The sequence below is a fragment of the Staphylococcus shinii genome (genome assembly GCF_017583065.1).
GTDB lineage: Bacteria > Bacillota > Bacilli > Staphylococcales > Staphylococcaceae > Staphylococcus > Staphylococcus shinii.
In genome coordinates, this window is sequence record NZ_JAGEVL010000007.1 from 115,343 (window position 1) to 173,013 (window position 57,671).

General features: G+C 31.4%; 56 protein-coding genes and 1 pseudogene (1 of these 57 cut by a window edge). 44 read left to right on the forward strand and 13 right to left on the reverse strand.

Going from position 1 to position 57,671, the window contains the following annotated elements:
* Positions 1 to 3: 3 nt before the first annotated feature.
* Entirely contained in the window at positions 4 to 753 is a 750-nt protein-coding gene (locus J5E45_RS10205) for a MurR/RpiR family transcriptional regulator (RefSeq protein ID WP_039068871.1), read from the reverse strand.
* A 223-nt stretch (positions 754 to 976) separates the two neighbouring features.
* Between J5E45_RS10205 and J5E45_RS10210 the strand changes: the two genes are divergently transcribed.
* The 20 genes and pseudogenes from J5E45_RS10210 (at position 977) to J5E45_RS10305 (ending at position 20,741) form a co-directional block, all read left to right on the forward strand.
* Positions 977 to 2,059, forward strand: coding sequence for a Gfo/Idh/MocA family protein (locus tag J5E45_RS10210; protein WP_069792770.1), 1,083 nt, complete (start codon positions 977 to 979; stop codon positions 2,057 to 2,059).
* A gap of 18 nt (positions 2,060 to 2,077) precedes the next feature.
* Positions 2,078 to 2,794 (forward strand): ThuA domain-containing protein, encoded by a 717-nt coding sequence (locus tag J5E45_RS10215; protein ID WP_107550182.1) that lies wholly within the window; start codon positions 2,078 to 2,080, stop codon positions 2,792 to 2,794.
* 19 nt (positions 2,795 to 2,813) lie between these two features.
* Positions 2,814 to 3,860, forward strand: a complete 1,047-nt coding sequence (locus J5E45_RS10220) for a Gfo/Idh/MocA family protein (protein WP_069792768.1) — start codon at positions 2,814 to 2,816, stop codon at positions 3,858 to 3,860.
* 19 nt (positions 3,861 to 3,879) lie between these two features.
* Complete coding sequence (locus J5E45_RS10225) at positions 3,880 to 4,848, forward strand: sugar phosphate isomerase/epimerase family protein (protein ID WP_039068867.1); 969 nt, start codon at positions 3,880 to 3,882, stop codon at positions 4,846 to 4,848.
* A gap of 380 nt (positions 4,849 to 5,228) precedes the next feature.
* Positions 5,229 to 5,570 carry a YuzB family protein gene (locus tag J5E45_RS10230; protein WP_069792767.1) on the forward strand — a complete coding sequence of 114 codons (342 nt, stop codon included), beginning with the start codon at positions 5,229 to 5,231 and terminating at the stop codon, positions 5,568 to 5,570.
* A gap of 409 nt (positions 5,571 to 5,979) precedes the next feature.
* Positions 5,980 to 6,915: an aldo/keto reductase gene (locus tag J5E45_RS10235; RefSeq protein ID WP_039068866.1), complete on the forward strand. Its 936-nt coding sequence runs from the start codon at positions 5,980 to 5,982 to the stop codon at positions 6,913 to 6,915.
* A 264-nt stretch (positions 6,916 to 7,179) separates the two neighbouring features.
* A complete protein-coding gene (locus J5E45_RS10240; protein WP_069792766.1) occupies positions 7,180 to 7,722 on the forward strand; it encodes a flavodoxin family protein in 543 nt (180 codons plus the stop codon).
* Positions 7,723 to 7,913: 191 nt separating this feature from the next.
* Positions 7,914 to 8,393, forward strand: a complete 480-nt coding sequence (locus J5E45_RS10245) for a GNAT family N-acetyltransferase (RefSeq protein WP_039068864.1) — start codon at positions 7,914 to 7,916, stop codon at positions 8,391 to 8,393.
* Positions 8,394 to 8,421: 28 nt separating this feature from the next.
* Positions 8,422 to 9,726, forward strand: a complete 1,305-nt coding sequence (locus J5E45_RS10250; protein WP_172643896.1) for an HD domain-containing protein — start codon at positions 8,422 to 8,424, stop codon at positions 9,724 to 9,726.
* 262 nt (positions 9,727 to 9,988) lie between these two features.
* Positions 9,989 to 10,501 (forward strand): YwhD family protein, encoded by a 513-nt coding sequence (locus tag J5E45_RS10255; protein WP_069792765.1) that lies wholly within the window; start codon positions 9,989 to 9,991, stop codon positions 10,499 to 10,501.
* Positions 10,502 to 11,124: 623 nt separating this feature from the next.
* A complete protein-coding gene (locus J5E45_RS10260; protein WP_069792764.1) occupies positions 11,125 to 11,538 on the forward strand; it encodes a YwiB family protein in 414 nt (137 codons plus the stop codon).
* Positions 11,539 to 13,206: an arginine--tRNA ligase gene (argS, locus tag J5E45_RS10265; RefSeq protein ID WP_069792763.1), complete on the forward strand. Its 1,668-nt coding sequence runs from the start codon at positions 11,539 to 11,541 to the stop codon at positions 13,204 to 13,206.
* 162 nt (positions 13,207 to 13,368) lie between these two features.
* A complete protein-coding gene (locus tag J5E45_RS10270; RefSeq protein ID WP_101050516.1) occupies positions 13,369 to 13,989 on the forward strand; it encodes an endonuclease III domain-containing protein in 621 nt (206 codons plus the stop codon).
* A gap of 233 nt (positions 13,990 to 14,222) precedes the next feature.
* Entirely contained in the window at positions 14,223 to 15,107 is an 885-nt protein-coding gene (locus tag J5E45_RS10275) for an ABC transporter substrate-binding protein (protein ID WP_039068856.1), read from the forward strand.
* Positions 15,108 to 15,391: 284 nt separating this feature from the next.
* Complete coding sequence (locus tag J5E45_RS10280) at positions 15,392 to 16,342, forward strand: FecCD family ABC transporter permease (RefSeq protein WP_039068949.1); 951 nt, start codon at positions 15,392 to 15,394, stop codon at positions 16,340 to 16,342.
* 70 nt (positions 16,343 to 16,412) lie between these two features.
* Positions 16,413 to 17,157 (forward strand): annotated as a pseudogene (locus tag J5E45_RS10285) (HAD family hydrolase).
* Positions 17,114 to 17,914, forward strand: coding sequence for an alpha/beta fold hydrolase (locus J5E45_RS10290; RefSeq protein WP_039068853.1), 801 nt, complete (start codon positions 17,114 to 17,116; stop codon positions 17,912 to 17,914). The pseudogene J5E45_RS10285 and the gene J5E45_RS10290 overlap by 44 nt, the downstream one beginning before the upstream one ends.
* A gap of 330 nt (positions 17,915 to 18,244) precedes the next feature.
* Positions 18,245 to 18,751: an SA0570 family protein gene (locus J5E45_RS10295; protein ID WP_039068851.1), complete on the forward strand. Its 507-nt coding sequence runs from the start codon at positions 18,245 to 18,247 to the stop codon at positions 18,749 to 18,751.
* A gap of 275 nt (positions 18,752 to 19,026) precedes the next feature.
* Positions 19,027 to 19,737, forward strand: a complete 711-nt coding sequence (locus J5E45_RS10300; protein ID WP_039068849.1) for a hypothetical protein — start codon at positions 19,027 to 19,029, stop codon at positions 19,735 to 19,737.
* A 203-nt stretch (positions 19,738 to 19,940) separates the two neighbouring features.
* Positions 19,941 to 20,741, forward strand: coding sequence for an alpha/beta fold hydrolase (locus tag J5E45_RS10305; RefSeq protein ID WP_069792759.1), 801 nt, complete (start codon positions 19,941 to 19,943; stop codon positions 20,739 to 20,741).
* 247 nt (positions 20,742 to 20,988) lie between these two features.
* Here J5E45_RS10305 and sarA read toward each other — a convergent pair whose 3' ends face one another.
* The 3 genes from sarA to J5E45_RS10320 all read right to left on the reverse strand — a co-directional run bounded on the left by sarA (position 20,989) and on the right by J5E45_RS10320 (position 23,710).
* Positions 20,989 to 21,363, reverse strand: a complete 375-nt coding sequence (gene sarA / locus J5E45_RS10310) for a global transcriptional regulator SarA (RefSeq protein ID WP_017722642.1) — start codon at positions 21,361 to 21,363, stop codon at positions 20,989 to 20,991.
* A 364-nt stretch (positions 21,364 to 21,727) separates the two neighbouring features.
* Positions 21,728 to 22,663: an efflux RND transporter periplasmic adaptor subunit gene (locus J5E45_RS10315; protein WP_208182166.1), complete on the reverse strand. Its 936-nt coding sequence runs from the start codon at positions 22,661 to 22,663 to the stop codon at positions 21,728 to 21,730.
* Between the two features lie 117 nt (positions 22,664 to 22,780).
* Entirely contained in the window at positions 22,781 to 23,710 is a 930-nt protein-coding gene (locus J5E45_RS10320) for a DMT family transporter (RefSeq protein ID WP_208182167.1), read from the reverse strand.
* A gap of 223 nt (positions 23,711 to 23,933) precedes the next feature.
* On the opposite strand from J5E45_RS10320, the gene J5E45_RS10325 reads away from it, so the two are divergent.
* A complete protein-coding gene (locus J5E45_RS10325; RefSeq protein WP_039069365.1) occupies positions 23,934 to 24,182 on the forward strand; it encodes a hypothetical protein in 249 nt (82 codons plus the stop codon).
* Between the two features lie 126 nt (positions 24,183 to 24,308).
* Here J5E45_RS10325 and J5E45_RS10330 read toward each other — a convergent pair whose 3' ends face one another.
* Positions 24,309 to 24,527 carry a DUF2922 domain-containing protein gene (locus tag J5E45_RS10330; protein ID WP_039069364.1) on the reverse strand — a complete coding sequence of 73 codons (219 nt, stop codon included), beginning with the start codon at positions 24,525 to 24,527 and terminating at the stop codon, positions 24,309 to 24,311.
* A gap of 14 nt (positions 24,528 to 24,541) precedes the next feature.
* Complete coding sequence (gene sroA, locus J5E45_RS10335; RefSeq protein ID WP_039069363.1) at positions 24,542 to 24,748, reverse strand: sigS mRNA-stabilizing protein SroA; 207 nt, start codon at positions 24,746 to 24,748, stop codon at positions 24,542 to 24,544.
* Positions 24,749 to 24,894: 146 nt separating this feature from the next.
* On the opposite strand from sroA, the gene J5E45_RS10340 reads away from it, so the two are divergent.
* From J5E45_RS10340 to J5E45_RS10380, 9 genes are all read left to right on the forward strand, one after another.
* The gene (locus J5E45_RS10340) at positions 24,895 to 25,446 is read left to right on the forward strand and encodes a tyrosine-type recombinase/integrase (protein WP_039069362.1); all 552 of its coding nucleotides are present in this window, start codon (positions 24,895 to 24,897) and stop codon (positions 25,444 to 25,446) included.
* A gap of 23 nt (positions 25,447 to 25,469) precedes the next feature.
* The gene (locus tag J5E45_RS10345; protein ID WP_069792757.1) at positions 25,470 to 27,866 is read left to right on the forward strand and encodes a DUF4040 family protein; all 2,397 of its coding nucleotides are present in this window, start codon (positions 25,470 to 25,472) and stop codon (positions 27,864 to 27,866) included.
* Positions 27,853 to 28,278 carry a Na+/H+ antiporter Mnh2 subunit B gene (mnhB2, locus tag J5E45_RS10350; protein WP_017722634.1) on the forward strand — a complete coding sequence of 142 codons (426 nt, stop codon included), beginning with the start codon at positions 27,853 to 27,855 and terminating at the stop codon, positions 28,276 to 28,278. Before J5E45_RS10345 ends, mnhB2 begins: the two co-directional genes overlap by 14 nt.
* Positions 28,275 to 28,622, forward strand: a complete 348-nt coding sequence (gene mnhC2 / locus J5E45_RS10355; protein ID WP_039069360.1) for a Na+/H+ antiporter Mnh2 subunit C — start codon at positions 28,275 to 28,277, stop codon at positions 28,620 to 28,622. Before mnhB2 ends, mnhC2 begins: the two co-directional genes overlap by 4 nt.
* Positions 28,612 to 30,114, forward strand: a complete 1,503-nt coding sequence (mnhD2, locus tag J5E45_RS10360) for a Na+/H+ antiporter Mnh2 subunit D (protein ID WP_069792756.1) — start codon at positions 28,612 to 28,614, stop codon at positions 30,112 to 30,114. The genes mnhC2 and mnhD2 overlap by 11 nt, the downstream gene beginning before the upstream one ends.
* Positions 30,114 to 30,596, forward strand: a complete 483-nt coding sequence (gene mnhE2 / locus J5E45_RS10365) for a Na+/H+ antiporter Mnh2 subunit E (RefSeq protein ID WP_029377794.1) — start codon at positions 30,114 to 30,116, stop codon at positions 30,594 to 30,596. The genes mnhD2 and mnhE2 overlap by 1 nt, the downstream gene beginning before the upstream one ends.
* The gene (gene mnhF2 / locus J5E45_RS10370) at positions 30,593 to 30,895 is read left to right on the forward strand and encodes a Na+/H+ antiporter Mnh2 subunit F (RefSeq protein ID WP_039069358.1); all 303 of its coding nucleotides are present in this window, start codon (positions 30,593 to 30,595) and stop codon (positions 30,893 to 30,895) included. The genes mnhE2 and mnhF2 overlap by 4 nt, the downstream gene beginning before the upstream one ends.
* Positions 30,870 to 31,316: a Na+/H+ antiporter subunit G gene (locus J5E45_RS10375; protein WP_017722629.1), complete on the forward strand. Its 447-nt coding sequence runs from the start codon at positions 30,870 to 30,872 to the stop codon at positions 31,314 to 31,316. Before mnhF2 ends, J5E45_RS10375 begins: the two co-directional genes overlap by 26 nt.
* A 325-nt stretch (positions 31,317 to 31,641) precedes the next feature.
* On the forward strand, positions 31,642 to 33,693 hold the full coding sequence (locus tag J5E45_RS10380; protein WP_069792755.1) for a cation:proton antiporter: 2,052 nt from the start codon (positions 31,642 to 31,644) through the stop codon (positions 33,691 to 33,693).
* Positions 33,694 to 34,301: 608 nt separating this feature from the next.
* On the opposite strand, the gene mntC is transcribed toward J5E45_RS10380, so the two are convergent.
* The 3 genes from mntC to J5E45_RS10395 are packed head-to-tail and all read right to left on the reverse strand — an operon-like array spanning position 34,302 to position 36,809.
* Entirely contained in the window at positions 34,302 to 35,231 is a 930-nt protein-coding gene (gene mntC, locus J5E45_RS10385; protein ID WP_039069356.1) for a manganese ABC transporter substrate-binding lipoprotein MntC, read from the reverse strand.
* On the reverse strand, positions 35,228 to 36,061 hold the full coding sequence (locus J5E45_RS10390) for a metal ABC transporter permease (protein ID WP_080750311.1): 834 nt from the start codon (positions 36,059 to 36,061) through the stop codon (positions 35,228 to 35,230). Before J5E45_RS10390 ends, mntC begins: the two co-directional genes overlap by 4 nt.
* Positions 36,062 to 36,086: 25 nt before the next feature.
* Positions 36,087 to 36,809: a metal ABC transporter ATP-binding protein gene (locus J5E45_RS10395; RefSeq protein ID WP_039069354.1), complete on the reverse strand. Its 723-nt coding sequence runs from the start codon at positions 36,807 to 36,809 to the stop codon at positions 36,087 to 36,089.
* A 120-nt stretch (positions 36,810 to 36,929) separates the two neighbouring features.
* Between J5E45_RS10395 and J5E45_RS10400 the strand changes: the two genes are divergently transcribed.
* Positions 36,930 to 37,574, forward strand: a complete 645-nt coding sequence (locus tag J5E45_RS10400) for a metal-dependent transcriptional regulator (RefSeq protein WP_017722623.1) — start codon at positions 36,930 to 36,932, stop codon at positions 37,572 to 37,574.
* Between the two features lie 919 nt (positions 37,575 to 38,493).
* Here the strand turns inward: J5E45_RS10400 and J5E45_RS10405 are convergent.
* Positions 38,494 to 38,895: an Lrp/AsnC family transcriptional regulator gene (locus tag J5E45_RS10405; protein WP_039069353.1), complete on the reverse strand. Its 402-nt coding sequence runs from the start codon at positions 38,893 to 38,895 to the stop codon at positions 38,494 to 38,496.
* Between the two features lie 117 nt (positions 38,896 to 39,012).
* Here J5E45_RS10405 and J5E45_RS10410 point away from each other — a divergent pair, with 117 nt between their 5' ends.
* The 3 genes from J5E45_RS10410 (at position 39,013) to J5E45_RS10420 (ending at position 41,713) form a co-directional block, all read left to right on the forward strand.
* Entirely contained in the window at positions 39,013 to 39,774 is a 762-nt protein-coding gene (locus J5E45_RS10410; protein ID WP_039069352.1) for an MBL fold metallo-hydrolase, read from the forward strand.
* Positions 39,775 to 39,786: 12 nt separating this feature from the next.
* On the forward strand, positions 39,787 to 40,932 hold the full coding sequence (locus J5E45_RS10415; RefSeq protein ID WP_039069351.1) for an MFS transporter: 1,146 nt from the start codon (positions 39,787 to 39,789) through the stop codon (positions 40,930 to 40,932).
* 217 nt (positions 40,933 to 41,149) lie between these two features.
* A complete protein-coding gene (locus tag J5E45_RS10420) occupies positions 41,150 to 41,713 on the forward strand; it encodes a GNAT family N-acetyltransferase (protein WP_052253465.1) in 564 nt (187 codons plus the stop codon).
* Between the two features lie 718 nt (positions 41,714 to 42,431).
* On the opposite strand, the gene J5E45_RS10425 is transcribed toward J5E45_RS10420, so the two are convergent.
* Positions 42,432 to 43,181: a M50 family metallopeptidase gene (locus tag J5E45_RS10425; RefSeq protein ID WP_069792753.1), complete on the reverse strand. Its 750-nt coding sequence runs from the start codon at positions 43,179 to 43,181 to the stop codon at positions 42,432 to 42,434.
* Positions 43,182 to 43,418: 237 nt separating this feature from the next.
* Here J5E45_RS10425 and tarA point away from each other — a divergent pair, with 237 nt between their 5' ends.
* Positions 43,419 to 44,165: an N-acetylglucosaminyldiphosphoundecaprenol N-acetyl-beta-D-mannosaminyltransferase TarA gene (tarA, locus tag J5E45_RS10430; RefSeq protein ID WP_069792752.1), complete on the forward strand. Its 747-nt coding sequence runs from the start codon at positions 43,419 to 43,421 to the stop codon at positions 44,163 to 44,165.
* 163 nt (positions 44,166 to 44,328) lie between these two features.
* Here tarA and tagH read toward each other — a convergent pair whose 3' ends face one another.
* A complete protein-coding gene (gene tagH / locus J5E45_RS10435) occupies positions 44,329 to 45,123 on the reverse strand; it encodes a teichoic acids export ABC transporter ATP-binding subunit TagH (protein ID WP_039069348.1) in 795 nt (264 codons plus the stop codon).
* 376 nt (positions 45,124 to 45,499) lie between these two features.
* On the opposite strand from tagH, the gene J5E45_RS10440 reads away from it, so the two are divergent.
* From J5E45_RS10440 to tagD, 4 genes are all read left to right on the forward strand, one after another.
* Positions 45,500 to 46,300: an ABC transporter permease gene (locus tag J5E45_RS10440; RefSeq protein WP_039069346.1), complete on the forward strand. Its 801-nt coding sequence runs from the start codon at positions 45,500 to 45,502 to the stop codon at positions 46,298 to 46,300.
* Between the two features lie 371 nt (positions 46,301 to 46,671).
* Positions 46,672 to 47,763: a teichoic acid glycerol-phosphate primase TarB gene (gene tarB / locus J5E45_RS10445; protein WP_208182168.1), complete on the forward strand. Its 1,092-nt coding sequence runs from the start codon at positions 46,672 to 46,674 to the stop codon at positions 47,761 to 47,763.
* Positions 47,760 to 48,818, forward strand: coding sequence for a glycosyltransferase family 2 protein (locus tag J5E45_RS10450; RefSeq protein WP_069792750.1), 1,059 nt, complete (start codon positions 47,760 to 47,762; stop codon positions 48,816 to 48,818). The genes tarB and J5E45_RS10450 overlap by 4 nt, the downstream gene beginning before the upstream one ends.
* Before the next feature lie 92 nt (positions 48,819 to 48,910).
* Complete coding sequence (gene tagD, locus J5E45_RS10455) at positions 48,911 to 49,309, forward strand: glycerol-3-phosphate cytidylyltransferase (RefSeq protein WP_017722614.1); 399 nt, start codon at positions 48,911 to 48,913, stop codon at positions 49,307 to 49,309.
* Between the two features lie 416 nt (positions 49,310 to 49,725).
* Here tagD and pbp4 read toward each other — a convergent pair whose 3' ends face one another.
* Positions 49,726 to 51,021, reverse strand: coding sequence for a penicillin-binding protein PBP4 (gene pbp4, locus J5E45_RS10460; RefSeq protein ID WP_069792749.1), 1,296 nt, complete (start codon positions 51,019 to 51,021; stop codon positions 49,726 to 49,728).
* Between the two features lie 245 nt (positions 51,022 to 51,266).
* Between pbp4 and J5E45_RS10465 the strand changes: the two genes are divergently transcribed.
* From J5E45_RS10465 to J5E45_RS10485, 5 genes are all read left to right on the forward strand, one after another.
* Positions 51,267 to 52,985 carry an ABC transporter ATP-binding protein gene (locus J5E45_RS10465; protein ID WP_039069340.1) on the forward strand — a complete coding sequence of 573 codons (1,719 nt, stop codon included), beginning with the start codon at positions 51,267 to 51,269 and terminating at the stop codon, positions 52,983 to 52,985.
* A 388-nt stretch (positions 52,986 to 53,373) separates the two neighbouring features.
* Positions 53,374 to 54,603 carry a NupC/NupG family nucleoside CNT transporter gene (locus J5E45_RS10470; RefSeq protein WP_069792748.1) on the forward strand — a complete coding sequence of 410 codons (1,230 nt, stop codon included), beginning with the start codon at positions 53,374 to 53,376 and terminating at the stop codon, positions 54,601 to 54,603.
* 565 nt (positions 54,604 to 55,168) lie between these two features.
* Entirely contained in the window at positions 55,169 to 56,005 is an 837-nt protein-coding gene (locus J5E45_RS10475; RefSeq protein WP_039069337.1) for a YitT family protein, read from the forward strand.
* Between the two features lie 336 nt (positions 56,006 to 56,341).
* On the forward strand, positions 56,342 to 57,145 hold the full coding sequence (locus J5E45_RS10480; RefSeq protein ID WP_039069336.1) for an ABC transporter ATP-binding protein: 804 nt from the start codon (positions 56,342 to 56,344) through the stop codon (positions 57,143 to 57,145).
* Positions 57,146 to 57,154: 9 nt separating this feature from the next.
* Positions 57,155 to 57,671, forward strand: partial view of a FecCD family ABC transporter permease gene (locus J5E45_RS10485; RefSeq protein WP_039069335.1) — the 5' portion only. It continues 485 nt past the right edge of the window; only the first 517 of its 1,002 coding nucleotides appear in the window; its start codon is at positions 57,155 to 57,157; its stop codon lies off the right edge, out of view.

The window sequence follows — 57,671 nt, forward strand, 5'->3', positions numbered from 1 at the left end:
AAACTAATTATTAATTTTATAATTATGATAAGTTCTTGCTATAAAATCAAATACGACATAATAAGGTGTGAAGCTGTAGTATTCCGTATTATTAAAAAATTGAATAGGTGGGCTATTAACGTAAATATTAAAGACAGCATGTTTAGCAATATAGTTATCATGCAAAGTTGTAATTGATACGTAAAGTAGTTCACGAGCTTTAATAAGTTGAATAGGCTCTATTAAATTTTTAGTTTCTCCTGATAATGATATAACAAAAAGTAAATCATTAGAGGACATTTGGTTTATAGCTAAACGCAATTCCGTTTCATCATTAATAACAATAGCTCTTTTAGAAATAGAGAGCATATGTCTTTGAGCTTCACGTGCTACATTTTGTTGCGCCATACCTGTACCAAAAATATAGATGAATGGAGCAGTTTCAATTAATTCATTAAGTGGTTGATAATCAAACATTTCAAGATGTTCAACAGTCCTTTGAACATCTTCAACTATTGTATCTGCGTTCGCGAATTGTGTAGATGATGTATTTGTATCCATTTTTAAGTAAAATTTAAAATTACTATAACCTTCAAATCCCATTTTTTTAACTAACCTATGAATCGTAGAGATAGATGTATGTGTAAGTTTACTTAAATCATGAATTTTCATGTTCGAAATTTGATCAATATTTTGTCTGATAATATTGATAATATGTAAATCATTTTCTGTTAGTTGTTCAAAATGTTTATTAATAAGATGATCTAATACCATATAAAAAGATTCCACCTATTCATTGGAAAAATTTCCGAATTTTGAAAATATATTCTAATGTTAATATATAAATTCTAAATACGTCAAACTTATTGGTGTTTTTAATTTTTTATTCTACTATAATTTTAAAGGAGTTAAAGTAAGAAAGAAGACTTAAATATTTTTTTGTATTTTATTGTAAGCGTTTTCTTTTGGAGCGTTCAAAAATTAAGGAGATGAGATAATGACAGTTAAAGTTGGTGTTATTGGTTGTGGAGGTATAGCAAATGGTAAACATTTACCAAGTTTAGCGAAAATTTCAGAGGTATCAATGGTTGCCTTTTGTGATATAGATAAAACAAAAGCTGAATCAGCAGCAAGGCGTTATGGTGATAAAAATGCAACAGTGTATGAAGATTACATTGAATTATTAAAAGATAATTCGATTGAAGTTATTCATGTTTGTACACCGAATAATACGCATCAAGAGATTACTGTAGCAGCATTGAATGCAAGTAAGCATGTGATGTGTGAAAAACCAATGGCTAAAACTTCTGAAGAAGCACAATTAATGATTGATGCTGCAGTGCATAATAATAAAAAGTTAACTATTGGTTATCAAAATAGATTTCGTGCTGATAGTCAATATCTACGAAAAGTAACACAACGTGGAGATTTAGGAGAGATATATTTTAGTAAGGCTCATGCTATTCGAAGACGTGCAGTACCAACATGGGGGGTTTTTCTAGACGAAGAGAAACAAGGAGGTGGCCCGTTAATTGATATAGGAACTCATGCATTAGATCTTACATTATGGATGATGGATAATTATGAGCCTGAATCCGTGATGGGCTCTACATTTCAAAAATTGGGGAAACAAGCGGATGCAGCTAATGCTTGGGGTTCTTGGGATCCAAATAAATTCACGGTAGAAGACTCTGCATTTGGATTTATCAAGATGAAGAATGGGGCCACCATTATACTAGAATCAAGCTGGGCGCTTAATTCTTTAGACGTTGATGAAGCCAAATGTTCCTTGTCAGGTACTGATGGTGGCGCTGACATGAAAAATGGCTTACGTATACACGGTGAAGACTTAAAAACACTGTATACTTCTGAAATTGAATTAGAAAATGCTGGCGTTGATTTTTATGAAGGTGAAAAGATAGATGAAGCAGAAGAAGAAGCGAGATTTTGGATAAATAGTATTACTCAGGATATAGAACCTGTCGTTAAACCAAAAGAAGCATTTGTTGTAACTCAGATATTAGAAGCTATATACGAATCAGCTAAAACAGGGCAAGCTGTTTATTTAAATGATAAATAAAGCTTATGGAGGTATTTTATGAATATTACAATATGGAATGAATTTAGACATGAACAAGAAAGTGAAGATGTACAGGCTGTTTATCCAAACGGTATACATCATGTAATAGCATCATTTTTAACAGATGATCATATTGTGACTACAGCAACGTTAGACGAACCTCAGCACGGTTTAACAGATGATGTGTTAGCACAAACAGATGTACTTATTTGGTGGGGGCATAAAGTACATGAAGAAGTTGATGAAGAAGTCGTAGAAAAAGTAAAACAGAAAGTATTAGAAGGTATGGGATTAGTCGTCTTACATTCAGGACATTTTTCAAAAATTTTCAAGAGTTTAATGGGCACATCGTGTGACCTTAAATGGCGAGAGGCAGATGAAAAAGAACGGCTTTGGGTTGTTGATCCCACGCATCCTATCGCTGAAGGAATTGACTCATATTTTGAACTTGAAAAAGAAGAAATGTACGGAGAACATTTCGATATCCCATCACCAGACGAAACAGTTTTCATCAGTTGGTTTGAAGGTGGAGAAGTCTTTAGAAGTGGAGCAACTTTTAAAAGAGGCAACGGGAAAATATTTTATTTTAGACCGGGCCATGAAACCTATCCTACCTATTACAATGTAAATGTGCAAAAGGTTATTAAGAATGCTGTGAAGTGGGCATTTCACAGTAATACGCCAAGACATCAATATGGAAACGCACAACCATTAGAACAAATATCAAAAAAATAATATTGGGAGTTTTCTACTTATGGATAAATTAAAAGTGGGTATTATTGGATGCGGTGGCATTGCATGTAACAGACACATTCCAGCTTTTCAAAATTTAAATCATTTAGTGGATGTTGTGGCAGTTCAAGATGTTGATTTAGCATTGGCAAAAAATGTTGCAAATGATTTTCATATTAAAAATATTCATGAATCATATTATACGATGTTTGAACAAGTTGATGCAGTAGCTATTTGTACACCAAATAAATTTCATGCGGAGATAAGTATTGCTGCTTTAGAAGCAGGAGTTAATGTATTTTGCGAAAAACCAATGGCCATGAATTTAACTGAATGTGAGGCTATGGTAGATGCCGCAAAACAAGCTGGTAAATTGTTGGCAATAGGATATCATTATCGCTTCACAGATGCAGCGATTACGGCAAAAAAAGCTATTGGTAGTGGTATAGTAGGTGATCCTTTAGTTACCCGTGTACAAGCATTACGTAGACGTAAAGTCCCTGGATGGGGTGTGTTTACAAATAAAACGTTGCAGGGTGGCGGTAGTCTAATAGATTATGGTTGTCATATGCTCGATTTGTCACTTTGGTTACTAAACGACATTGAACCTAAAGAGGTGTTAGGTAAAACTTATAATCGTCTTAGCAAATTACCAAATCAATTGAATGATTGGGGTCCATTTGATCATGAAAAGTTTGATGTAGATGATCACGTGACAAGCTATATATCTTTTAATGATCATTCAACACTTCAATTTGAGTGTTCATGGTCAGCAAATATAAAAGAAGACACAAAACACTTAAGTATTTCTGGCGTTGATGGCGGTCTGAATTTATATCCATTTGAAATATATCGACCTAAATTAGGGACTTATTTTACTGAACAAGCATATGCAGAACATGATGAAGGTATAGCGGCACAACGACAAGCTCAGAACTTTGTAAATAGTTGTCTTGGTAATGAAACACTTATCGTACAACCAGAACAAGCATTGAAAATAAATAAGATCATAGATGCAATTTATCGAAGTAGTGAAATTGGTCAAAGTATTAAATTGAACGAGTTATAATGTTAAAGGAGGATTATTTATGAAAATTGGTGTGTTTTCTGTATTATTCCAAGATAAACAATTTGAAGAAATGTTAGATTATGTAGCAAATGCTGGAGTCAAAATGGTGGAAATAGGAACAGGAGGTAACCCTGGTAATCAATTCTGTCCGATGGATAACTTACTAGAAGACGAACTTCAACGTAATGCTTTCATTGAAGCGATTCATCAACGTGGATTGGAAATTAGTGCTTTTAGCTGTCATAACAATCCCATTTCACCTAATGAAAAAGAAGCCCAACAAGCACATGATACCTTGTTTAAAACAATTAAATTAGCCTCACTTTTAAATGTACCCGTAGTTAACACTTTTTCCGGTGTTGCAGGATCAGATGAAACAGCTAAATATCCGAATTGGCCAGTAACCCCATGGCCGACAGCCTATACTAAAATATTAGAGTGGCAATGGGAAGAAAAACTTATACCTTATTGGCGAAAAGTGGCAGAATATGCTAAATCAAATGATGTGAAAATTGGTATAGAATTACATGCTGGTTTTTTAGTACATACACCTTATACAATGTTGAAATTAAGAACAGCTACTAATGAATATATTGGCGCTAATTTAGACCCTAGTCATTTGTGGTGGCAAGGTATTGAGCCAATTGCAGCAATTAAAATATTAGGGAAAGCAAATGCTATTCACCATTTTCATGCAAAAGATACATACATTGATCAAGAAAATGTAAATATGTATGGTCTGACAGACATGCAACCTTATGGCAATGTACAGACTCGAGCTTGGACATTTAGGACAGTAGGATACGGTCATAATACTCACGCGTGGGGGGATATGATTAGTGCACTAAGGATAAATGGTTACGATTATGTTGTAAGTATAGAACATGAAGACCCTATAATGTCTATTGAAGAAGGATTTAATAAGGCAGTTAATAATTTGAAGTCAATTAATATTGAGAATCCTGCACCAGATTTATGGTGGACGTAGGCCAAAAATATTTAATATTAAATGGAGAAGACCTTCGACGCTATTTCGGAGTATTGATTTACTATATAACTATAATTATAGTTATAAGAAATCTTAGTAAGTATTAATAATATATTTATTAAATTGGGGGGGAGGAAGCAAATTTAAATTTGCTTCCTTATTTGGCTTCCATTTCATTATTTAACTTAAATAAAACAAAAAAGTTACTAAATTAAGAACTTGAAATTTTTATTAAAAAGGGTAAAATAATTAGAGTTGTAGATGGAAAGAGACATAAAATAGAATGTAGCTTGAGATATATGTAATCTTAAATAAAAGTAATGATATTATAGATTATATGAAATATGGGAAAGTCAATGATAAGGAAGGTGAGGGTAAAGTTGCAAAATAAATTTTTGATTTGTGATGATTGCCAAGCTGTAAATTGCAAAACTTTAGAAAAAAAGTTGACTAAATTAGACCCTGACGCTGAAATCGAAATCGGCTGTCAGTCATATTGTGGCCCAGGCCGACGTAAAACGTTTGCTTTTGTTAATAATCGTCCATTATCGGCACTCTCAGAAGATGAGCTCATGGAAAAAGTGGTAAAACAGTTACAAAAACCAAGAGATCCTGAAGAAGAAGAACGTTTGAGAAAACGAAATGAAGAACGTAAACGTCGTAAAGAAGAGCAAGATAGAAAACTTAAAGAGAAATTAGCGAAACGTAAAAGTACGCAATAAATTACATGAGTTTATAAAGTAATTACATAAAACGGATTTAACATATTAGAAAATAATGAAAAAAGGATTCCCCTAAAAGTTAGAATTAAGATTCTGGCTTTTAGGGTGTTTTTTATAGATGTATCTAAAAATAGTTTAGAATATAATTATTATTTGAGACGTTTAAGTATTAATTACATATCTAATTAAGTTGTTTAATAAGCAAATTTATTTAGTTTCCCAACGAAACCGTGCTAAATTTAAAATATATAAAATTCTCATATTTCTCATTATTAAAATTGTTGAAAATGGGTAAAAGAACAATGTGAATCAATATACTCATTATTTGAAATAGTAACTAATTACAAATCTAAGTAACAGAAATAATGATAAAGTGGATTTTAAATTTTTACGAAGGAGTCGGATGATATTGACTAAAAAAGTACAAATTGGAAAATCAGATGTTAAAGTGAATCCAATAGCATTTGGTGCTAATGCTGTAGGTGGTCACAATTTATATAACGATTTGGATGAGGAACAAGGTATGGAAACAGTACGTACTGCAATTAGAAATGGCATAACTTTAATTGATACAGCATTTATCTATGGGCCAAAGCGTTCTGAAGAATTGATAGGAGAAACTATAAAAGAATTCACTCGCGAAGAATATGCCATTGCTACTAAGGGCGCGCATTATTTTGATGATGAAGAGAATGTGAAAATGTCGAATGACCCTGCATTTTTAAAGGAGCAAGTTGAACAAAGTTTAAAACGTCTGCAACTAGATTATATAGATGTTTATTATATACATTTCCCAGATGATAACACGCCAAAAAATGAAGCGGTCGCTGCTTTAAAAGAACTTAAAGACGAAGGTAAAATTAAAGCGATAGGCGTGTCTAATTTTAACTTAGATCAACTCAAAGAGGCTAATAAAGATGGCTATGTAGATGTTGTGCAAATGGAATATAACTTATTAAACCGCGAAAATGAGCATATTTTTGATTACACAAGTAAAAATAATATTACCTTTATTCCATACTTCCCATTAGTTTCTGGTTTATTAGCTGGAAAATATAATGAAAACACAACTTTTGATGATTTACGTGCAAAAAACCCTGAGTTTCAAGGCGAAAGATATAAAGAGAACTTAGCCAAAGTGGATCAATTACGTGGTATTGCTGATAATCATAGAGTCGATGTAGCACATATTGTATTGGCGTTCTATTTAACTAGACCATCATTAGATGTTGTTATACCTGGTGCAAAACGTCCAAATCAAGTAGTTGATAATTTAACAACGTTAGATGTGAAATTAACTGAAGATGAAATCAATAAAATAGAAGAATTATTTCCTGTAAAATAATAAATATAATAAGACAAGCTAGAATTTAGTTTGTCTTATTATATTTATATTTATAACTTTATTTCTAAAAATATGCATTTATAATATAGATAAAAGTTCTGATTTTGAGCAAATAATTTAATTTTTCAATCTATTTTCATTAAACTGTTTATAAACTAGACTTTTTAGTGTAGGATTATTAATTAAGTTTAGAAAATTTATGGAATTGTATATTTATGATTTTTACATGATGTATTTTTAAATTAGTAGTAGAAGGAGATTATTATGATTACAGTGTTATTTGGGGGCAGTCGACCAGATGGAAATACTGCGCATTTAACTAAGATGGCCATAGATGGGTATGACTATGAATGGATAGACTTAACAGAACATCAATTAAATCCTGTGAGAGATGTAAGACACGATAATACCACTATAGAATCATACGAAGATGATTACAAAACCATTATAGATAAAGTGTTAGTAAGTGATACGGTTATTATTGCTTCACCAATATATTGGTATAGCTTATCAGCATCAATGAAAGCGTTCATTGATCATTGGTCTGAAACGTTGATGGATCCAAGATATAAAGACTTTAAAGCAAAAATGGCAGAAAAAGATTTTAGATTGATTATTGTGGGCGGCGATTGCCCTAAAGTCAAAGCTAAACCTTGTATTACACAAGTCAAATATAGTTTGGAATTTTTAGGCGCAAGCTTATCGGGCTATATTATAGGCACGGCAGAAAGACCTGGGGACATAGAAAAAGATGTATACGCATTAACACGTGCCCAAGAGTGGCAACAAACATTACAACATAAGTAAATATATAACAAATAGTTTAAGCCCGAGACATAATTACGTGTCTCGGACTTTTTAATCACATAAGCAATAGATGACTGAAATGAAAACGCGTTATAATCAGCTATTTGTATCAAACGAGATAAAGTATTTTGAATACAAATATTATGTTATAATGTAGCTATTATTACCTATCTAAATAGGGGGAGAGCGACATGCAAGAAATTAGAAGAGCAACACCCGAAGATGTTGTGGGCATCAGAGATGTAGCAACGAAAGCTTGGTATAACACTTATTTGAATATTTACGCAGCTAAAACGGTCAACGAGCTATTGGCTGCTTCATATAATGGTCAACACTTACTTAAACGATTAGAAGATCAATTATTCCTAGTTGTAGAAGAAGACAATGAGATTATTGGTTTTGCGACGTTCATATATGGTACGGAATTATTTTTATCTGCACATTATGTGAGGCCATCGTGGCAACACCATGGTTATGGTTCGAAATTGTTAACTGAAGGGTTGAATTATTTTGAAGGAAAATATGATGAAATCTTTTTAGAAGTCGATAATAAAAATGATGAAGCAGTGTCATTTTATGAGCAAAAAGATTTTGAAAAACTCCGTTCTTACACACATGTAATGTATGGAGAGGCAATGGATTTAGCTTTAATGCGTAAAACATTAAAGTAACCTGCGCAGTATAGATATGAATAGGAGAATGACATTGACCTTTACAACTTATGCTACACAAAAATTACCAGAAGAAAAAGTGTTTAAAGACCCCATTCATAGGTACATTCATGTCAGAGATCAAGTAGTTTGGGATTTGATTAAAACAAAAGAGTTCCAACGTTTGAGAAGAATTAAGCAATTAGGAACATTATATCTCTCATTCCACACAGCTGAACATAGTAGATTTGGTCACTCACTTGGTGTATATGAAATAGTGCGTAGAATAATCGATGATTCATTTAATGGACGTGAGGCTTGGGATAATAACGATAGACCTTTAGCCTTATGTGCAGCTTTATTACACGATTTAGGACATGGGCCTTTTTCACATAGTTTTGAAAAAATATTTAATACAGATCATGAAGCTTTTACACAAGCGATAATCACTGGACCAACTGAAGTTAACGAAGTTTTAAAGCGTGTGTCAGAAGACTTTCCACAACAAGTAGCGGATGTAATTAACAAAACACATGATAATAAATTAGTAATCTCAATGATATCTTCTCAGATTGATGCAGATAGAATGGATTATTTACAACGTGATGCTTATTTTACAGGCGTATCTTATGGCCAATTTGACATGGAGCGTATATTAAGACTGATGAGACCTTCTAAAGATGAGGTGCTTATTAAAGAGAGTGGTATGCACGCAGTTGAAAACTTTATCATGAGCCGTTATCAAATGTATTGGCAAATATACTTTCATCCGGTAAGTAGAGGTGGCGAAGTATTACTAAATAACTGTTTAAAACGAGCGAAACAATTGTATAACGAAGGTTACACATTCAAAATGTATCCGACTGATTTCATACCTTTCTTTGAAGAATCTATGACAATCGAACAATACGTTGATTTAGATGAAGCTGTTGTATTATATTACTTAAAAGCTTGGGTTAAAGAAGATGATCCGATCTTGAGTGACTTATCTCGCCGTTTCATTAATCGTGATTTATTTAAATATATGCCATTTGATGGTTCTATTATAACGATTACAGAATTAACGGATTTATTTATTCAAGCAGGCATTGATCCAAACTATTATTTCGTAAGTGAATCTTTCTCAGATTTACCATATGATTATGACAGACCGGGGTCTGATAGAAAACCGATACATCTTCTAAAAAGAAATGGTAAAACTCGTGAAATAAGCAGCCAATCGTTGGTTATTCACAGTATTACTGGTATTAATAGAGAAGATTACAAATTATATTATCCTAAGGAATTGATTTCTCAAATAGAAGATGACGAAATAAAGAATGCTATCAATAGCATTTTAGATGAGTTGAATTAATTTGAAGTAGGGTTGTAGAATATGAGTTAAGGCGTGAATTAAATAATCAAATGTGGGTTTAAGAGCTAACGATTTAGTAATTTACTAGACATCGGTGTCTGTAATCAGACTTTATACATGTAGTTAGATTAAAGATGATTTACATTTGTATTTATACTTAACACAATAAAACATCATTGTTAAACTCAATATTTAATAAACAATAAATGATTAAACTCAAGAGCTATTACAAATTAAATGTAAATGTGGGAGGTGTACGATAATGGCTGAAAATAAAGGATTTAAGTTCAATATTATCAAGAATGATCCACTAGACGGGCATAAAGGTACAAATATAGGTTCAATTAGCTTAGACAACGTAGCACCTGTTTTTTTAGATGTTCAAAACAAGGAAGCTTTCATAGATATTGGTGGCATGCATGCACGTTCAAGTGTTGAAAAAGGCGTTAAATGGATTAAAGAGAAAGAAGTAGTAGAAGGTGACGAAGCGAAACCGTACTGGTTATGTTGGGTTACAACCGAAAGAGGAGAAAATGGCCCATATTATGCTGGTGTTACAGCTTGTTATTTATTGGTGAACAAAAGTATACGTAGAGGGTATAAGAGTATGCCTGAACACGTTAATATGATGGATAAATCAATGAAACATCAAATCGAAATAGACCATATTGGTGAAGAAAATAAAGCTGTATTAAGAGAATTCCTTAAATCACACAATGCAGAGATGTGGCATAATTCCAAAGCGCTATTACATGAAACCTTAGGAAATAAATAATTGATGGTATGAGGAGACAGTTAAGCCTTTTGTTAAGGTTTTGCTGTCGAATCTGGGACATAATGTTCTTATATTAGTGAAAAAAGGCGATTTCTATTGAAATAAAATAGAAATTGTCTTTTTCATTATTGTTTTGATTATAGTTAGCTCGTTAATTTAGTTTAGTCGTGTTTATTAAATTATACGTAAGGGCCTTATTTTTTAAAATATTTTAATGTAAAATTACATATGAATGTGAGGTGTTTTGGCGAGACTCTTGAGGGAACTGGACAAGCTGAAGATTACAGGCTGAAGCTGCCCTCTAAGAAAACGAGCCAATAATACGAAGTATTGAATTAAATCATCTGAGTGCTATTTTTCTGGGATTTACGTTCCATCCTCAGTTTTGATATTGATACGCTGTGGCTTCATAGTGAACTAACTTTTATCATATCTAGGGAATATGATTTATTTCATATGTATGTAATGCAAGAGTTTGTTTATATAATTTCTTTATTTTGTATAGATATACGTTGTTTAGAGAAAGTGCTTCTATGATAAAAATCGTTTTCTCAACTGTAATGCGCATATTAAGTATGCTATAATAGTGTGTATTATTTTAAAAGATTAGGGTGAAACGTACATTGGAAAACAATGTTAATATCCAAACTAAACAAATTGTTAAACAATTTGACAATAAAGAAAAATTCAATGTGAACACACAAGGCACTTGGCAAAAACGAAAAGCTGAATTTATACGTTATCAAGAAGAAGTTAATGAAATGACTGTAAATGTGACTGTTAAAATCGAAGAATCTGGTGTGAAAATTATTCGTAAAGGTGATATCAACATGAATCTTCATTTTGTTGAAGGTGAAGATACAATTACTTTATATGAAATAAGTGGTGGTCGCATTCCGTTAACTGTACGAACACACTCTATTTTACATTTTGTATTAGAAGATGGCGGTAAGTTGAAAGTGCATTATGATTTAATTCAAGATGAAGAAAAAATGGGTTCTTACCAATATGAAATTATTTATAAGGAGACGCCGTAAATGAATATAATTGATCAAGTAAAACAAACGTTGATTGAAGAAATCAATCATAGTATACAACAAGCGCAACTCGCAGACGCAAGTGAAATTCCAGAAATTAAAGTTGAAATCCCTAAAGATACTGCAAACGGTGATTATTCAACGAACATTGCAATGGTTTTAACGAAAATTGCGAAACGTAATCCACGTGAAATTGCACAAGCAATCGTAGACAATTTAGATACAACTGCAGCAAATGTTGAAAAAGTGCAAATTGCTGGGCCAGGTTTTATTAATTTCTATTTAGATAACGCTTATCTAACAGCTATTATTTCAGAAGCTATAGATAAAGGTTCTGATTTTGGAAGTACAGAAGAAAAAAATGGTGAAAATATATTATTAGAATACGTGTCAGCAAACCCAACTGGAGATTTACATATCGGTCATGCGCGTAATGCAGCTGTTGGGGATACATTAGCAAACATTTTAACTGCAGCGGGTTATAACGTAACTAGAGAATATTATATTAACGATGCTGGTAACCAAATTACAAATTTAGCTCGTTCTATTGAAGCACGCTATTTTGAAGCACTTGGTGATTACTCATTTGAAATGCCTGAGGGCGGGTATCACGGAAAAGATATTATTAATATTGGTAAAGACTTAGCTGAAAAACAACCAGAATTAAAAGATCTAGATGAAGAAACACGTATTAAAACATTTAGAAAATTAGGCGTCGATTACGAAATGGAAAAATTAAGAACAGATTTAGCTGATTTTAATACTCATTTTGATAGTTGGTTCAGTGAAACAACTTTATATGAAAAAGGCGAAATCACAGAAGTACTTAATAAGATGACTGAACTTGGTTATACTTACGAAAAAGATGGTGCGACATGGTTACGTACTACTGATTTTAAAGATGATAAGGACAGAGTATTAATCAAAAATGACGGTAATTATACTTATTTCTTACCAGATATTGCATATCACTTTGATAAAATTGAGCGTGGCAATAATACTTTAATCAATTTATTTGGTGCTGACCATCATGGTTATATCAACCGTTTAAAAGCTTCTCTTGAAACCTTTGGTGTTGATAGTGAACGTCTTGAGATACAAATTATGCAAATGGTGCGTTTAATGCAAGATGGACAAGAAGTTAAAATGAGTAAACGTACAGGTAATGCCATCACTTTACGTGAAATAATGGATGAAGTAGGTGTAGATGCTGCGCGTTATTTCTTAACAATGCGTAGTCCTGATACACACTTTGATTTTGATATGGAACTTGCTAAACAAGAATCACAAGATAACCCTGTTTATTATGCGCAATATGCACACGCGCGTATTTGTTCAATATTGAAACAAGCAGCTGAAAGAGGTATTACACCTTCTAAAGACGCAGATTATTCACTTATCACAAATGATAAAGCAATTGACTTGTTGAAAAAAATTGCTGAATTTGAGACGACGATACAAAGCGCTGCTACGAATAGAGCTCCACATAGAATTACAAATTATATTCAAGATTTGGCTTCACATTTCCATAAGTTTTACAATGCTGAAAAAGTACTTACAGACGATGAAGATAAGACAAAAGCACATATTGCGTTAGTAGATGCAGTGAGAATTACATTGCACAATGCACTTGATTTAGTCGGTGTAACTGCACCAAAATCAATGTAGTGTGTAAATAAAGGAGAGCTAGTATGAAAATTGTTGTTTTTGAGTAGGCTGATATTAGCTTACTAAAAACAATTAATAAATCGTGCTAGCTCTTTTTATTATGTTAAAAGTAGCAAGAAACTCAAAGAATTAGGGGATGTTCAAGTGGGATTAGATACCAAAATGTTATATCAAGTATTATATAAGCACATGGGTCCACAAGGTTGGTGGCCGGCCGACACTAAGATTGAAATAATGTTAGGGGCAATTTTAGTTCAAAATACAAATTGGAGAAACGCAGCTTATGCAATTGAATCTCTCAAATTAAATACTTCATTAGAACCACAAAAAATACTGAATTTAGAAATAGAAGTGTTGCAAAAAATTATAAGGTCTAGTGGGTTCTATAAGAGTAAAGCACAAACAATTCATGCTTTATTGAGTTGGTTAGAGCAATTTGATTTTGATTATGAAGTCATTAATGAACATTTTCAAGAAAATCTTCGAAAGTCATTGTTAAGTATAAAAGGCATCGGTAGTGAGACTGCTGACGTTTTGATTGTCTATATATTTGATGGTATTGAATTTATACCTGATAGTTATACGCGAAGAATATATTATAAATTGGGTTATGATCACACTATGAGTTACGAAAAGCTTAAAAAACATATCGATTTGCCAGATAGCTTTACGAATCAAGATGCAAATGAATTTCATGCATTGTTAGATAATTTCGGTAAAGAATATTTTAATGGTAGTGGGCCACACAAAGTTGATTTTCTTGAAAAATATTTTGTACGATGACTTTAATTTGAAAGAATTTGTATATGGCAGTTATGGTTCGTTCAAATTATTTCGATTATAATTAAGTAAGATTATAAAATTTATTAGAATTACTAGAAACTGTGAGAGATCTTTCTACAGTTGTAGTATTGTAAATATGCGCCTTAATTTGAAACAAAATGCTTTAAAAAAATAAATAAAAATAACTAGAAATTTGGTATGATAAAAGAAAAATAATAATAGGAGTTTAAGAAATGAAAAAGCAATTTAAAATAGTAAGTCTTTTTATTGTTATTGCCATACTTTTAGTAGCATGTGGAACAAATTCTAATCAATCACAACAGAAAGAGCAGTCAGAAAATCATGATTATAAACGAATTGTATCTTTGATACCGAGTAATACTGAAATTTTATATGAATTAGGGTTAGGCGACAGGGTGGTTGGAGTTTCAACTGTAGATGATTATCCAAAAGAGGTAAAAGATAAAAAACAGTTTGATGCAATGAAGTTAAATAAAGAGGCCTTGTTGAAGGCTGAACCAGATTTGATTTTAGCGCATGAATCCCAAAAGTCTACGAGTGGTAAAATACTCAATTCACTCAAAGAAAGTGGCGTGAAAGTTGTATATGTCAAAGATGCCCAATCCATTGATGAAATGTATAAGACATTTCGTCAAATAGGGGAAGTCACAGGTAAGAATAAAAAAGCTAAGGAACTTGTAAAAGAAACAAAAGCAAATATTAAAGAAGTTAAAGATTCTATTCCTAAAAATGCTAAAGCCCAAAAAGTATTTATGGAGGTATCATCTGAGCCAGAAATTTATACTGCAGGTAAAGAAACTTTTTTTGACGATATGTTAACTCAATTAAAAGTAGATAACAGTTTTTCTAATTTAACAGGATGGCAAAAAATTAGTAAAGAAGATATTATTAAGAAAAATCCTGATATTTTGATTTCTACGATGGGGATTTCAAAATCAGAATATGAGAAAATTATAGATCAACGTGGCGGTTTTAATGAAATTAATGCGGTGAAAAACAATAATATTGAAGCGATTAATGGAGATCAAATTTCACGTCCAGGACCAAGAATCGATGACGGATTGAAAGCTTTAAGAGATGCTATTTATAAACAATAAGTATAATAGATATCCGTTGTTTAGAAAGTAACTATCATAAGAAATATTAAACTTAACACCTAGCGTGAGATGTGTTGAGTATTACATACTTCTTCGCTAGAATGTTTAACATTTTAGTTGATCGTAAATTGTAAGGGACGGAATATAAATCTAATCAAAAGTTTAGATTTATATTCCGCTTTCTTTTTCTAATTTAACAGAAAATCACAGGATTAAATATAGTGTTAATTACCAGTGGTATTATAATTATTGAGAATGTCAGTGAAAGCGTGGCGTGGAAAGAAATGAGATATTATAAAGCAATCATAATATGGTCAATACTACTTATAGCAAGCATCTTGTTAAGTTTAATGTGGGGGATTGGACATGTAAGTGATGCATTGTCCCAAACAATTTTATATCAAGTAAGAATGCCTAGAATGTTGCAAGCATTACTCGCAGGAATAAGCTTAACGCTAGCAGGACATATGTTTCAAACACTGTTAAATAATCCTTTAGCAGATAGCTTTACTTTAGGTCTCGCGAGTGGTGCAACATTTGGGTCAGGGTTAGCTGTTGTCTTAGGTGTTTCCTTTATATGGTTGCCAATGTTTTCGGTAGTATTTAGTATAATTACACTTATCCTAGTAATCACTCTAACTACAGCCATGTCAAAAGGCTATCCAATTAGAACATTAATATTAGCTGGAATTATGATAGGCGCACTATTTAATGCGTTTTTATATGTTTTGATTATATTTAATCAAAGTAAAATGAAGAATATTGTAAATTATATGTTTGGTGGATTTTCATCTGCAGAATACAATGAAGTAATTTATAGTGGCGCCGTAACCGTTATTAGTGTGATAATGCTATTTGGTATGATTTCCAAAATAAAATTATTGCAACTTGGAGATTTACGTGCGCAATCATTAGGACTAAATGTGAAAAGTATAACTTATATGACATTATTAATTGCTTCTATTATGACTGCAGTGATTGTGGCGTATGTGGGGGTTATAGGATTTATTGGGATGGTTATTCCTCAACTTGTAAGAAGAAATAGTGTACATTATAATTTAAGTCAACAAATGGTGCTGAACATGATGATAGGTGGTACAATCATGGTGCTCTCAGATTGGTTGGGGAGTACATTGCTGGATCCTTTCCAAATACCAGCTAGTATTATTTTAGCGTTACTTGGTATTCCAGTATTATTTTATATTATGATGACACAATCCCGTGTTTATGATTAGATAGTGATGTTTAAAAAATATAAAGCAAAATTTGCTTGTTTGAAAAAATGTTTATAAAGAGGTTATGATGATGGACTTAACACAAGTTAAAGCGGTCGTGTTCGATTTAGAAGGAACACTTTTAGATCGAAAAAAATCACGTGAAAAATTTATTGAAGAGCAATATGAACGATTCCATGATTACTTGGTGCGCATTCAACTTGAAGATTTTAAAAGTAAATTTATTGAGCTAGACGATGACGAAGATCACGATAAACCAGAACTGTATAAGGCGATTATTAAAGATTTTCATGTTGATCGGTTAACTTGGAAAGATTTATTTCATGACTTTGAGATGCATTTTTATCGTTATGTCTTTCCATATTACGACACATTATATACGTTAGAAAAATTAACAAATAGTGGCTATTTAACGGGTGTTATAGCTAATGGCAAATCTAAAATTAAGCAATATCGAATGCATGCATTAGGTGTAGAAGATGCTATAAATTACTTATCTACTTCAGAAACTGTTGGTTATCGCAAACCACACCCGAAAATTTTCGAAGATATGTTAAATCAATTAGGTACAAAACCTGAAGAAACAATGTATGTAGGTGATGATCCACTAAATGACGTAGCACCAGCAAGAGCCATGGGAATGATTAGTGTCTGGTTTAAAGAAGAAGAAACAGTTGATTTAGAGCCTTTACCAGAAGAAGTAGACTTTACAATCAATACAACTGAAGAACTGTTATCTATATTACCTATTACAAAGAAAGGGAGATAATTATGAACCTATTTACAACAAGAGATGGTGTAGCCTTAAATTATAGAACAAGTGGAGAAGGCAATGTCATAGTGATGATACACACTGCTTTAGATAATTTAACTGTTTTTAATGATATTGAAGAAAAATTTAACAAGAATAATCAAGTGGTGTTAGTAGACTTACGTGGCCATGGTTATTCAGATAAACCAAATGAAATTAATTTTGAAACATATGCAGAGGATATTAAAGCATTGTTAGATTACTTATATGTAACTCAGTGTGCATTTATTGGTCATGAATTAGGTGCTTCTGTTGCAGTATCATTTGCGTCTTTATATCCAGATATGACAAGTTCTTTAACGTTAATCAACCCGACTTTATTGAGTGATATGTCACCAGAGGAACGCTTGTATCGTAAGTATGCTGATCAAATTAGAAATTGGGATAAAGAATCACAACAAAAATTCTTAGATAAGCATTTATACTATTCTAAGCGCAAAGCTAAAAAATTCTTAAAACAAGTAGATGACACAAATAGCATTGCGACAAAAGCAGAATTATATGCAGTAAAAGCTTCATTTAACGATAATAATATTATGCGTTATTTAAGTGGAGTTGTTTCACCGACTTTAATTGTTGCGGGCCAACATGGAGCGAGAACTACAGTAGTTGAAGCGAAAGAAGTAGGAGACTATATTGGCGAAGTGAAATTTGAAGTTTTTACAGCTTCCGGATTATATCCATTTGTAGAAGAAAAAGAAAAATTTGTAGATGTTGTATCTAAATTTATTAAAGAAAATGAGCCAACAATGTTGTATTAAAATGCAATAATGTAGACAAACCAAAAGCTAATTTTAGCATTTGGTTTGTTTTTTGTTTGAAGATAAAAATTGAAGTTTATAATTTAGATAGTACGCTATTGAATAAAAAATATGTGAAGCTTTGTCGGTGAAGAATCACAGAAATGATATGATTCGATTTATCTAATAATTAATAATATAAGTTAGAATATTGGAAGATTATTATTACTTTGATTACAACGGAACATCTTTTTGTAATCTTTTTGTAATACTACTGTTATTTTAGTAACATTTATAGTACAATATAGATAAGCACAAGATAACTTATATAGACAGAAGGAGAGAGTGCTTATGAAAAAATTATTTGCAGCAGCCCTAATTTCAGGTTTAGCGATCTCTGGATTTAGTACAGGTAGTGTTGAAGCAGCGTCAGGTAACTCTATCCAAAGTGTTAAATCACTTCAACAGGGAGATACAACGCTAGAAGGTGCTAAAATAGGTGCTTCTATACAAAGCGTATTGAGTGAAAATAATGCCCCAATTTATTCATATAGTCCAGATGGTAATGAACATTATTATGAATTTAAAAAAGACAACGGTGTGCTTGTTGTGACGGCAGACGGTAAGAAAAACAAAGGAAAAATCATTCGTGTTTCCATGAGTTACAATGATACTAATGGCCCAACATATAAAGATGTTAAGTCACAGGTAAGTAAAAATGCTGTTACACGTGAGCATTATAATGATGTGACTGGTAACTTTGGCTATGTACAAGATGACGAACTATCTTATCAATTTAGTTCTGCATCTCCAAGTGATAAAGATATCAAACTATATCGTATAGATATGGGAGAATAATATTTACTTTGTAATATTTTAACGAATTGTGTGGTAGCGAATTAACATTTTAACGGTTGAATAGTGTAACTTTAAAAAGTGGTTCTTTAAAGTGGCGCTTAAACTGCCAATATTAATTGAGAGGCTAAGACATTTATTAATGTCTTAGCCTCAATTTATTGTTAAAATAGAGAGTAATGTGAGATTATTAACTGAATTAAAGGTTACGCCATTTTAGTGATTTAAAAATAATGAGTCATTACATAAATTTTAAAAATGATTTAAAGGAGCCGATCATGAGAGTTAACGACAAAGTTTTAGTAGAAAATATAAACGACTATTTTACTCATAAAGGTCTTTCTCCCAATTTAATAGACGATATTAAAGAGAAACTAAAAAAAGATTTAAAAAAATCAGAGGCAAAAGATGAAGATTATATAGAATATAGACGTAAATCACCAGCTGAAATTATATTAACCATACAACGTAATTTATTCACTTTACAATTAAATCCCATCATATTCTTTATTGTAAATTTTATTTTGTTGTCTTATTTATATGATAAACAATATGTACCGTTCCAAGCAGCTACGGGTACTTCTATTTTTTATTGTCTAGTGATTTTACCAATTTCAATTTTTATATATTTAAGGATTGATTGGAAAAACTATCTATATAGTAATAAATTCGAAATGGTTATAGGCTTAGTAGTCGCTGTTGTATCTATGGTTCTAGTCATCTTACAAGGCTTCAATATCAATTTAGGTATTGTTGCTGTAACAATTTATGCCCATCAAGCTGTATTTTTTATCGGTATTTTATTTAGTATATCGGGTCTATATTTTAGACGGTTAGAATTTACAGGTATAGGTTTATTGTTATGCCAAAAAACCATAGATGCCATGATAAGTAACTCAAGTATTACGCAAATTGCATCTATTGTTATTTGGATATTACTACTTATAGTGATTATATATTACACTATTCGAATTTCTTCACGAAACTAATATAAATTTTTACATTTTTTTAAAATGAACTGAAACACGTGCTAATTTATTGAAGTCTTATGACCACAAAATAGCACGTGTTTTTTATTGCATCTAAAGCGTTTATAAACCATGCCAGTTTATAAAAAAATTAAAAATAAAAAATGTAGCATACGCACTTTAAAAAAGGGGTATATTATTTTTGTAAGGGGAGGTGACCCATAATGAAAAAATTAGTAACAAACTGTAACAACGAGATTGCATACATCCGAGAGGGTCAAGGTTTTCCTATTATATTAATCCATGGACTCGATGGTAATATGGCTTCATTATTTGCTTTGAAAGATGAATTAAAACAACATTACGAAGTTATTGTTTACGATGTTAGAGGTCACGGTAAATCATCTAAACCCAATTCATTTAATTTAGATGATCATGTAGAAGATCTAAAGGAATTGATGGCAAAGTTAAATATTTCAACTGCACATATTATTGGGCATGATATGGGTGGTTTAATTGCAAAGCATTTTAATGATAGATATAACTCGATGGTAAAGACACTGACATTGATAGCTTGTAACTTAATTGATAGCGTACATGGGTTAAATAAATTGATGATTGAACATCAAGATGAAATTGAAGGTTTTGATAAGTCCGAATCGCTCATTTTATTGTTACCTTATATGTATCAAGAAGAAGAAAAGGCAAAAAGATGGTTTCAAAAACAATTAATTTATAGCAGACAGACTGCTGAAGATAGTGCTGTAGCAACACGTGCGTTAATGCAATTTCCAGTATTTAATAAAGATATTGTTATTAAAAATACGGATACACCTACATTAATTATTAATGGGAAATATGATCCGTTAATTTCTAATAAAGTACTAGAAAAGTACCATTATGCGTTTAGTTCACTGCAAATGATAGAATTTGAACATTCTGGCCATGCGCCTCATATAGAAGAACCGAAGTATTTTTTAGCTGTTTATAGTGATTTTATAAATGCTACAGAGTATCAAAAATAGTAAAGTAATATTTTTGATACTCATTTTAATTGCAAACATTTTAAATTACGATGCATACAAAAATAAGCTTGAGCCATAAATCATTATGGCTCAAGCTTATTTTTGTATTAGCGTATACTGATTTACATAGAATAAACGCTTCTAACAAGCGCTATAAGTTTCTTTTTACCAAATATACTTAGATAGAGTAATCAAGAAATACATTTAGTAAATAAAATTTCTTGATTATCTTTTTTAAAGTAAAAGTTTATACTTCGTTATCGTCGTTTGCTGCTTTAATACGGTCATTAACACGTGATAATAACTCATTAATTTTCTTACGTTGTTTCGTGTTTACTAAAATTAATACAGTTCTTTCATCATGTTCATTACGTTTTTTATCGAAATAATCTTCTTGTGATAAGTTTTTAACTGCTTTAACAACTTGAGGTTGTTTATAGTTTAAGTGATTAATAATATCTTTCAAATAATATTCTTCACTTTCGTGTTCGCTGATATATGTTAATACAGCAAACTCCTCAAAACTTACAGAAAATTCCTTTTTGATAATACCTTTTAATTTATCAGCGTAAGTAACCATAGCTAATAATTCAAAACAATCATTGATTTTGGTGATAGCCATCCTATTATTCCTCCCTAATTCTATATGCCCAATCAAATATACATATTAAAAATATTTTTGTATAATTATTTGTCTTAATTCAAAGTGTAAAACAAAGAGTTTATCATAATCTATGGCTTAATTATATTTGGGTAAAATATATTAAAACCACTATTATTTAGTTTATTATAACTAAATAAAAATAGAAAGTAAACAAAAAACTGTTTAAGCGTTACGTAAATGATTTCAGATATTAATTCAATTCTATACATACCAATGATTGAATTGAAATTAATATATCTTCGTTTCAATTTGCCGTGATTTGATAAAAATAGTAAATAAGCGTTTTGTATTTAAAGACAATTACTATTTATACTGTGCACTTCTAATTTTTAGACACTACTGTATCAACGTTTCTAGCGATTATGTCTCCTTGATTTAAACCATCAAGAATTAATACATCTTTTTTATTACCCATATTTTGTGATTTGATAACCCGTTTAATAATTTTTTTATTTCTTTGTAAGAAAACAAATTTATTATCATATATTGCAGACTTTGGTATTACAATTTTTTTATTAGGTTTTTCAATATAATAATGCTTGCCATGTAATGAATTTAAGTTAGTGCTAATTTCTACATTATATTGTGAGTGTTTAGCTTTAGCATCGAATTGTACAGGTAATTTAGCAATATATGTTATTTCACCAGTATAGCTTTTCTGATTTTCGTCTTTAAGCAATACTTTATCTTTTTCATGCAATTGTGCTATAAGTGATTCAGAAACAACAGATTTGATTATAGCATTAGAATTAAAAATTTGCAGAATAAGTTCTTTATCTTTTGTAGGAAATTTTTGATTCATTTGAATTTCACCTTCAAAGGGCGCATAAATAACAGTACGCAACGTTGATTGTAATGATTCAATTTCTGTTTGTGTGCGAGTAATTTCATTAGTAATAAATGATTGTAATTGAGGACTTTTACGTTTTAAATGTGACAGATATTTTTGTTTGTCAGTGATAAGGCGTTCAATGGCAGGATTATAATATTCAAAGAGCGGTTGGTGTTTTTTTACAGTATCATTGTTTTTGATAAACCAATTATGAATATAACCTTTATCTGTTTCTAAGAATAGTTTGGTTATTTGGGTAGGTTGCTGTATGCCTAAAAAGTGATAGGGGGATTCGTACTTAATTTTAATAGTTTCTATATGGGGATGGGTCTGATTAGAGGGGATAGATTTTAAATAGAACCAACAGGATAGTGCAATACTACCTAATATTCCTAATAATATAAGTAATATAAAAATTTTTCGCAATAAGGTCACCTCGTGTTGTTAAGATGGTTTGATTATACAGTGAAAAAGACTCAAATTGCTATAAAAAAAGTGCGTCATTTACAGTTTGACAAAAGTAAATGATGCACTATTACAATTTTAAAATAATCTTAGTAATATAATACCAATCATGATGGCTATAATCCCTAAAACTTTGCGTGGCGTTATTTTATTAACGTTTGTACCTAAGAGGCCAAAATGATCTATGATGATACCCATCAACATTTGGCCTAGCATAACAATAATCGTTGTCAGTGCAGCACCTAAATGTGGCATTAAGATAATGTTTGTTGTTACGAAGATTACACCTAATATACCACCGATAGAATAAATAGGTTTTAACTTACCTTCTTTACTATTGAAAGTGGTAACTTTAAGACTTTTGTTAAATATCAGCGTCAAAATAAACAATACAATAGTTCCAACTGTAAAGGATATGAGCGAGGCCATGATTGATGAATGTAGTTGCTGACCTAACGCACTATTAATAGCTGTTTGGATAGGCGGGCAGAACCCAAACATAAATCCGATAATAAGCCATATATATACTGTTGAAGACTGTATTTTGTCTTTGGGATTTCGTCGGACATAATTCATAAGAAGGATCCCGAAAATTAAAAAGAGGATACCTAACACTTTTAATAAAGTAAAAGGTTGTTTATCGGCGCCAAACCACCCAAAACTATCAATCGCCACGCCCATTATAATTTGACCTGCTACCGTCATAACGACTGTTAAGGAAGCTCCTAAACGTGGTAAAAGTAATAGATTTCCTGTTAAGAAAATAACACCAAGCATACCACCAACAAACCATTGATAATTCAATGACTGGTTGCTATAAAATTGGCCTGTAAAAACATCGGGATTAATAATTAGATTAATTAAAATTAGAAAAATAGTTCCTGTTGCAAATGAGATTGTTGATGCATAGAATGAAGATTTTGTATATAAACTCAACCTAGAATTGATTGAAGTTTGAAATGGTACTACCATACCTGCAACAATACCAATGATATATAAAAGAATCATTAAATCACGCTTTCCTTCAAGATAACTATATTATAAAGGAAAGATTAATGTATGCATACATTTAAATTTGGAGTAGAAATGTGTATATATCAGAGAAAATAATGTACACAATAAACAAAGTATAATAAAATACGTATATTGATGTTTTTTGTATCATAAAAAATAACAAATTTAATGTATTTTGTTTAATGAATGTAAATGCAGAAGTGAGTGACTATAGATATTGAAACAACTTTCCATAATTCGTCTTTTAGATGAGGAAACTTTTTTTGTTAGCGCAGGCAGTAACGATCAAATAAAAAAGAATCAATTTATAGAAGTGTTAAATCCTAGACGGACATATAAAAATTTAGCTCAAATCGTTGAAGTATATGATAATTATTCAATGTGTAAAAAATTGGGTAAAAAAAAGATATTTTTTGGTGATACCGTTAGGCTAAGACCTTTGAGAGATAATGATAGATTAAAATAGAAAAGTAGTTAGTTGATATAATATATGAGCTTTATTATTTGGTAGTAAAAAAGGCCTGAAACTATTTGTTTCAAGCCTTTTTACGTAATGTTTTTAAATATAGTCTATTACGTGATTGTATTATATTTAATTTTCAAATATGAGTTTAGTAGATTTGTCTATAATTTGTGCAGCGTGTACTGTTTTAGGGATACCTGACTTCGGTCTTAAAATATCCAAATCAATTAATTTTGTCATGCCTTCTTTTACAGCGGATTCGTTTATAAAATGCTCGATTTTGGGTATTTGTAATTTGACCGTCTTGTTAACAGCATCATTGAAAATAAGTTCTAATGTTTGAGACATACTTTGTTTCCTCCTTAATTAATTGTTTCTGTCTTAATGACTTCAAGTTTGTCAAAACGTTCTCCAGTGATTTGTTCGATAATAGATTTGAAACTTTTAAGTTGTTCGGGTTTTACGTCTGTGTTTAAATTAGCAAAATGACGCTTGAACTGACTGGCTTTACCATTTTTGTCGAACAATGTACGCGATAATGTGACTGCGAGTTGGCTTATATTATTCATCTTAATAACCTCCTTTCACTATATATATCGACTGCGAGTAGCAAAACGGTCAAAAAATTTCAAAAAATTTGTATTAAACACTTCCATGTGACATAAATATCATATATCATTAAATAAGAAACATTTATGGTGTGAGAGGTGGAAATATGAATCAAGTAGATCCTATTAGGGATATTGAAGAAATTAAATCAATGTATAAAGTGTTGGGTTGTAAGTCTAGACGAGATTATTTATTATTTAAATTTGCGATACATACTGGTGTTAAACTATCTGAATTATTAAATTTATGTGTGAATGATATTAAAGAATCCAATGACCATATAAAGTTATATTGGCTTGAAGACCATGCACCTAATATTTATATTAAATTACCTGATGATTTAAGAAATGAATTGCTTGAATATATAAATGAGGAAGGCCTAAAGGAAGATCAATTGTTGTTTCAATCTAATAGAACGTTTAAAGGTTTATCGAGGCAACAAGCGTACCGAATTATACATGCGGCTGCTAGTGACTTAGGCATGCCACATATCGGTTTGACCACATTAAGAAAAACATTTGCATATCATGCTTATCAATCAGGTATTTCCATATCAATTATTCAAAAATACCTAGGTCATCAAACTACTTATGAAACGATGAAATTTATAGGTATTTCTACAAAGAAGAGTAATACCACAATAGCTTTGAATTTATAAATTATAATTAAAGGGGGAATACGATGAGTTTAGTCTATCTACTTGGAGCTTTATTTTTAATAATGTTACTTTTATTAGTAACAATGGCTACACCTAAAATCCAAAGATTTGCAGGTCATATTGCACTCTTAGCACCCCTCGTTGCCTCTATATACTTTCTATGGCAATTACCACAAGTAATGCACGGCCATTTTGTATCTGTAAAAATACCATGGCTTACACTATTAGATATCAATATAGATTTTAGACTAGATGGTTTAAGTTTATTCTTTAGCTTGTTGATTTCACTTATTGGATTAGCAGTATTCTTTTATGCTATGCAGTATTTATCAAAAGAACATGATAATTTACCACGTTTTTATATATATTTATTACTTTTTATGATTAGCATGTTAGGCGTAGTTACTGCAAATAATACAATTTTAATGTACGTGTTTTGGGAATTGACTAGTGTTTCTTCATTTTTATTAATTGCATATTGGTATAGTAAAGGTGAAAGTCAGTTTGGCGCGATTCAATCATTTATGATTACTGTATTTGGTGGACTTGCTTTATTAGTAGGATTTATCATGATTTATACTGTAACAGGTACGAATTCAATATCTTCTATTATTGAACAGAGCGATAAGATTGCAGAAAGTAATCTTTTTATACCTATCGTTATATTATTCTTAATTGGTGCGTTTACAAAGTCAGCACAGTTTCCTTTCCATATATGGTTACCTAAAGCAATGGCTGCACCTACGCCGGTGAGCGCATATTTACACTCTGCAACTATGGTTAAAGCGGGTATTTTCTTGCTATTTAGGTTTACACCATTATTAGGATTGAGTGATTTTTATATTTATTGTGTGACATTTGTTGGTCTAATCACGATGAGCTTTGGAGCAGTTAATGCAACGAGACAGTTTGATATGAAAGCTATTTTAGCTTATTCAACAATAAGCCAATTAGGTATGATTGTTGCTATGGTTGGTTTAGGTGGTGGATTTGCACAACATCCTACCGGTGCATTATCTGAGGCATATGGATTTATCCTCTTTGCAGCATTATTCCATCTTATGAACCACGCACTATTTAAAGGTGCATTATTTATGGGTGTAGGTATTATTGATCATGAAACAGGTACGAGAGATATCCGCCGCTTGTCTGGTTTGAGAAAAGCCTTTCCAATCACACATATCGTTATGTTACTATCAGCATTATCTATGGCTGGTATACCATTCTTAAATGGATTCCTTAGTAAAGAGATGTTCTTTGATGGCTTAGTTAGCGCGGTTGAACTACCACAATTTAACCTTTCATTAACAATAGTTATAACATTTATTGGAGTTTTAGCAAGTATTTTTACATTGATATATTCAGCTTACATGATTAAGGAAGTGTTCTGGGGAGATTATCAAAAAGCAGATTTACCAATCAAATCACCTCATGAGCCTTTTATATTTACTCTACCTTCTGCAATTATGATGATTTTGTTACCGGTTATCTTTTTTGTACCAAATATTTTTGGACATCATGTGATTTTACCGGCGTTACGAAGTATCACAATTGGAGAAAAAGTAGATAATGTGGCGCCACACATTGCTCAGTGGCATGGCTTTAATTTGCCTCTGATTTTAAGCATTATTGTAATAGTTGTCGGATTTACAATGGCTTTTAAAATAAATTGGAAAAACTATGCTAATAAGTTTAAAGTGAAATCAATCACAGACTTATATTTAGGTTCGTATAATCAATTTGAACATTATTCTGGTTATGGTATCCGTACTTTAATGAATAACCGTTTAAATCATTATATTACATTAACTTTATTAATATTTAGTATGGTTGTCATTTATGGGATTATTCAAGCAGGTTTCCCAGATGTTCAACAGATTCATGTCAGTGAATTTGGTCCAATAGAAGTAATTACATTAATCGTTGTGTTCGTGCTCGGTATAGCTTTAACATTTATTCGTCAACGTTTAACAATGGTTATACTCAACGGAATTATCGGCTATTGTGTAACAATTTTCTTCATTTTAATGAAAGCACCAGATTTAGCGTTAACACAGTTGGTGGTAGAAACGATTACTACGATTCTGTTTATCGTTAGTTTCTCAAGATTGCCAAACGTTCCACGTGCAAAAGTACACAAAAAGCGTGAAGCAGTTAAAATAGTCGTATCATTATTGATGGCAGTGATTGTCGTGACATTAGTATTTATCGCTCAACAAAGTGATTCAATGCCTACAATTTCAACGTTTTATCATGATGCTTATAATTTAGCAGGTGGTAAAAACATTGTAAATGCAATACTGGGTGATTTCCGTGCTTTAGATACATTATTTGAAGGCATGGTGCTAATCATAGCTGGTTTAGGTATTTATACACTACTTAACTTTAAAGAACGGAGGGGTCAAGATGAAAGAGAATGATGTTGTATTACGAACGATAACGAAGATTGTCGTATTTATATTGTTAACTTTTGGATTTTATCTGTTTTTAGCCGGGCATAATAATCCAGGCGGTGGCTTCATTGGCGGTCTCGTTTTTAGTTCAGCATTTCTATTGATGTTTTTGGCCTTCGACGTTAAACAAGTTTTGGTTGCATTACCATTAGATTTTAGAATTCTAATGATTTGTGGCTCTTTATTATCATTCATTACAGCAGTTGTACCTATGTTCTTTGGTAAACCGTTCCTTTACCAAACAGATGCGTATGTGCAATTACCGTTGTTAGGAGAAGTTCATTTATCAACTGTAACACTATTTGAAGCGGGCATCGTATTATCAGTCGTTGGTGTAGTTGTTACAGTTATGCTTTCAATTAGTGGTGGTCGCTCATGAATTTAATTTTATTAATGGTCATTGGCTTTTTAATATTTATTGGAACGTATATGATATTATCAGTCAATTTAATAAGAATTGTTATTGGAATTTCAATTTACACGCATGCTGGTAATCTAATTATTATGAGTATGGGTAAATATAGCAGGGACATGGTTGAACCTTTAATTGGTGAGGGAAGTAAGCAATTTGTGGATCCTTTGTTACAAGCTATTGTATTAACTGCAATAGTTATTGGCTTTGCAATGACTGCCTTTCTCTTAGTACTTGTATATAGAACATATCGTGTAACTAAAGAAGATGAAATCGATGTACTGAGAGGTGATGACGATAATGATGAGTAATTTATTAATATTACCATTACTACTACCAGCTATTTGTGGTTTAGGATTAGTATTCATTCGTACGCATAGTAGGTTATCTAGAATCTTTTCAATTGGTACGATGGCTTTTACCACCGTAGTTTCCTTAGCATTGCTCATTTATGTAATGTATAACAAACCGCTTGCATTAGATTTTGGTGGTTGGAAAGCACCGTATGGTATTCAATTTGTTGGAGATTCCTTAAGTTTATTGTTGGTTGTAACTTCAAGTTTTGTCGTTACACTAATTATGGCATACGGCTTTGGGCGAACTGAGAAAAGAGCGATACGTTACTATTTACCTAGTTTTATTTTATTCTTAACTGTCGGCGTAATAGGCTCGTTTCTAACTGCAGATTTATTCAATATCTATGTTATGTTTGAAGTGATGTTATTAGCTTCATTCGTACTTATTACATTAGGGCAATCTGTAGAGCAATTACGTGCTGCAATTATCTACGTCGTCCTAAATATTTTAGGTTCATGGTTGTTATTATTAGGCATTGGTTTATTATACAAATTAACAGGTACATTAAACTTCACGCTTGTAGCTCAACGACTGAATGAAATGAGTGACAAGAGTGCTATCGTAATTGTCTCTATGGTGTTCATAATCGCATTTGGTGCGAAAGCTGCGTTAGTATTATTTATGTGGTTACCTAAAGCATATGCGGTACTAAATACAGAGTTAGCAGCGCTATTCGCAGCACTAATGACTAAAGTTGGTGCTTACGCCTTAATTCGTTTCTTTACGCTTATCTTTGATGAACATCATGGAATCTCACACCCATTATTAGTCTTTTTATCTTGTATTACAATGCTTATAGGTGCTTTTGGCGTACTTGCCTATAAAGATATTAAAAAAATTGCAGCATACCAGGTTATACTATCAATTGGTTTTGTAATCTTAGGATTGGGAACGAATACTTTTGCTGGTGTAAACGGCGCGATTTTCTATTTAGCAAATGATATCGTAGTTAAAACGTTACTATTCTTTATTATTGGTAGCTTAGTATATGTGACGGGTTATAGACAATATAGAAGTTTAAATGGATTGGCTAAGCAAGAGCCGTTCTTTGGTGTAGCGTTTGTTGTGATGATACTAGCTATTGGTGGAGTACCACCATTAAGTGGTTTCCCTGGTAAAGTGTTCATTTTTGAAGGGGCAATTGAAAATGGAAACTACATTGGTTTATCACTGATGATTATTACAAGTTTAATAGCAATGTTTAGTTTATTTAGAATTTTCTTTGTGATGTATCTCGGCAATGAACAAAGAGGCAAAACAATTGTATTTAAAAAAATTCCACAATATCGTAAGGCACTCATAGGAATCTTAGTAGTAACGATTATCGCAATGGGTATTGCGGCACCGTTAATATTTAAAGTAACTGAAGACGCGACGCATTTAAATATGGATGATGGATTGTTCGAAAAAATGGTTAATCCTCATTTAATGAAGGAGGATGAATAATGAGACAAGTCTTACTTAATATCGTCATTGCCTTTTTATGGGTCCTTTTTCAAGATGAAGATTCTTTTAAAATTTCGACCTTTTTTGCAGGTTACCTTATAGGTTTATTGGTTATTTATATTTTACATCGTTTCTTTGGCCAACAATTTTACTTGAAAAAAGTTTGGGTCAGTATCAAGTTTTTAGCTGTTTATCTTTATCAGTTAATTACTTCAAGTATGACGACAATCAATTATATTTTATTTAAAACAAAGGACTTAAATCCTGGGTTAGTAACTTATGAAACGACGTTGGATACAGACTGGGAAGTATCATTCCTAACAATCTTAATCATTATCACGCCCGGCTCCACAGTTATTAGGATTTCCAAAGAAAAGCAAAAGTTCTTTATACACGCCATTGACGTTTCAGATAAAGAAAAGCAAAAATTACTGAAAAGTATCAGACAATATGAAGGACTCATATTGGAGGTGGCAGAATGATTGAATATCTAATAGATTTCTTTATTACGAGTGCATTGATATTATTTGGCATAGCGTTATTACTAACATTATTTAGATTAATAAAGGGGCCAACTACTGCAGATAGAGTGGTTGCATTTGATGCTGCCAGTGCCATTTTAATGTCGATGGTAGGATTGCTAAGCATTGTGTTCGGCACATTTTCATTCTTAGACTCGATATTACTCATCGCCATTATTTCCTTTGTAAGTACAGTGTCAATTTCTAGATTTATAGAAGGGGGGCACGTCTTCAATGCAAATAACAAGCGAAATCGTTAACCTTATTGCAGCTTTTATGATATTTTTAGGAAGTATTATAGCCTTAATTAGTGCCATTGGTTTAATTAAATTCCAAGACGTCTTTTTACGTAGTCATGCCGCAACGAAAAGTTCAACGTTATCTGTATTATTGACGCTGGTAGGCGTTATCATCTATTTTATTTCGTCACAAGGTTATTTAAGTGTAAGACTTATTCTCGCTTTAGTGTTTATTAATTTAACATCTCCTGTTGGGGGACACTTAATTTCTCGTGCGGCGTACCGTACTGGCGCGTATATGTATAGAAAAAGCGATGCGCCTAGACAAACTAATATTTTATTGAGCGCTACTGAGAATAACACATTTGAACAATTGAAAAAGCGTGCACATGAGCGTGAAGAACGCAGAAGAAAAACGTATGAAAAAGAACACGATTACTAATTTTTTAATAAGGAGACACTTCTCATATTTTAAGAAGTGTCTTTTTGTTTCAAATGGCGTAATTAACTGTAATTATACTTTAAAATAGAAAATTATAGTTTTTAGGTGCATTACGTTTAAGTGATAGTCAATAAAATGATAAAATAATATATATTTGTAATTATGTTAATTTTTAAATTAATTATCGAATTGGGGAAGAAAAAAAACATTTAGTATTTGATGAGTAAGAGTTTGAAACACGATATGTTCAGTTAAAAACAATATTATTTTATGTTTCAACCTCAATGATTATGAATGAATAATTATGTTGAAAAGAGGTGAAACCTTGCAAATATTTGAAACGATACTTATATTTTTAGCACTTGTTATTGTAAGTTCGTTGGTACACACAATACTTCCTAAAGTACCATTGGCGTTTATTCAAATTATATTAGGTATGTTATTGTATGTAACTCCAATTCCCGTTGAGTTCCGATTTGATTCTGAACTATTTATGGTCGCTTTGATTGCACCGCTGCTGTTTGTTGAGGGTGTTAAAGTTTCACGTGTCCATTTGCGACGGTACATAAAACCAGTTTTAATGATGGCGTTAGGTTTAGTAGTAACGACAGTTATAGTAGTAGGGTTATTTGTACATTGGATTTGGCCAGAATTACCGATGGCAGCTGCTTTTGCATTAGCTGCGATACTATGTCCAACTGATGCTGTCGCCGTACAAGCTATAACTAATGGAAAAGTATTACCTAAGGGTTCTATGACAATTTTAGAGGGTGAGTCGCTTTTAAATGATGCTGCAGGTATCATATCCTTTAAAATTGCTGTAGCAGCACTGATTACAGGTGGCTTTTCGATGATTAACGCTATTGAACAGTTCTTAATCTCTTCAATTGGTGGATTTGTCGTAGGGTTAATCATAGGCGTTGCGCTTGTTAGATTTAGAGTAACGCTATCTCGTCGTGGTATTGAAAATATTAATATGTTTACGTTTATTCAGTTAGTCACGCCATTTGTAACTTATATCGTGGCAGAAATGTTCCATGCTTCTGGTATTATTGCAGCAGTAATTGCTGGTTTAGTTCATGGTTTTGAACGTGACCGTATCGCTCAAGCACGTACAAGGTTACAAATGAGCTATAACCATACCTGGAATATTTTGGGATATGCTTTAAACGGTTTTGTGTTTTCTATTTTAGGATATTTAATACCGGAAGTGGTGGGGCGTATTATTGAAAACGAACCACATAATTTAATATTCTTAATAGTAGTAACATGTTTAATCGCCTTAGCTATTTATTTATTTAGATTTTTATGGGTTTTTGTTTTATATCCATATTTTTATTTACCAGTGAGTCCATTCCAAAAAATGATTTCATATAATGAAGATGAAACAAAAGTGAAGGAAACCCCGCCTAAACGTGGGATGTATGCCTTTATAATGACTTTATGTGGTGTTCATGGGACGATTTCTTTAGCCATTGCTTTAACATTGCCTTATATGCTTGCAGACCATCATTCGTTTACTTTTAGAGATGATCTATTGTTTATAGCTTCAGGTATGGTTATCATTAGTTTGGTTGTGGCACAATTTGTACTTCCTGTTGTTACTCCGAATGCTAAAAAACCTAAAGTTGTAGGTATGAATTTTAAACAAGCACGAGTGTATATTTTAGAGAAAGTTATAGATAATTTAAACCAAAGGTCTTCGGTAGAATCTAGCTTTCAATATGGGAACGTGATTAAGGATTATCATGATAAATTGGCTTTCTTAAGAACTGTTGAAAATGAAGATGAAAATACTAAAGAACTGCAAAGGTTACAAAAATTAGCATTTGATGTAGAGAACCATACACTTAATAACTTAGTTGAGAACGGTGATATTACTACTAACGTATTAGACAACTATATGCGTTACACAGAACGTACTCAAGTTTATAAACAAGCTTCATTAATACAACGTATAAAAGTTGAATTCAGGGCAATGCTTTTAAAAAGAAGAATTAAATATAGAGTGAAAACTAATGCGGCATCTCCGTTATCAATAATTGATAACTTACAAGAGATTTCAAATGTAATGCGTACAGTTCACTACCGTGTTGTGAGTCGCTTAGCAAAAGAAACAACTGAAGATAATAAATTAGAGGTCGGTATGATTTGTGATAGCTATCTTCTTCGTATAGATAACTTAACACCTTCTAATTTCTTTAATCCTAAAAATGAAAACTCAATAACAAAAATTAAATTACTTGCACTTAAAGAGCAACGTCGTATCTTAAATCAACTTGTTGAAGATGAAGAAGTAAGTGAAGTAACAGCACTAAAAATCCGTGAAGCAATAAACTACGATGAAATGATTATTGTGGATAGTCTAACGGATTAAGTTAAAAAAGCAGATTCCAATGATAGAATCTGCTTATACTGTCGACAAAGTCTACGACTTTGTTGGCAGTTTTTTATGCATGCTTTCCGCGGACACTGCCTTAGCCTGAAGTCTTCGGCTAGTAATCTTCCCGCCGAAGTCGGCTCAAATCACTGCCGATATTACACTAAAAAGATTATAATATATTAAACAGTGTTACGTTTATTATGTTGAATAAATCAATTGATAAAAGAGCTAACTTTAATCTGAAAGATTATTTCTATTTTGAAAAATAACTATACAATCATAAACAAACCTTAGGCGAACTGGCGCTGAACCCAAATAGTGGGAATGAAATAAAAACACTTTCGTTAAATTCATTTAAAATGAATCATACGGAGGTGTTTTTTCTATGAAATCTATTATTTAATTTAGCATATGTATAATTATTTGCTTTATTTTAGTACCACGTATTATAAAAATCTCCATCAATGGGGGGAGGAACCAACCATTGATGGAGTTAGGGAGATGATTTAAGGCTTGAATACCACCATGCCGTACGCAATTAGGAGGAAAGCTGTACGGCATGGGACTATTCACCTATTATCTAGGTTAATAGCCCAAACCATTTATTCCATACTGCCGTGCACAGTTTCGATATTTGATTTCATCATATTGTAATAAGAATCACCTTTTGATCCTTCTTGACCAATTGAATCAGTAAATACTTCACCGTAAATATCTTTATTAGTTTCTTCACTTAAACTTTGCATACTCTTCTTATCTACACTTGTTTCAACTAGAAGATGTTTTAAGTCATGATCTTTGACGAACTGAATCGCTTGTTTCATTTGTTCTGGTGTGCCTTGTTTTTCAGTGTTAATTTCCCAAATATAACCTGGTGTGATGTCATATTGTTTAGAGAAGTATTTAAATGCTCCTTCACTAGTAATCATTGCTCTGCGGTCTTTTGGTATATCATTGAATTTTTCATGGCTTTCTTTATTTAATTCTTCTAATTTAGCGATATAATCTTTGCTGTGTGATTTGATATCATCATTATGTTCTTTATCATGTTTTAATAATGTTTCACTAATCGTTTCTACATATTTTATTCCATTTTCTAGACTTAACCAAGCATGTGGATCTTGTTTACTTTCATCGCCTTCAGCATCGTTTAAATATAATGGTTTTACTTTTTCAGATACTTTTACTACACTGTCATCTTTTGTTGACTTACCAGCTTGAGACAAGGCTTTATCAAACCAACCATTTCCTGTTTCTAAGTTTAAGCCGTTATAAAAAACGATATCAGCATCAGTTAACGCCTTAATATCTTTAGGCTTAACTTCGTATTCATGTGGGTCTTGACCTATTGGTACGATACTGTGAATTTCAACGTTTTTACCGCCAGCGTTTTTAACCATGTCATATAGAATAGAGTTTGTTGTTACAACTTTTAATTTTTCGTTTGAATTTGCACCTGAGTCGCTCTTTCCGTTACCGCAGGCTGCTAAAAATAGTAAAAATATTAAAGCGATAGATAGTATTTTCTTCATGTTTGTTGTCCTCTCTTTTTAAAAAGTTCTAATTTAGTTAAAGCAAAAATAATGATATAAATTAAGAATGCAAAGAACACAATCGTTGCACCACTAGGGATGTTATAAACGTAGCTGAAATATAGCCCGACAATGGCACTTATAGTACTAATTAGGCTAGCTACAATCATCATCGTATGTAATTTTTTAGAAATTAAAAATGCAGCAGATGCTGGTGTGATAAGTAAAGCTACCACCAATATAATACCGACAGTTTGAATACTTGCAACAGTTACGAGCGATAATAATAACATTACAAAGTAATGAATTAACGTTGTATTTAAGCCACTCATTCTGCTGAATACTGGATCGAATGTTGAAACCATTAAAGGTCTATAAAAAACAATAATTAATATCATTACTAAAACTCCAACAACGATAGTTGACCAGAATGTGACTTGCGTAACTGCGAGTAAATTACCGAATAAAATATGGTAAAGATCGGTTGTACTATTGATTAAACTAACTAAGATAATCCCTAAAGCTAAAAATGCAGTATAGCTAATGCCAATGGCTGCGTCGGATTTGGTTTTACTATTCTTGGTAATAAAACCAATAAAAATACTTGCGACCATGCCGGTTGCTAAAGCACCAATAAACATAGGTATATTGAATAAAAATGATAACGCTACGCCTGGTAATACGGCATGGCTCATTGCATCTCCCATTAGTGAAAGGCCTCTAAGTACAATAAGAGAGCCAACTGTTCCACAAACAATACCTACAACGATTGAAATAATTAGGGCATTGCTCAAAAATTTATAATCGAGTAATTGTTGAAAAAATTCCATTATAAGTTACGTCCTTTCTAAAATACTAAGCAGTTTCATGTTGTGACGGAGCACTTATAAATGTGTTGTTTAAATGCTCAGGTTTCATAGCAGTTGTGCTGTCCCCAAAATAACGAATATTTCTGTTTAAAAGGATTACGCGATCAAAGTATTCATCAGTTTTTGATAAATCATGATGTACAATGAGCAGTAATTTTCCGGATTCTTTTAGAATGCGTAATTGTGACATAATGATTTGTTCACTGTGAAAGTCAATACCAACAAAGGGCTCATCTAATAAATAAAGTATGCTATCAGTCATTAAAGCACGAGCGACGAGTACACGTTGTAACTGCCCACCACTTAGTTCTGAAATTTGACGGTGACGTAAATCTTTTAACTCTAAGGTATCCATTAATTGATTTAATCTTTTTTTAGTTTCGGAATTTACCCATTTAAACCATCCTATATCTTTATATGCACCTGACATAACCACGTGCTCCACATTGATAGGAAAATCTAAATCAATATGTGCTTTTTGTGGGATATAAGTTATAGATTTCAAATCATTTTGTATGGGATCACCATTTAATTGGGCTTTGCCTGTTGATTTAAATTCTCCGATAAGAGATTTAATTAAAGATGATTTCCCAGCACCATTAGGACCCATAATCCCGATTATTTCGCCATTAATAGGGATGGATAAGTTAACATTTTGTAGTACATGTTTATTCCCTAATGTAAGATTTAAATTCTCAATTTCTAACATATTCATCCTCCTTAATAATATTTTTAGGTTAACCTAATTTCATTCATAATATACCATGAACTTTTAGCGTGTCAAGTCGATTCGTGATACAATAAGGTGAATGACTTGAGAGGTGAGATAATGCTAACTGAAGAAAAGGAAGATTATTTAAAAGCAATTTTAACGCATGATGGTGACCATTCTTTCGTTTCAAACAAAACACTTTCCCAATATTTAAACATTAAACCACCTTCTGTAAGTGAAATGGTTAATCGTTTGGAAAAGTCGGGTTATGTAGAAACAAAACCTTATAAAGGTGTAAAACTTTCTGAAACGGGTTTAACTTATACATTAGATATAATTAAACGTCATCGTTTGTTGGAATTATTTTTAATAAAAATTTTGCAATATAATTGGGAAGAAGTGCATCAAGAAGCAGAGGTGCTGGAACATAGAGTATCTCATTTGTTTGTTGATCGTTTAGATAAATTATTGGATTATCCAATAACATGTCCTCATGGGGGCGTGATACCAAGAGAAAATCAATATAAAGAACTATACACAACGAATCTATTATCTTTTGAAACTGGTGATATAGTAACAATTAAAAGGGTACGCGATAGAACGGACTTATTAATTTATTTATCAAGTAAAGCAATTTTAATAGACGAGCAAATAGAAATTATCAATAGAGATGATACCAACAAAGTGATTATCGTTAAAAAAGGTGACCAAGTTACGGTATTGAGTTATGATAACGCTGCACATATCTATGCAGAAAAATAATAATGCTAATTGAGCTTAGACATATACTACTTTCAAAAAAGCACCTTCATTTTATGAAGGTGCTCAGACTGTCGACAAATTCTCCGACTTTGTTGGCAGTTTTTTTATGCACGTTTCCGCGGGTACTGCCTTAGCATGAAGTCTTCGACTAGTAATCATCTCGCAGGAGTCGGCCAAAATCACTGCCGATATTACACTAAAAAGATTATAATATATATTAAACAGTGTTGGTGTTTATTATGTTGAATAAATCAATTGATAAAAGAGCCAACTTTGATCAAAAATATCACTGCTATTAAAAAATAATTATACAAATAGACAAACCTTAGATGATAGTTGAACTGACCCCAAATAGTGGGAATGAAATAAAAACACTTTCGTTGAATTCATTTAAAATGAATCATACGGAAGTGTTTTATCTATGAAGGCGCTCAGACTACCAATGATTATATAATCCCACCAAAGTAGACATTAAATATGAAAAATTTGGTGAGATTTTTTATATGCGCATTCCATTGATATGCTTTTGTTCTTAGGTTAGTGTTGTTTTCGCTGGAGTTGAAATAAATAACTGTCAATATTAAAAAAGAAATAATTATATGAAAACATTTCTAGATTTGAATTAGTTTCTATTGAATAGTACAGTCAAAAAAAGAAAATTTGGTGATGACAAGAAGTAATACACATGAAAGGGACATAATCTAACGACTAAAAAATTTCCCTACATGCCTTGCTAATTTATACTGTTGTGAATTTTAAAAACAACAATATGAATAGTGAAATATCATTTTACTTAGTCATATAAATTTCTGATGATTGTCGTTTGTGTTCATAAAAAATAGTTTTATGAATAATGACTTTGGTAATTATTTTAGTTTTAATTATAGTGAAAAACCATGCTTAATTTTGAGATGAAGTTTTATATCGCCATTAGAACATTATAGTTTGCGTGTTTATTTAATCGTTCTAGAAATGAATTTAAGCATTCGCTATTTGGAAAACGACATTCCAAAAGATAACATGGGTCGCCGATAACTTTATAGTTATTCATTACAAAAATGCTTTCTTTCTCAATAAAATCAAGATATGAATTATGCGATATTTTATGTGTATAGATATTAATGAATACGTGAACTTTACAGTCTAATGCTTCTTGATTTAAATCAATAGTATATCCAGTAATAATGTTGTCATCTTCTAATTTTTTCACTCTATTTGTAGTTGCTTGACCAGTTAGGTTTACTTTTGCTCCCAAATTCTTCATTGAAATTTTACTGTTATTTTTTAATTCGCTAATTATTTTTTTATCTAATTCGTCCATTTTTGTCACTCACTTTCATTTTTCAAGTATTTAGCCAAAAACTCTTTGAAATTTATATTTAAACAAATAGACCTTCCAAATAAAATGAATATATACAAAAATTTGGAGGAATTATTTATGAACATAACACATATAAGAAACGCTACAAGTATAATTGAATATGCTGGTAAAAAATTTTTAGTTGATCCGATGTTAGGGGAAAAAGGATCTTTTGCAAGTTTTCCTAACGCTCCTGGAGAAGAGTTAGAAAATCCACTTGTGGACTTACCTATATCTCTAGAAGATATCATTAAAGATATTGACGCAATTATTTTAACACATCTGCATATTGACCACTTTGATGAAACGGCACAAAAACATTTACCAAAAGATATCAAGGTATTTGTACAAGACGAAAACGATGCAGAAGAAATTAAAGGTGTTGGCTTTAAAGATGTAGAAATATTAAGCGAGTATACAACATTTGAGGACATTAAACTAATAAAAACGCCTGGTGAGCACGGTAGAGGAGAAATTTTAGAAATTATTGGTTCTGTTTGTGGCGTTATTTTTGAACACCCTAATGAACAAAAACTATATATTGCAGGAGATACCGTATGGTATAGCAAGATTAAAAATGTAATAAATCACTATGAACCTGAAGTTATCATTGTAAATGGTGGTGACAACCAATTTTATGAAGGTAGCTCATTAATTATGAACGAGTATGATGTATATCAAGTAGCTAAAGAAGCACCAAATTCAAAAATCATTGTAGTGCATATGGAAGCAGTAACTCATTGGAATTTATCTAGAAATAGATTAAAACAATTTGTAAATGAAAAAGGATTAGAATCTCAAGTATTAATACCAAATGATGGTGACAGTTATCATATGTAGAAAGGAGTTATTATGAACAACAAAATATGGTCGAAAGATTTTGTGATATATTCTATCATAAACTTTTTATTGATACTCGTGTATTTTTTATTAAACTCTACTATAACTAATTATGCGCAAACTGAATATAATTCGTCTAGTATAATGATGGGATTTATAGCAAGTGTATTCATAGTAGGTGCATTACTTGGTAGAGTTCTCACTGGATTTATTAAAATTACGAAGAAAATATTCATTTTAAATATGGTGATTTATTTCGTATCAATAATTTTATATTTTGTGAACTTAGACGAATATTTTTTAGTGTTTGTTCGATTATTACATGGGCTTTCTACGGGTATCACTACAACGATAGTAGGTACTATTGTTGCCTTAGTAATCCCTCAATCGCGTAAAGGCGAAGGAATTAGCTACTTTGCGTTAAGTACTGCACTGGCTACAGGATTCGGTCCATTTATTGGAATATCTTTAACACAGAATTCTAGTTTAATGAATATTTTTTATGCCAGTTTGATCTTTGCGATATTAAGTTTATTTATGTCATTTTTAATTAAAGTTCCTTATAACGAAAATAAGAAAGAAATATCTATAAAAAACTTAATGAATAAATCAACAATACCAATTGGATTTATTATATTTTTGAGTGCATTTTCTTTTTCAGGGATAGTATCATATATTAATTTGTACGCAATCCAAATTGATTTGGTAAAAGCGGCAAGCTTCTTCTTCATAATATATACAGTTTCAGTATTAGCATCTAGACCATTTACAGGAAAAATTGCTGACATTTATGGAGCAAATAAAATTATGTATCCAGCTCTTATATTCTTTTTTGTTGGGTTACTTTTACTAAGTTTCAGTAGCGATGACTGGATGATGTTATTGTCAGGACTATTTATTGGGCTTGGTTTCGGTAACATTTCTTCAATCACTCAAACGATCGCTGTCAGTGAAGCTAAACCAGAAAATGTAGGGTTAGCTACTTCAACATTTATGATTTTTATGGATTTAGGAAATGGATTAGGACCTTATATATTAGGATTTGGAATCCCAATTTTAGGTTATGCAGGGATGTATAAAATCCTTGCGATTATTATTCTAATTACTTTTGGTTTGTATTATTTATTACATGGAAAGAACGCTAAAAAATTTATATAGTGTCTTGAATGTTGAAAACATTTATTGAAAAGGACTGTTTTGGGTTCTTTATAAATTATTTATTAATCGAAAGTTTGAATTTGTACTATCTGATTTAGCGTCCGTTAGTATGTTTTTCAATATACTGATGAGTAATATTATATCGTTTTGACTTCGATGTTATTTAATTATTGTAGCTAATGCGTATAATTTATAGTATAGAAAGGAGAATAAATATATGAGTTTACAAGAGAAAAATGTTAATAAGAATTCGAGTGATTTAAAACATATAGAATCATTACTCAAGAATTCTTTTCCAGAAGTAGAAAGATTCCCTATGGATTTAATTTTATATAAACTAGAAAAAGATATTGGTAATTTATTAGCTATTTATGACGATGATAATTTTATAGGTTTCACGTATTTAATCCAATATAATAATTTAACATATGTTCAATATCTAGCTGTAGACGATAAATATCAATCTATGGGCTATGGAAGTAAAATTTTACAGTTTATCAATGAAAAGTATGGAATGAACCCGATTATTCTAAATATAGAAATAGTTGATCCGACATTTGAAAACTATTTACAAAGAAAAAAAAGAAAAGATTTTTATAAGAAAAATGAATTTAATGAATCTGGGCTTATATTTAAAGATAGATGGGGAACATACGAAGTTATGGTAAATAATGAATTTAACATTAACAAAAATGATTTTATTAACCTTATGAAATGTTTTGTAGGAACTTCACTTTTCTTATATTTAGAAATATCAATTACAGATAATGAGTTATTATAAAACTTATATTAGTGGCTTGGATATAAATTTTATTCTTAAAAAAGACTAATCTGTATAAATTATATGCTCTCTTTAAAGTAGACACTTAAAAATGTAAACTTTAAAGGGAGCTTTTTTATGACCAAAAGAACATTATTACCTGAAATTTATCAAAAGTCTTTCAGCTTATATGAAGAGGGATATAGTATTAAAAAAAGTAATACCCAAAATTGAAATTAAATTGTTCTCCTAAGAGGTTATTGATTAACTATTATAGATTTAAGAAGTATGGAATAAAGATACTTTTACCTATAGAGCAAAACAATACCTATTCAAATGAATTTAGACTTAAAGTTGTATACGAATATAAATAATAGTCTATCTAGAACTGATTTAGTAGTTAAATATAATATTCCCACTACTTCAATTATAAACAAATGGGTTTCACAGTAATTATAGGGTGAAATGTTAAAAACACATTTCCCAAAAGCCGTGGTATATCAATCGAAATATTTTAAATCTCTTGTCCTTCAAAAGAGACTTAATTGCTTTGATGAATTATTTCTATATTTTTTAAATATTAAGTAAGCTTCATTATAATTTAAGCGAATAGATATGCATTTAATTTAAAGGACTATATATCAAGAATTTATAAAACAATGTCATTGTCATAAATAATCTGCATACCATTTATACAATGACACTGTTATACTATTTCAGTAACCAAACTAACCAGGTTTTAGGTTGTAAAATAGGCATGAAATAATTGATAAATAGTAAATAGATTGATGGCTATCCAAATAACACTAAATACAAATGTTGGAATATAAGTTAGTGATTTCAGTGTTGAGCCATCCCAAGTCGTTGGTTGACGTGAAAATGTTAATTTAAAAATAGTCCATGATGATTGGATAACTTCGCCTAAAAGTACACCTAGAATGAAATGATAAGTGATTGCTACAATGTAAAACATCATGAGTTGATTATTGCTTTGAAACAAGAAATAAAGTAAAGCAAATAACAATATCACAATAATGATTGGCAATACTTTTCTAGAAGTCAATATTAAAAAATATATAAAAATGATTAAGTACGCCACAATAAATAAACTAGGGTATTGTGAATCTAGTGCCCAAAAACCGATAAACAGCATTAGTGGTGGCATAATATATCCGCCAAAAGTGGTGATGGCTTGCCCTAGGCGTGATTTTGATTGAGTAATAGCGAAACCTTGTTGAGAAGTTTCGATACGTTCTGAAGGTGAGGAAACAATCACCAAATCTTTAGCTTTGCCGCCACTTATTTTATTAAATAAGATATGTCCGAATTCATGTGTTAATACGGGGATGTAATTTAAGTATATATCTAAAATTTGATTTATTGGTTTGGTGCGATAAGAATGAATCAAAACATATATTAAAGCTATAAACACGACCCAGTACAAATTGAGTTGTATTACAGAGCTAAAAAATGATTGTAAATATGACATAATATAACCTCGATTTTAATTTTCAATAAACGCTTTTATAGAAAGTAAAAACAGTCATAGCGCAATATTAAGTATAAAGTAAATTTTGAAATAAAGCATTTGGACTTTGGATGTAGATTTATAATATAAAGATGATTAGTACTTATTTATATTATATGGATGAATCATAATGTGTTAATATAACAAGCATAAACTATAATGATAAAGCGCTATAAATGAGTTAGGAGATTCCAAAACATGACGGAAAGCAACAAAGAAAATAAAGTAAATGTGTTATCTGTATATTTTGATAACGTTACTCTAGAGGAAATGCAAGGCAATATTAAACAATTTTTCTTAACATCAACTTCTAGAAATTTATTTATTGTAACTGCAAATCCTGAAATTGTAGATTTTGCTACGGAGAATGAGAACTATAGAAATTTAATAAACCGTGCAGATTATGTAGTACCAGATGGGACTGGCGTCGTTAAAGCCGCGAGAATCCTTAATACACCTTTAAAAGCTAGAGTACCAGGTATTGAATTGATGGAAGAGTGCTTGAAAATTGCTAATGCAAATCAACAAAAAGTATTTCTACTGGGTGCTGAAAAAGATGTTGTTAAAACAGCACAACAAAAACTAACTGAAAAATACCCTAATATTATTTTTGATTACCACCATGGGTTCTTTGATTTATCAGATGAAACGGTATTAAAACAAGTTACTTCTTTTGATCCGGATTATGTGTTTGTTGGTATGGGTTACCCAAGACAAGAACAATGGATAGAACGTCACTCAAATCAATTTAACCAAACTGTTTTGATGGGAGTAGGTGGCTCAATAGAAGTCTTCAGTGGCGCGAAAAAAAGAGCACCTGTAATATTTAGAAAACTAAACATAGAATGGATTTATCGCTTATTAATTGATTGGAAGCGTATAGGAAGAATGAAATCGATACCTAAATTTTTATTTAAAGTAGCTAAAGTTAAATTTAAAAAATAGTGAAGAAGACGCGTCGATTTATAGGTTCGCATGTTGTAAGTCGATCATTAAATGTATTTGTTAATTACTTTGTTTGTAATTCATTGATTCAAAAGTCCATAAAATATAAAAAGGCCTAGCATTGATTTCTTATTCAATGCTAGGTTTTTTATTATGGTGTATATTATTTTACTACAAATCTTGAATTGTCTAAGTCGCTTCTGAATTTCTTTTGTTCTGCTTTAGAACGTTTTTTAAAGTCATTTAAGAATTTTTCATATTCAGGTAAGACTTCGTCTAATTCGCCGAATTGCTTTAGTTTGCCAGCTTCTATCCAAGCAATTTTAGTACAGAATTCTCGTACTTGTTTCATATTATGACTTACAAAGAAAATAGTTTTACCTTGTTCTTTGTATTCAAAAATTTTATCCAAACATTTTTGGGCAAAAGTTTGGTCACCCACAGATAAAGCTTCGTCAATAACAAGGATATCAGGGTTGGTTGTAATATTAATTGAGAAGCCTAATTTAGCGCGCATACCACTAGAATATTTTTTTACAGGTTGGTATATGAATTCTCCTAATTCACTGAATTCAATAACTTCAGGTGTTAATTCTTTGATTTGTTTTCTAGTGAATCCCATGCATAACATTTTAAATTCAATATTTTCTATGCCTGTTAGTTGTCCATTTAGCCCTGCGCTAATTGCAATAACGCTTACTTCACCATCGCGCTTAATACCACCATCAGTAGGAGACAATGATCCACCAATCATATTACTTAAGGTGGATTTTCCTGAACCGTTGATGCCGACTAATCCAATTACGTCGCCCTTATATGCTTTTAAGGACAAGTTATCTAAGGCATAAAATGTTTTGTTTTTATGGAAAGGGAGTAAGACATCCTTTAAACGTTCCTTGTTATTACGATAAATACGATATTCTTTAGTTACATTTTCAATGTTAACGGATACATTCATAATTTTACCTTCCTTGTTTACAGATAATACTATTATATTATACATTATATTAGTTGTTAAATTTATAAACCTATTGTAAAGTAAGTGAGTATAATTTAACGGAATTAATGCTTGTACAGTTGTTAAATTTTACTGAATAAAAATTATAAAATCAACTATAACGCCAAAATTACAAAAAATATAAAGTGCGATAGCTTTTATTTAGACTTATATCAACTATTACTCAATATATAAAAGATTTAACTTTTTAAATAACTATTTTCGAAAGTAACTGAAAGTTGTTATGATAGTTAACAAAGCGTATATTGAAATTGAATACAATAGCGTCATAAGTAAATTGTGATAAGCAAATCGATTGAAAGTGTGGTTTATTTAAATGAATGCAGTGTGGGTAGTATTTAGAGAGCATTTTAAAAATTTCTATTTAATACAGAGACTAGCACAGTTCCAAGTGAAGATTTCTAATACAAATAATTATCTAGGTATGGCTTGGGAATTAATTAATCCAGCTATGCAAATTATGGTTTATTGGTTTGTATTTGGTCTTGGTATTAGAAGTAATGATCCTATAGATGGCGTGCCATTTATATACTGGTTACTCGTAGGTATTAGCATGTGGTTCTTTGTTAACCAAGGTATTTTGGAAGGTACTAAATCAATAGCAACAAAGTATAATCAAGTAGCGAAGATGAATTTTCCGTTATCAATTATACCTTCTTACATAGTAATGAGTAGGTTTTACGGTCATCTTGCATTGCTTATTGTAGTTATTTTATTATGTATGTTGGCAGGTTACTATCCAACGGTATACACATTACAACTTTTCTTGTATGTACCATTTGCATTAATATTAACAACTGCAATAGCGTTGTTTACGTCAACGTTAGGAGTACTTGTAAAAGATACGCAACAGGCAATTCAAGCGCTTATGAGAATGGTATTCTTTGCATCATCTATTTTAATTGTACCGCCAGAAGGCATTGTAAAAGAAGTAATGAAATTAAATCCAATTTATTACTTAGCTGAAGCATATCGTTCTGCTGTGTTACATAAAGAGTGGTATTTTATAACACATTGGGAACTAACATTGTATAATTTATTAATCATATTGTTCTTGTTTATAGTAGGTTCAATTATGCATATGCGTTATAGAGACCACTTTGCAGACTTTATGTAATAAAAATTATTGGAATATGACTATGATTGAGTAGTTTTATATTGGGAGTAGGATAGAAATCAATTTTACCAAAATGGTTTCTGTGGCTACTCCCGTTTTTTATTTTCATCTAATATTAAAAGGTGTTAATTCGTTTGCTATTTATATTTATATTTAATATTTTGTCAGAGAACTGTTACGATACCTAAATAGCATAAAAGTTTAGCTAGAAAGTATAAATTTTAAAATTATGTGAGTTCATGTAGGAAAGTTAAATCCATTTTTAAAATGTATTTATGCTCACACACATAAAAGGGTTTTTCTATAATTTTTTCTGTAGGATAGATATAATATAAGCTAAAGTAGTTAATAAATAACGGCGGTGAAATGTATTGAGACAAATTATAAAAAAGCTTTATATCATTATTATTAGCTTGTTAAATATGATATATCGTAAGAAAAAAGTCAAAAGTGACCATATTGTTGTGATGATGACTTTTGCTGAAGATGTGTTACCTATTATTGAAGCGTTAAATCGTAAAGGATATAAACTGACAGTTATTGGTACAGAACAAAACCGTAAATATATCGAACATATAGAGCATATAGTATATTTACCTGCAGGAAATAAACAAGTGTTTAAGCATATCAAGGCATTAAGTAGCGCAAAGGTGATTGTGATAGACACTTATTATCTGATAATGGGTGGATTCAAGAAGAAAAAACAGCAAACGGTGTTACAAACATGGCACGCAACAGGTGCATTGAAAAATTTCGGGTTTACAGATAGACAAGTTAACTTATCAAATAATAAAATAGTTCAACAATATAAAAAAGTGTACGACGCAACAGATAAGTATATTATTGGTGGCGAACCCATGGCTAACTGCTTTAAAGAATCTTTTGGAGCAAATGAAAAACAGTTTTTAAGAACTGGCTTGCCGAGATTGGTGCCATATACGAGATTGAACGTTGAACAAAGACAACAAGAATTGAAACAACAATATGGGATAAATGGTAAGGTAGCTGTTTATGTACCTACTTATCGGGAACACAAGCAGGCTAACCGTCAGATAGATAAACAGAAATTTGAAACAGAGTTGCCAGAGTATACTTTATTGAGCAAATTACATCCTTCGATTGCCACAGAGCAGCAGACGACAATTAACTTGCAATCATTAATGATATTAGCAGACGTAATTATTAGTGATTACAGTTCACTAGCAATTGAAGCGAGCATATTAAAGAAACCTACAATCTTTTATGTCTATGATGAAGCGGATTATAATCTTGCCCGTGGATTGAATGCATTTTATAAAAAAATACCAGAGACATATAAAGCATATAGCGAGGATGAGTTAATGCATAAGTTACAAGAAAATAACTTCGCACCAGCTACATTGTTTGAAGCGTGGCATGAATATAATACAAAAAATAGTTTGACGAATATTATTAATGAAATTGAAAAGATGGTGGAAAAATGAAAATTTCAATAATCATTCCTGTGTATAATGCAGCAAAAACAATTCGTAGAGCAATTGCCTCGATTGATACAAAGCAAAATTATGAAATTATATGCATTAATGATGGTTCCGTAGACGATAGTAAGTTTGTATTAGAACAATTGCAAAAAGAATATAAAAATATAATAATTATAAACCAAGAAAATCAAGGTGCAGCAGCCAGCAGGAATGTTGGTATTGCTAATATGTCAGGTGATGTGTTTATGTTTTTAGACGCTGACGATGAGTTTTTACCTAGTAGAATTGATTTTATGGCTGACTATTACCAAAGCAATGAAAATGTAGATATTGTTATCGGACAAATTGCTAGAGAAAACAATGGAGATTGGCAAACTATTTATTCTCATGAATCAATCAAAAAATTAGATACTGTAAATATGGCTCAATGTCCTGAAATGATGCAATCAATTGGCCCTGGCGCCAAAATGTTTAGCGCAAAATTTGCTGATTTACGGTTCGATGAAGATGTTGTTTTTTGTGAAGAACATACTTTTATAATTCAAGCATACAAGAAGGCTCGTGATATTCAACTGTTACCAGATATCGTATATGGTTATAATGAACAAATTGGATCAATAACTGATCAACTTGCAAATCAATTTGAATCTTATATGCGTGATGCAGAAAAAGTAAGAGCGCGTGTAATGGATACATTATTACTAAGAGAAGCAAGAATTTATTATAGTTATCGTATGGATGAGCTAATTGTAAGTTATCTAATCCAAGCTTACCTCGTAGAGCATAAAATTGTTACACAACAAATGTTAGATAATGTTATTTCATATATTAATGAAATGCAAAAAACAGATTACGCTGGCGAAGCATTATTTAGAATAATAAAAGTGATTGAACAAGGTAGTGTAAAATGGAATAAGACATTATATTATCAGTGGAGAAATGCATTGTTGAGCGTGGGTATTGGAAGACCAAATTACTATCGTTTTAAAGTAGAAGTGCTACCGAAACGTGCAAAATTTAGAAGTAAAATGAAATTAAAGCAAGTTTTAAAAAGATGAAAATTATCAGAATTCGTAAACTAACATTTAATATGCTATAATTTTTAAAAATGTAAAATTTAAATTAATATTTTGTTAAGGAGCATATGCTTATGAAACGAGTTATTACTTATGGAACATATGATTTATTACATTATGGCCATATTGAATTATTAAGAAGAGCAAGAGAAATGGGCGATTATCTAGTCGTTGCCCTCTCAACAGATGAATTTAATCGTGTTAAGAATAAAAAATCTTATTATAACTATGAACAAAGAAAAATGATGTTAGAATCAATTAGATATGTCGATCTTGTAATCCCAGAAAGTGGGTGGGGACAAAAAGAAATCGATGTGGACCGTTATGAGATAGACACATTTGTTATGGGTCATGATTGGGAAGGCGAATTCGACTTCTTAAAAGATAAATGTGAAGTAATTTATCTAAATCGTACTGAAGGTATCTCTACGACTAAAATTAAAAAAGAACTTTATGGTGATAATGAAAAATAGTTTTGCTATGTTATAAATTATTTACTGTGAATTGATTTGAGAAGCTAAGTTACAGAAATTCTGGGTTGATTCCCATTGATGTAACTTAGCTTCTTTTTGTTATTGTTGGTTAAGGATTAAGACGTGTATTTAGTATTAACTGTTTAAAAGGTATACAAAGAAGCGGTTGGAATTAGGAATCACCATTTCAACTGAAATTTATTTATCTACCTGACTTATTTAGTTTGGTTATTAAAAAAGAGGGTGTGAAAACAAAATCAAAAATTAGATTTCGCTTTTACACCCTCAATTTGCTTGAGCAGTTAACATCTAGTTGTCTACTTTCCAGAAGTAGTTATATTAACGCTATTTTTATGTGCATTATTCCATTTGAACAAGAGCAGGATTTAACAATGGCACAATCACTTGCATGATTATTATTTCTTTTTATTTGATTTTTTTCTTATCAAATCAATGATTAGATAGATAATGATTGCAATTGCTGCAATAATTAGGACCATACCTAATAAAGTTAATATAGGGTGCTCATCCCATGATGATTTCACAACTGTAGTAGCTTGATGAACAAGTGGTTTATTGACATCAACTGAAGGTGGACCATATTTATCACTAATAAATTCACGATCATACTCAATATGTACTTTATTATCTTCAATTACAACTTTATAATCTTTTTTACCAAAATCTTTTGGTAATACATCATAGAGATCTTTTTCTACAAAGTATGTTTTCCCATTAATCTTTTGTTCACCTTTTGACAATATCTTTTCATATTTATATTGATCGAAAGACATGTTCATTAAAGCATTGCCTATCATATTACGTTGCTTTTCACCACCAAGACTATCGTAATTGCCAGCTCCCATAATAGCTTGGTTAATTCTAAAACCATTACGCTTCGTTGTTATAGTATGGTTATAGTCAGCAACATCGCTTGAACCCGTTTTTAAACCGTCAGTACCTTCTAAACTCATATCAGCGCCTTCTAGTGAATGATTGAAAGTGTAATATGTCACGCCGTGTTGTGTAGGTGCAAGTTGCTTAGTGAAATCTAATATTTTCGGCGTGTCTTGAACTGCACGTTGTGAAAGTATACCGAAGTCTTTGGCAGTTGACGTATTATCGTTTTCATTTTTGTATTTTTTAGGTACGAAATCACGGAGTTGCTGATTTTCTGCACCTGTTGGATTTACAAAATGCGTGTTTTTCATTCCTAATGCTTTTGCTTTTTCATTCATTTTATCGGTAAAATCCGAAAGGTTGCCCGAGACTTCTTTTCCTAAAATGAGTGCAGCTGCATTACTTGAGTTTGATACTGTAATTTGGAGCAATTCCTTAATTGTGTATGTTTCGCCTGGATACAATTTAGTGTTGCTCAATTCTGGTAGGGTAGACATCCGATAGTGTGTATCTGTAATTTTCACTTTATCATCTAAAGACAACTCGCCTTTGTTAACCGCATCAAGTGTAAGATACATTGTCATCAACTTGGTCATTGAAGCAGGGTACCATTTCTTATTCATATCGTATTGATAAAGTAATTGGCCCGTTTGTGCAACATTTACTGCACCTTCAGGTTGGTAAGCCTCAGATACATTATAACCATATTGATTTGCTGCTTGTGTAGGTGTAATAGTTTCAGCTTCAGCAAATGGTGTTATAATTGTACCAACGAAGAGTACAGTTATAAATGTCAAAATTAACTTTCTCATAATTACATTCCCTCTCAATATTTTGAGTTTTATTGCAATAGAAATATTTTAGCATATTGTAAAGTTTAAATAAAATACATTCATAAAACCAATGCAATTATTGTATTGTCAAAAATAATTGTGAAAAATAAAATTGTGTTTACTTGGAATTTAAGTCACTAGCTATTATAATGTTATTCTGCTCATATTTATTTTTAGCATTAGCTTAAAAACATAAAAAATATAGGAATAGAAGAGGTAAAAATATGAAGCAAGAAAATCCATTATTCTATTTATTTAAAAAACTATCATGGCCCATTGGCCTTATCATTATTGCTGTATTTATTTCTTCATTGGGTAGTGTTACTGGACTTTTAGTACCACTTTTCACAGGAAAATTTGTAGATAAGTTTTCCTTTGAGAATATGAATTGGATGTTTATCGCAGGTTTTATTTTAATATTTATTCTTAATGCGCTACTTAGCGGTATTGGATTATATCTGTTAAGTAAAATTGGGGAAAAGGTTATATACGCGATTAGATCTGTATTATGGCAGCATATTATACATTTAAAAATGCCGTTTTTTGACCAAAACGAAAGTGGACAATTGATGAGTCGACTGACGGATGATACGAAAGTTATCAACGAATTTATTTCTCAAAAACTTCCTAATTTATTACCATCCGTATTAACGCTTTTAGGTTCATTGGTCATGTTATTTATTTTGGATTGGAAAATGACGTTAGTGACATTCATAACTATTCCAATTTTTGTGTTAATCATGTTCCCTTTAGGCAAAGTCATGGAAAAGATTTCTAAAAAAACACAAACTGAAATCGCTAATTTTAGTGGTCTATTGGGTCGTGTTTTAACTGAAATGCGTTTAGTGAAAGTTTCGCATACGGAAGACTTAGAACTAAATAATGCACATAAAAACTTAAAAGAAATTTACTTTTTAGGACTAAAACAAGCTAAAATCACTGCCGTAATACAGCCTATTTCAGGTGTGATTATGTTACTTACAATCGCTATTATATTAGGTTTTGGTGCCATTAGAATTTCAACAGGTGCTATCACAGCAGGTACATTGATTGCTATGATTATCTATGTTATTCAACTAACAACGCCGCTCATCAATCTCTCAACACTTGTTACAGATTACAAAAAAGCTGTGGGTGCAAGTGGTCGTATTTATGAAATTATGGAAGAACCAACGGAAGCATTTTACTTAGAACAAAAAAACATGATTACTGATGGTAGCTTAGTATTTGAAAATGTTGACTTTAAATATGGTGTTAAGCCAATACTGAGCGACGTTAATTTTGAAATACCGCAGAGTAAAGTAACTGCATTTGTTGGACCTTCAGGCTCAGGAAAGAGTACTATTTTTAATATTATTGAGCGGATGTATGATATTGACCGGGGTGATATCAAATATGGTGGTGACTCCATTTATGATATTGAGTTAGGTGAATGGCGTACCAAAATTGGCTACGTGATGCAATCAAATTCAATGATGAATGGTACGATTAGAGACAACATATTATATGGTATTAATCGCGAAGTAAGTGAAGAAGAACTGATTCATTTTGCGAAATTGGCTAACTGTCACGAATTTATTGAACAATTTGAAGATGGTTACGATACCATGGTTGGCGAACGAGGATTGAAATTATCTGGTGGGCAACGACAACGTATTGATATAGCCCGTAGCTTTGTGAAAAACCCAGACATTTTATTATTAGATGAAGCTACAGCTAATTTGGATAGTGAAAGTGAAAGAAAGATCCAAGATGCGCTAGAAGAATTGATGGAAAATCGTACAACTGTAGTTATCGCACATAGATTATCTACTATTAAGAAAGCAGAACAAATTATTTTTGTTGATGCTGGTAAAGTAACTGGCAAAGGTACACATCAAGAATTGATTATGAATCATAAGAAATACCAACAATTTGTAAGCACACAAAATTTGACGAAGTAAGAAAAAGAGTAAAAAGTAAATGATGACTATGGATTTGTAGGCGTTTTCATAGTAGGATACGAATATTTAAGCTTAGATTGTGTACAAAAAGTGACGTTTATCGAACAATAAAATTGTTATTTTATATAAAGTACATGCATGCTATAATTATTGTGAATTATTAATAAACAGTGTTTTGAGAAAGTATAAATTATTAACAAAAATGAATTAACAAAACTAGGGATTAGGAATAATTAAGGTAAATGCATGGTTTAATGTTGTCTACGAACGCAAGTTTGTTTATGTCAGCAATATGCATTTACCTTTATTCTTCTGAATACATAGCTACATAATTACTTTCAAAAATTCATTGTTATCAATGATTTTAATAAGAAATGGTGGGTGTATTATGTTTTTAGTGATTAACATAATTGGATTGTTTGTGTTTTTAGGGATCGCAGTATTATTCTCTCGAAGCAAAAAGGATATTCAATGGAAATCAATTGCAATATTGGTTGTTTTAAACTTATTTTTAGCTTGGTTCTTTATGTATTTTCCGTGGGGAAAAACTGCGGTACAAACATTAGCTAATGGTATTTCTTGGGTAATTGATTCAGCACATGCAGGTACAGGCTTTGCTTTTTCTAGCTGGGTAAAACCAGGTGCAATGGACATGGCAGTAAGTGCACTGTTCCCAATATTATTAGTTGTTCCGTTATTTGACATTTTAATGTATTTCAATATTTTACCTAAAGTGATTGGTGGCATTGGTTGGGTATTAGCAAAAATCACACGCCAACCGAAGTTCGAGTCATTCTTTGGTATTGAAATGATGTTCTTGGGTAATACGGAAGCATTAGCAGTTTCAAATGAACAATTAAAACGTATGAAAGAAACTCGTGTTTTAACGGTAGCGATGATGTCTATGAGTTCTGTATCTGGCGCTATTGTAGGCGCATATGTTTCTATGGTCCCGGGTGATTTAGTATTAACTGCTATTCCATTAAATATAATTAATGCTATTATTATTTCATCCATATTAAATCCAGTTACAGTAGAAGAAAAGGAAGATATTATTTACACTATTCAAAGTAATGAATTAGAGCGTCAACCGTTCTTCTCATTCTTAGGTGACTCAGTATTAAATGCAGGTAAATTAATCTTAATAATTGTAGCGTTTGTTATTAGTTTCGTCGCACTATCTGATTTAATTGATCGATTAATTAATTTACTTACAAGTGTCATTGGTAGTTGGGCAGGCATTAAGGGCAGTTTTGGCTTAGATCAAATACTTGGTGCGTTTATGTATCCATTTGCGCTGTTACTTGGTTTACCATGGGACGAAGCTTGGATTGTTGCGCAACAGATGGCCAAAAAAATTGTTACTAATGAATTTGTTGTTATGGGTCAGATTAAAGATGTTGTTGAATCTTATTCACCACATAGACGTGCAGTCATTACAACATTCTTAATTTCATTTGCGAACTTTTCAACAATTGGTATGATTGTAGGTACATTAAAAGGAATTGTAGATAAGAAAACATCAGATTTTGTATCTCAATATGTACCGATATTATTACTTGCAGGTATTTTAGTATCATTGATGACTGCAGGATTTGTTGGACTATTTGCTTGGTAAGTTATAAATGAATTGTATAATTATTTTTGATTGAAATATATTAAATGACTAGATGTTTAAAAGTGTTTGTGCACGCTTTTGAATATCTAGTTTTTTTGTTCCTTATAGATATAACGTTACAGTTTGCTACAAATTATGTTCGTAACCATGAACCATTATAATTATAAAATGCAAAAAATTAAGCCAAGTAATTGAAGTGAGGAGACACATTCATCATTACTTGGCTTTTACGGGAAATGAATTAACTGTATATAAATAGTAAGGACTAGGTACTAAGTATATACTCGAGCAAAAATTGTTTTGTTTGTTACTATAAACAACACAAAGGAGATGGCTTCTTATTGGCTATCAATAAGAAGATAAATTTTATTATAGCAAAGAGGAATTAATAAGTAAACAGAAATTTCAGAATTTTTGAAAATTAATAAATTTTAATTTTATACAAAGGCATTACAATACAAATTAAATTTATTATAGAAAGGGTTTTCTTTACATTCATGTTGTAGTATTTCCGATAATTTGCTAACATTCAATTGATTAGAGCAAAATCAAGGGGGTCCTGTGGGTGAATAAAACAGTACGAGATTTAATATTAGTTATTTTTGGGTCGTTCATTTTTTCAGCTGGGGTGAATACCTTTATTATATCTGCTGATTTAGGTGAGGGAGGCGTGACTGGTATAGCAATCGTACTCTACTATGCTTTTCACATTTCTCCAGGTATTACAAACTTTGTATTTAACGCCATTTTAATTGGGGTAGGTTATAAATTTTTAAGTAAACGAAGTATGTATTTAACGATTGTCGCAACGATTTTAATTTCTATCTTTTTAGAATTAACTGGAAGTTGGGAAATTGAAACGGGCAATATATTAGTTAATGCAGTATTTGGTGGTCTTTGTGTGGGACTAGGTATCGGTGTCATCGTGCTTGCAGGTGGTACTACAGCGGGGACTACAATATTAGCTCGAATCGCTAATAAATACTTAGACGTGAGTACGCCCTACGCATTACTATTCTTCGATTTAATTGTTGTAGCTATATCGCTGACTGTTATTCCAGTTTCTAGTGCATTGGTCACTGTGATTTCATTATATATTGGTACAAAAGTAATGGATTACGTAATTGAAGGTTTAAATACAAAGAAAGCAATGACAATTATTTCAAGCAAGCCTGATGAAATTGCTAAAGTTATTGATGAACAAGTAGGGCGTGGGCTTACTATTTTAAATGGACGTGGTTATTTCTCAAAAGAAGATAAAGACGTTTTATATGTTGTTATCACTAAAACACAAGTAACAAAAGCAAAACGTTTGATAAGAAAAATTGATGATAACGCATTTTTAGTTATTCATGACGTACGTGATGTATACGGTAATGGTTTTTTAATCGATGAACATTAACATAAAAAACTAAAAATTAAATAATAAAGTAAGCCTAATTTATTTGGAAAATTTCCATCATAAATTAGGCTTTTATTATAGCGAAAAATTGATCAAATAATAGAGAATGCCATAAGTTGAAAATATTATTTTTTAACTAAAAGCCTGTAAATATAACGAAATATGAGGGTCTGTTAAAAATAATTAATAGTCATTAGGTGTAAAAAATGATATAATATCATCTATGATAATGATTATCATTTACTTAAAGTAAATAGAAAATTCAACATAAAATAATATAAATTAATTGGGAAAATACACGATGTTATGCTTATTAATATAGGAAGAAGGGGAATTATGAATCGCTTAAAAGGAGAACAGGTCACTATAGGTTATGGAGAAAATGTCATTGTGGATAATTTAGATGTTAATATACCCGATGGCAAGATTACCTCTATTATAGGACCAAACGGTTGTGGCAAGTCGACATTACTTAAAGCGTTATCTCGACTCCTACCAATAAAAGGCGGAGAAATTAAATTAGATAACGAAAATATACACTCACAATCTACGAAAGAGATCGCTAAAAAAATTGCAATTTTACCTCAATCTCCAGAGGTTGCAGATGGCCTTACAGTTGGTGAATTAGTATCATATGGTCGTTTTCCGCATCAAAAAGGTTTTGGACGTCTATCTGCTGAAGATAAAAAAGAAATCGATTGGGCAATGCGTGTTACAGGTACTTATGATTTTAAATTACGGCCGATAAACGATTTAAGTGGAGGCCAACGACAACGTGTATGGATTGCAATGGCGTTAGCTCAACGTACAGATATTATATTCTTAGATGAACCAACAACATATTTAGACATCTCCCATCAGTTAGAAATATTAGAATTAATTACACAGCTTAATAAAGAACAAGGTTGCACGATTATTATGGTATTGCATGATATTAACCAAGCTGTTCGTTTTTCTGATCATTTAATCACTATGAAGAATGGCGATATTATCGCAAATGGTGACACTGAAGAAGTATTAACCAAAGACATATTAGAAAAAGTATTCAATATTGATGTTGAAATTAGTACAGACCCAAGAACTGGCAAACCAATGCTAGTGACGTATGATTTATGCAGAAAGAGCTATTCAGAAGTTTAGGGGTAAATTATGACTACTAAGAGAAAAGGGAAATTAAGTTTTACAGCAACTTTTATCATAGCTGTATTATTATTAATTGGCGCACTAATCATCTCAATATTATTTGGTGATGCTAAAATTCATTTAGGCACAATTTTTGAAGCAGTGTTTAATTATGATTCTAAAAATCAACAACATAATATTATCAGTGAAATACGTATACCAAGAGATATCGGTGCAATATTAGTAGGCGTTGCGCTAGGTACTTCAGGTGCTGTCATTCAAGGTGTGACTAAAAATGGTTTGGCTGATCCAAGTTTAATAGGCTTAAACTCGGGGGCCTCATTTATGCTAGCGCTTACGTTTGCATTTTATCCTACTGCGCCTTTTTTAGTGATGATGTTTGCTGGTTTTATAGGTGCGTTGATGGGCGGGTTTATTGTATTAATGATTGGAAGATCAAGAAGTGATGGATTCAACCCGATGAGAATTATTTTGGCAGGTGCTGCTGTCAGTGCATTACTAACTGCATTAAGCCAAGGTGTGG

What these genes read in the sequence shown, in the direction of transcription:
- mntC (WP_039069356.1), bottom strand. Translation starts at nt 35,231, where the DNA reads ATGAAGAAAATACTATCTATCGCTTTAATATTTTTACTATTTTTAGCA.
- J5E45_RS10270 (WP_101050516.1), top strand. Translation starts at nt 13,369, where the DNA reads ATGTTATATCAAGTATTATATAAGCACATGGGTCCACAAGGTTGGTGG.
- J5E45_RS10290 (WP_039068853.1), top strand. Translation starts at nt 17,114, where the DNA reads ATGAACCTATTTACAACAAGAGATGGTGTAGCCTTAAATTATAGAACA.
- J5E45_RS10345 (WP_069792757.1), top strand. Translation starts at nt 25,470, where the DNA reads ATGAGTTTAGTCTATCTACTTGGAGCTTTATTTTTAATAATGTTACTT.
- J5E45_RS10395 (WP_039069354.1), bottom strand. Translation starts at nt 36,809, where the DNA reads ATGTTAGAAATTGAGAATTTAAATCTTACATTAGGGAATAAACATGTA.
- pbp4 (WP_069792749.1), bottom strand. Translation starts at nt 51,021, where the DNA reads ATGAGAAAGTTAATTTTGACATTTATAACTGTACTCTTCGTTGGTACA.
- mnhB2 (WP_017722634.1), top strand. Translation starts at nt 27,853, where the DNA reads ATGAAAGAGAATGATGTTGTATTACGAACGATAACGAAGATTGTCGTA.
- J5E45_RS10220 (WP_069792768.1), top strand. Translation starts at nt 2,814, where the DNA reads ATGGATAAATTAAAAGTGGGTATTATTGGATGCGGTGGCATTGCATGT.
- mnhE2 (WP_029377794.1), top strand. Translation starts at nt 30,114, where the DNA reads ATGAGACAAGTCTTACTTAATATCGTCATTGCCTTTTTATGGGTCCTT.
- J5E45_RS10320 (WP_208182167.1), bottom strand. Translation starts at nt 23,710, where the DNA reads ATGATTCTTTTATATATCATTGGTATTGTTGCAGGTATGGTAGTACCA.
- sarA (WP_017722642.1), bottom strand. Translation starts at nt 21,363, where the DNA reads ATGGCTATCACCAAAATCAATGATTGTTTTGAATTATTAGCTATGGTT.
- J5E45_RS10415 (WP_039069351.1), top strand. Translation starts at nt 39,787, where the DNA reads ATGAACAACAAAATATGGTCGAAAGATTTTGTGATATATTCTATCATA.
- J5E45_RS10440 (WP_039069346.1), top strand. Translation starts at nt 45,500, where the DNA reads ATGAATGCAGTGTGGGTAGTATTTAGAGAGCATTTTAAAAATTTCTAT.
- J5E45_RS10295 (WP_039068851.1), top strand. Translation starts at nt 18,245, where the DNA reads ATGAAAAAATTATTTGCAGCAGCCCTAATTTCAGGTTTAGCGATCTCT.
- J5E45_RS10255 (WP_069792765.1), top strand. Translation starts at nt 9,989, where the DNA reads ATGGCTGAAAATAAAGGATTTAAGTTCAATATTATCAAGAATGATCCA.
- J5E45_RS10470 (WP_069792748.1), top strand. Translation starts at nt 53,374, where the DNA reads ATGTTTTTAGTGATTAACATAATTGGATTGTTTGTGTTTTTAGGGATC.
- J5E45_RS10280 (WP_039068949.1), top strand. Translation starts at nt 15,392, where the DNA reads ATGAGATATTATAAAGCAATCATAATATGGTCAATACTACTTATAGCA.
- J5E45_RS10400 (WP_017722623.1), top strand. Translation starts at nt 36,930, where the DNA reads ATGCTAACTGAAGAAAAGGAAGATTATTTAAAAGCAATTTTAACGCAT.
- J5E45_RS10215 (WP_107550182.1), top strand. Translation starts at nt 2,078, where the DNA reads ATGAATATTACAATATGGAATGAATTTAGACATGAACAAGAAAGTGAA.
- J5E45_RS10375 (WP_017722629.1), top strand. Translation starts at nt 30,870, where the DNA reads ATGCAAATAACAAGCGAAATCGTTAACCTTATTGCAGCTTTTATGATA.
- J5E45_RS10390 (WP_080750311.1), bottom strand. Translation starts at nt 36,061, where the DNA reads ATGGAATTTTTTCAACAATTACTCGATTATAAATTTTTGAGCAATGCC.
- J5E45_RS10420 (WP_052253465.1), top strand. Translation starts at nt 41,150, where the DNA reads ATGAGTTTACAAGAGAAAAATGTTAATAAGAATTCGAGTGATTTAAAA.
- J5E45_RS10425 (WP_069792753.1), bottom strand. Translation starts at nt 43,181, where the DNA reads ATGTCATATTTACAATCATTTTTTAGCTCTGTAATACAACTCAATTTG.
- J5E45_RS10405 (WP_039069353.1), bottom strand. Translation starts at nt 38,895, where the DNA reads ATGGACGAATTAGATAAAAAAATAATTAGCGAATTAAAAAATAACAGT.
- J5E45_RS10340 (WP_039069362.1), top strand. Translation starts at nt 24,895, where the DNA reads ATGAATCAAGTAGATCCTATTAGGGATATTGAAGAAATTAAATCAATG.
- mnhC2 (WP_039069360.1), top strand. Translation starts at nt 28,275, where the DNA reads ATGAATTTAATTTTATTAATGGTCATTGGCTTTTTAATATTTATTGGA.
- J5E45_RS10300 (WP_039068849.1), top strand. Translation starts at nt 19,027, where the DNA reads ATGAGAGTTAACGACAAAGTTTTAGTAGAAAATATAAACGACTATTTT.
- argS (WP_069792763.1), top strand. Translation starts at nt 11,539, where the DNA reads ATGAATATAATTGATCAAGTAAAACAAACGTTGATTGAAGAAATCAAT.
- J5E45_RS10305 (WP_069792759.1), top strand. Translation starts at nt 19,941, where the DNA reads ATGAAAAAATTAGTAACAAACTGTAACAACGAGATTGCATACATCCGA.
- J5E45_RS10465 (WP_039069340.1), top strand. Translation starts at nt 51,267, where the DNA reads ATGAAGCAAGAAAATCCATTATTCTATTTATTTAAAAAACTATCATGG.
- J5E45_RS10450 (WP_069792750.1), top strand. Translation starts at nt 47,760, where the DNA reads ATGAAAATTTCAATAATCATTCCTGTGTATAATGCAGCAAAAACAATT.
- J5E45_RS10480 (WP_039069336.1), top strand. Translation starts at nt 56,342, where the DNA reads ATGAATCGCTTAAAAGGAGAACAGGTCACTATAGGTTATGGAGAAAAT.
- J5E45_RS10240 (WP_069792766.1), top strand. Translation starts at nt 7,180, where the DNA reads ATGATTACAGTGTTATTTGGGGGCAGTCGACCAGATGGAAATACTGCG.
- J5E45_RS10410 (WP_039069352.1), top strand. Translation starts at nt 39,013, where the DNA reads ATGAACATAACACATATAAGAAACGCTACAAGTATAATTGAATATGCT.
- sroA (WP_039069363.1), bottom strand. Translation starts at nt 24,748, where the DNA reads ATGAATAATATAAGCCAACTCGCAGTCACATTATCGCGTACATTGTTC.
- J5E45_RS10245 (WP_039068864.1), top strand. Translation starts at nt 7,914, where the DNA reads ATGCAAGAAATTAGAAGAGCAACACCCGAAGATGTTGTGGGCATCAGA.
- tarA (WP_069792752.1), top strand. Translation starts at nt 43,419, where the DNA reads ATGACGGAAAGCAACAAAGAAAATAAAGTAAATGTGTTATCTGTATAT.
- J5E45_RS10225 (WP_039068867.1), top strand. Translation starts at nt 3,880, where the DNA reads ATGAAAATTGGTGTGTTTTCTGTATTATTCCAAGATAAACAATTTGAA.
- J5E45_RS10205 (WP_039068871.1), bottom strand. Translation starts at nt 753, where the DNA reads ATGGTATTAGATCATCTTATTAATAAACATTTTGAACAACTAACAGAA.
- tagD (WP_017722614.1), top strand. Translation starts at nt 48,911, where the DNA reads ATGAAACGAGTTATTACTTATGGAACATATGATTTATTACATTATGGC.
- J5E45_RS10275 (WP_039068856.1), top strand. Translation starts at nt 14,223, where the DNA reads ATGAAAAAGCAATTTAAAATAGTAAGTCTTTTTATTGTTATTGCCATA.
- mnhD2 (WP_069792756.1), top strand. Translation starts at nt 28,612, where the DNA reads ATGATGAGTAATTTATTAATATTACCATTACTACTACCAGCTATTTGT.
- mnhF2 (WP_039069358.1), top strand. Translation starts at nt 30,593, where the DNA reads ATGATTGAATATCTAATAGATTTCTTTATTACGAGTGCATTGATATTA.
- J5E45_RS10210 (WP_069792770.1), top strand. Translation starts at nt 977, where the DNA reads ATGACAGTTAAAGTTGGTGTTATTGGTTGTGGAGGTATAGCAAATGGT.
- tagH (WP_039069348.1), bottom strand. Translation starts at nt 45,123, where the DNA reads ATGAATGTATCCGTTAACATTGAAAATGTAACTAAAGAATATCGTATT.
- J5E45_RS10330 (WP_039069364.1), bottom strand. Translation starts at nt 24,527, where the DNA reads ATGTCTCAAACATTAGAACTTATTTTCAATGATGCTGTTAACAAGACG.
- J5E45_RS10250 (WP_172643896.1), top strand. Translation starts at nt 8,422, where the DNA reads ATGACATTGACCTTTACAACTTATGCTACACAAAAATTACCAGAAGAA.